General features: G+C 68.3%; 39 protein-coding genes. 28 read left to right on the top strand and 11 right to left on the bottom strand.

The window, feature by feature from the left end; all coding sequences use genetic code 11:
• Positions 1-294: 294 nt before the first annotated feature.
• From A5711_RS16810 to A5711_RS16800, 3 genes are all read left to right on the top strand, one after another.
• Positions 295-1,017, top strand: a complete 723-nt coding sequence (locus tag A5711_RS16810; RefSeq protein ID WP_067948420.1) for a hypothetical protein — start codon at positions 295-297, stop codon at positions 1,015-1,017.
• Between the two features lie 81 nt (positions 1,018-1,098).
• Positions 1,099-1,776, top strand: a complete 678-nt coding sequence (locus A5711_RS16805) for a phosphodiesterase (RefSeq protein ID WP_067948418.1) — start codon at positions 1,099-1,101, stop codon at positions 1,774-1,776.
• A 9-nt stretch (positions 1,777-1,785) separates the two neighbouring features.
• On the top strand, positions 1,786-2,865 hold the full coding sequence (locus A5711_RS16800) for an NAD-dependent epimerase/dehydratase family protein (protein ID WP_067948416.1): 1,080 nt from the start codon (positions 1,786-1,788) through the stop codon (positions 2,863-2,865).
• Between the two features lie 4 nt (positions 2,866-2,869).
• On the opposite strand, the gene A5711_RS16795 is transcribed toward A5711_RS16800, so the two are convergent.
• The 5 genes from A5711_RS16795 to A5711_RS16775 form a co-directional block, all read right to left on the bottom strand.
• A complete protein-coding gene (locus tag A5711_RS16795) occupies positions 2,870-3,847 on the bottom strand; it encodes a hypothetical protein (protein WP_067948414.1) in 978 nt (325 codons plus the stop codon).
• Between the two features lie 68 nt (positions 3,848-3,915).
• Positions 3,916-5,271 carry a TIGR01777 family oxidoreductase gene (locus A5711_RS16790; protein WP_067948412.1) on the bottom strand — a complete coding sequence of 452 codons (1,356 nt, stop codon included), beginning with the start codon at positions 5,269-5,271 and terminating at the stop codon, positions 3,916-3,918.
• Between the two features lie 8 nt (positions 5,272-5,279).
• The gene (locus A5711_RS16785) at positions 5,280-6,524 is read right to left on the bottom strand and encodes a glycosyltransferase family 4 protein (RefSeq protein ID WP_067948411.1); all 1,245 of its coding nucleotides are present in this window, start codon (positions 6,522-6,524) and stop codon (positions 5,280-5,282) included.
• Between the two features lie 13 nt (positions 6,525-6,537).
• A complete protein-coding gene (locus A5711_RS16780) occupies positions 6,538-8,088 on the bottom strand; it encodes a glycoside hydrolase family 57 protein (RefSeq protein WP_156744973.1) in 1,551 nt (516 codons plus the stop codon).
• 26 nt (positions 8,089-8,114) lie between these two features.
• The gene (locus A5711_RS16775) at positions 8,115-8,924 is read right to left on the bottom strand and encodes a bifunctional 2-polyprenyl-6-hydroxyphenol methylase/3-demethylubiquinol 3-O-methyltransferase UbiG (protein WP_067948407.1); all 810 of its coding nucleotides are present in this window, start codon (positions 8,922-8,924) and stop codon (positions 8,115-8,117) included.
• A gap of 229 nt (positions 8,925-9,153) precedes the next feature.
• On the opposite strand from A5711_RS16775, the gene A5711_RS16770 reads away from it, so the two are divergent.
• Both A5711_RS16770 and A5711_RS16765 read left to right on the top strand, forming a co-directional pair.
• Positions 9,154-9,945, top strand: coding sequence for an electron transfer flavoprotein subunit beta/FixA family protein (locus tag A5711_RS16770; protein WP_067948404.1), 792 nt, complete (start codon positions 9,154-9,156; stop codon positions 9,943-9,945).
• Between the two features lie 39 nt (positions 9,946-9,984).
• A complete protein-coding gene (locus A5711_RS16765; protein WP_067948402.1) occupies positions 9,985-10,941 on the top strand; it encodes an electron transfer flavoprotein subunit alpha/FixB family protein in 957 nt (318 codons plus the stop codon).
• Positions 10,942-11,052: 111 nt separating this feature from the next.
• Here the strand turns inward: A5711_RS16765 and A5711_RS16760 are convergent, their stop codons facing one another.
• Positions 11,053-11,442, bottom strand: coding sequence for an SRPBCC family protein (locus A5711_RS16760; protein ID WP_067948428.1), 390 nt, complete (start codon positions 11,440-11,442; stop codon positions 11,053-11,055).
• A 577-nt stretch (positions 11,443-12,019) separates the two neighbouring features.
• On the opposite strand from A5711_RS16760, the gene A5711_RS16755 reads away from it, so the two are divergent.
• The 5 genes from A5711_RS16755 to mnmA all read left to right on the top strand — a co-directional run bounded on the left by A5711_RS16755 (position 12,020) and on the right by mnmA (position 17,917).
• Positions 12,020-13,669 (top strand): GAF domain-containing protein, encoded by a 1,650-nt coding sequence (locus tag A5711_RS16755; RefSeq protein WP_231987023.1) that lies wholly within the window; start codon positions 12,020-12,022, stop codon positions 13,667-13,669.
• Between the two features lie 156 nt (positions 13,670-13,825).
• Positions 13,826-14,686, top strand: coding sequence for a GNAT family N-acetyltransferase (locus A5711_RS16750; RefSeq protein WP_067948399.1), 861 nt, complete (start codon positions 13,826-13,828; stop codon positions 14,684-14,686).
• Positions 14,683-15,531, top strand: coding sequence for a 1-acyl-sn-glycerol-3-phosphate acyltransferase (locus A5711_RS16745; protein ID WP_067948397.1), 849 nt, complete (start codon positions 14,683-14,685; stop codon positions 15,529-15,531). The genes A5711_RS16750 and A5711_RS16745 overlap by 4 nt, the downstream gene beginning before the upstream one ends.
• Positions 15,532-15,637: 106 nt before the next feature.
• A complete protein-coding gene (locus A5711_RS16740; RefSeq protein ID WP_067948395.1) occupies positions 15,638-16,840 on the top strand; it encodes a cysteine desulfurase family protein in 1,203 nt (400 codons plus the stop codon).
• Positions 16,841-17,917, top strand: coding sequence for a tRNA 2-thiouridine(34) synthase MnmA (gene mnmA, locus A5711_RS16735; protein WP_067948393.1), 1,077 nt, complete (start codon positions 16,841-16,843; stop codon positions 17,915-17,917). It abuts the gene before it with no gap.
• Here mnmA and A5711_RS16730 read toward each other — a convergent pair.
• Positions 17,914-18,549, bottom strand: a complete 636-nt coding sequence (locus A5711_RS16730) for a sensor domain-containing protein (RefSeq protein WP_067948390.1) — start codon at positions 18,547-18,549, stop codon at positions 17,914-17,916. The genes mnmA and A5711_RS16730 overlap by 4 nt on opposite strands.
• A 106-nt stretch (positions 18,550-18,655) precedes the next feature.
• Here A5711_RS16730 and A5711_RS16725 point away from each other — a divergent pair, with 106 nt between their 5' ends.
• The 8 genes from A5711_RS16725 to A5711_RS16690 all read left to right on the top strand — a co-directional run bounded on the left by A5711_RS16725 (position 18,656) and on the right by A5711_RS16690 (position 28,276).
• Positions 18,656-19,669 carry a methionine synthase gene (locus A5711_RS16725; RefSeq protein WP_067948388.1) on the top strand — a complete coding sequence of 338 codons (1,014 nt, stop codon included), beginning with the start codon at positions 18,656-18,658 and terminating at the stop codon, positions 19,667-19,669.
• A 67-nt stretch (positions 19,670-19,736) separates the two neighbouring features.
• On the top strand, positions 19,737-20,219 hold the full coding sequence (locus A5711_RS16720; protein WP_067948386.1) for an SRPBCC family protein: 483 nt from the start codon (positions 19,737-19,739) through the stop codon (positions 20,217-20,219).
• Positions 20,216-20,539: a helix-turn-helix transcriptional regulator gene (locus A5711_RS16715; protein ID WP_067948384.1), complete on the top strand. Its 324-nt coding sequence runs from the start codon at positions 20,216-20,218 to the stop codon at positions 20,537-20,539. The genes A5711_RS16720 and A5711_RS16715 overlap by 4 nt, the downstream gene beginning before the upstream one ends.
• Positions 20,540-20,575: 36 nt before the next feature.
• Entirely contained in the window at positions 20,576-22,657 is a 2,082-nt protein-coding gene (gene ligA / locus A5711_RS16710) for an NAD-dependent DNA ligase LigA (RefSeq protein WP_067948382.1), read from the top strand.
• A gap of 76 nt (positions 22,658-22,733) precedes the next feature.
• Entirely contained in the window at positions 22,734-23,330 is a 597-nt protein-coding gene (locus tag A5711_RS16705; RefSeq protein WP_067948380.1) for a TetR/AcrR family transcriptional regulator, read from the top strand.
• 159 nt (positions 23,331-23,489) lie between these two features.
• Positions 23,490-23,936 (top strand): MmpS family transport accessory protein, encoded by a 447-nt coding sequence (locus tag A5711_RS16700; protein WP_197501106.1) that lies wholly within the window; start codon positions 23,490-23,492, stop codon positions 23,934-23,936.
• A gap of 7 nt (positions 23,937-23,943) precedes the next feature.
• Positions 23,944-26,853: an RND family transporter gene (locus tag A5711_RS16695; RefSeq protein WP_067948378.1), complete on the top strand. Its 2,910-nt coding sequence runs from the start codon at positions 23,944-23,946 to the stop codon at positions 26,851-26,853.
• Between the two features lie 178 nt (positions 26,854-27,031).
• Positions 27,032-28,276: a glycosyltransferase gene (locus A5711_RS16690; RefSeq protein WP_067948376.1), complete on the top strand. Its 1,245-nt coding sequence runs from the start codon at positions 27,032-27,034 to the stop codon at positions 28,274-28,276.
• A gap of 7 nt (positions 28,277-28,283) precedes the next feature.
• Here the strand turns inward: A5711_RS16690 and A5711_RS16685 are convergent, their stop codons facing one another.
• A complete protein-coding gene (locus A5711_RS16685) occupies positions 28,284-28,940 on the bottom strand; it encodes an amino acid-binding protein (RefSeq protein WP_156673434.1) in 657 nt (218 codons plus the stop codon).
• Between the two features lie 95 nt (positions 28,941-29,035).
• Here A5711_RS16685 and gatC point away from each other — a divergent pair, with 95 nt between their 5' ends.
• From gatC to gatB, 5 genes are all read left to right on the top strand, one after another.
• Complete coding sequence (gene gatC, locus A5711_RS16680) at positions 29,036-29,335, top strand: Asp-tRNA(Asn)/Glu-tRNA(Gln) amidotransferase subunit GatC (protein ID WP_067948372.1); 300 nt, start codon at positions 29,036-29,038, stop codon at positions 29,333-29,335.
• Positions 29,332-30,813 carry an Asp-tRNA(Asn)/Glu-tRNA(Gln) amidotransferase subunit GatA gene (gene gatA / locus A5711_RS16675; protein WP_067948370.1) on the top strand — a complete coding sequence of 494 codons (1,482 nt, stop codon included), beginning with the start codon at positions 29,332-29,334 and terminating at the stop codon, positions 30,811-30,813. The genes gatC and gatA overlap by 4 nt, the downstream gene beginning before the upstream one ends.
• A gap of 43 nt (positions 30,814-30,856) precedes the next feature.
• Positions 30,857-31,888, top strand: coding sequence for an ATP-dependent 6-phosphofructokinase (locus tag A5711_RS16670; RefSeq protein ID WP_067948368.1), 1,032 nt, complete (start codon positions 30,857-30,859; stop codon positions 31,886-31,888).
• Positions 31,889-32,230: 342 nt separating this feature from the next.
• Positions 32,231-33,214 (top strand): MinD/ParA family protein, encoded by a 984-nt coding sequence (locus A5711_RS16665; RefSeq protein WP_231987496.1) that lies wholly within the window; start codon positions 32,231-32,233, stop codon positions 33,212-33,214.
• A 272-nt stretch (positions 33,215-33,486) separates the two neighbouring features.
• Positions 33,487-34,998 carry an Asp-tRNA(Asn)/Glu-tRNA(Gln) amidotransferase subunit GatB gene (gene gatB, locus A5711_RS16660; protein WP_067948366.1) on the top strand — a complete coding sequence of 504 codons (1,512 nt, stop codon included), beginning with the start codon at positions 33,487-33,489 and terminating at the stop codon, positions 34,996-34,998.
• 151 nt (positions 34,999-35,149) lie between these two features.
• On the opposite strand, the gene A5711_RS16655 is transcribed toward gatB, so the two are convergent.
• Positions 35,150-36,271 carry a sorbosone dehydrogenase family protein gene (locus A5711_RS16655; protein ID WP_067948364.1) on the bottom strand — a complete coding sequence of 374 codons (1,122 nt, stop codon included), beginning with the start codon at positions 36,269-36,271 and terminating at the stop codon, positions 35,150-35,152.
• 260 nt (positions 36,272-36,531) lie between these two features.
• Here A5711_RS16655 and A5711_RS16650 point away from each other — a divergent pair, with 260 nt between their 5' ends.
• Positions 36,532-37,392, top strand: a complete 861-nt coding sequence (locus A5711_RS16650; RefSeq protein WP_067948362.1) for a DoxX family protein — start codon at positions 36,532-36,534, stop codon at positions 37,390-37,392.
• Between the two features lie 4 nt (positions 37,393-37,396).
• Here the strand turns inward: A5711_RS16650 and A5711_RS16645 are convergent, their stop codons facing one another.
• Complete coding sequence (locus A5711_RS16645) at positions 37,397-37,756, bottom strand: PH domain-containing protein (RefSeq protein WP_197520209.1); 360 nt, start codon at positions 37,754-37,756, stop codon at positions 37,397-37,399.
• A 361-nt stretch (positions 37,757-38,117) separates the two neighbouring features.
• On the opposite strand from A5711_RS16645, the gene A5711_RS16640 reads away from it, so the two are divergent.
• The 3 genes from A5711_RS16640 to ilvC are packed head-to-tail and all read left to right on the top strand — an operon-like array spanning position 38,118 to position 41,479.
• Positions 38,118-39,944, top strand: a complete 1,827-nt coding sequence (locus A5711_RS16640) for an acetolactate synthase large subunit (RefSeq protein ID WP_369827388.1) — start codon at positions 38,118-38,120, stop codon at positions 39,942-39,944.
• Positions 39,944-40,444: an acetolactate synthase small subunit gene (gene ilvN, locus A5711_RS16635; protein WP_067948358.1), complete on the top strand. Its 501-nt coding sequence runs from the start codon at positions 39,944-39,946 to the stop codon at positions 40,442-40,444. Before A5711_RS16640 ends, ilvN begins: the two co-directional genes overlap by 1 nt.
• A 33-nt stretch (positions 40,445-40,477) precedes the next feature.
• Positions 40,478-41,479 (top strand): ketol-acid reductoisomerase, encoded by a 1,002-nt coding sequence (gene ilvC / locus A5711_RS16630; protein WP_156673441.1) that lies wholly within the window; start codon positions 40,478-40,480, stop codon positions 41,477-41,479.
• A 69-nt stretch (positions 41,480-41,548) separates the two neighbouring features.
• Here ilvC and wrbA read toward each other — a convergent pair whose 3' ends face one another.
• On the bottom strand, positions 41,549-42,151 hold the full coding sequence (gene wrbA, locus A5711_RS16625) for an NAD(P)H:quinone oxidoreductase (protein ID WP_067948353.1): 603 nt from the start codon (positions 42,149-42,151) through the stop codon (positions 41,549-41,551).
• Positions 42,152-42,258: 107 nt separating this feature from the next.
• On the opposite strand from wrbA, the gene A5711_RS16620 reads away from it, so the two are divergent.
• On the top strand, positions 42,259-43,103 hold an 845-nt coding region (locus A5711_RS16620), incomplete at its 3' end, for an NAD(P)-dependent oxidoreductase (protein WP_304528455.1).

Genomic DNA, 43,103 nt, shown 5'->3' with positions numbered 1-43,103 from the left:
CCGCCAATGCCGTCAAACCGCAAAAAGCCAGCTCGGAGGTGCCGCTCATGGCCGGGGGTCGCTTACGTCGCCCTGGAATCGCTGCATCGCGTGGATCATCGCGCCGAGCACCCGGTGGGCCGCCATCAAGTCCGCGTCGGGCAGCTCCTCCAGGGCGACGTAAGCGACCCCCGGCCATGAGCGGCACCTCCGAGCTGGCTTTTTGCGGTTTGACGGCATTGCCGGGGGGTACCCACGGCTCATCAGCGTGTCCGGCAAAACTGCCCGGACTCACGTGAGGGGTGGTGTGGCCCAATGCAAACGGTCAGCTGCCGGTGTAGTCGCCTGGCGATCGGATTCGCCATTGCGGTGATGGTCGTCGGATCCCCGAGCCCGGCGAGCGCCGATCCGGCCGTCACAGTGTTTCCCGGAATGGAGATTCGCCAAGGTGGCACGGTTTGCATGGTCGGGATGGTGGAGCCGCGGCTGCGGATCGCGGTGACCAGCGGCCAATGCGAGAGCGGAGCGTCGGAGGTTACCGACCGGGACGGAAACCTGGTGGGGACGGTGGTGCTCGCGCGCCGCCAGGCCGCCGACGACACGGCGGCCAACGGCGCGATGCTGCCCGTCGAATACGAAGTGATTGCGCTTGGCGCCACCGTGACGGCCTCGGACGTGCTGCCCACCGGCCGGCAACTGAAGTCATCGCCCGGCCTGCGCGCGCAGCCCGGCCTGCCGGTGTGCCAGTTCCGGCGAGCGGTCGGCCAGTGGTGCGGATCCATCAGCTCCGTCAGCAATGGCCGCTTCATCGTTGCCGACGCCGCAGTGGACGGCCGCGACTTCGGCGGTCCTGTTTACGTGCTGACCGACGACGCGGCCGTGATCGTGGGGTTGTTCGAGGGGATATGGGGATCGGTGCCCGAGATGGAGTCGTGGCAGGCGGTCATGCAGCAGGTCTACGTCGACGGCCGCTCCCAGACTCAGCAGCAACAACCGCCCGGTGAAGCGCGCATGATCGGACATCGGGTGGCCGCCTGACCGCCCTGGGCTCTTGAGGCTCGCCTGAAGGCAACGGCCCGAGCGGCGTTTTCTTCGGCGGGAAACGGGAATCCGCCGCCGGTGAACGTTTCCGATCTTGTCGCGGCGCCCTTCCAATGGGGTTCCGCCATCCGGGGAAAGCGGTTGTTCCATCCCATCGGGGTGCTGGCGGACGGCTTCCTCGAACGTCTTGCGCCCGCCGGCCAGGGCCTGCCCATCTCGTCGTCCGAGATTGTCGCGCGGGTATCCAAGGCCAGCGGCACCCCTGGACCCTTGCCGGACTTCATCGGCCTGGCCTTCCGGTTGACGCCGGCACAGGCTCCAGGGCCATGGGACATCCTGGTCGTCTCCTCGGGCTCAGGGGTGCTTTCCCGGGCGCTGGCACTGCGGCCGGCCATCTCCTGGAGCGGTCAGACTCTGACCACCCTGATGCCGCTGCACTATCAAGGAGACAACTGGTGGCTCAGGGCCCGGATCGTGAGCGAGATCGACGGCTTCGGTCTGTCCCTGGACAGCGTCCGCAACCGGCTCGAGCATGACAAAATCGAGTTTTCACTCGACCAAGCTTGTGGCACAGGCGATTTCATGCCGCTGGGCCGGCTCACGCTGACCGGCGTCATCGACCCCGAGCGCGCGGGGGACGTGTCGTTCGATCCCGTCATCAACACTCCGCCCGGCTTGAGCCTGCACCCGCGGTGGCTCGCCGATCTGCGGGCCCGGGCTTATCGGCGGAGCCGTCACGGCAGGGACGCGAACTAAGGGGGCGCCGTGTCCAAGCGCATCGTCATCACCGGGGCCAGCGGCAACGTGGGGACCGCGTTGCTGCGCAGGCTCGTCGAGGACGGCCACGACTATGACATCGTCGGCGTCAGCCGCCGACAGCCACCGCTGGACGGCGTTTACGCCCGTGCCGATTGGCATCAAGTCGACTTGGCCGAACCCGGGGTGGAAATCCAGCTGCACAAGATCTTTCGCGGCGCCGCGTGCGTGGTCCACCTCGCGTGGGGGTTTCAACCCACCCGCAACACGCGATACCTGGACGCGGTCGCGATCAACGGCAGTGCTGCGGTGCTGAGCGCGGCGCACAACGCCAAAGTGCCTCACCTGGTGCACATGTCGTCGGTGGGCAGCTACGCCCCCGGGCGGTACGGGGAACGGGTGGACGAGACGTGGTCGACCGCCGGCATCAGGTCCTCCGCCTACAGCCGGGCGAAATCGGCGGTGGAACAGGTGCTGGACGGCTACCAGCATCGCAATCCCGACGGTGTCGGCATCACCCGGATGCGGCCCGGATTCATCATGCAGCGCGACGCCGCGATGGGACTCCGGCGGTACACCCTGCCCGCTTACGTGGATCCCAAATGGCTGCGCTGGCTGCCGGTGCTACCGCTGGATCGCTCGCTGAGTGTGTCCATCGTGCACGCGCAGGACGTAGCGGAGGCTTGCGTCAAGGCGATCGAGCACTGCGCGCTGGGGCCTTTCAACCTGGCGGCCGAACCGCCGCTGTGCCGCGAGGACATCGCGCGGGCGCTGCGCGCACGGCCTATACATGTGCCCTCAACCGTCCTGGGCTTGCTGGCGGAGGCGTCCTGGCGGGCGCGACTGCAACCCATTGACCGCGGTTGGATTGATATGGCGTTTTCCCTGCCGTTGCTGGACACCGACCGGGCTCGCGACGTGCTGGGTTGGTCGCCCCGGTGGAGCTCCGCGGAAGCCCTGGGCGACCTGATCGACGGCTTTCTGGACGAATCGGGCACTCAGAGCCCGGTCCTTCGTTCGCGATCGTTCGCCGACGCGGTTGCCCGCGATATGGCTCGAGGGCCATTGACCATGCGGCCGGTGCCCTGACTCGTCACGGCAGCGTGGTTATGGTGCCGTCCGTCAAGAGTTCGGTGTAATAGCTTCCGCCCGGGTAGAAGTCGGGTGTCTGGGTTCCCGCGAACATGTCGGCGATCCAGCCGCGCGTCAGGCCCCATACCGCCGCGACATTGCCCGGCTTCGGACGACCACACACCAGGTTTTCGTAAGTGGGCGACGACGGTCCGAGTGCGTCGCCGTGCGCGCCGGTGGTGATCTTCACGCCGTGAAATGGCCGGTCCGACAGGAACCGTTCGATCGCCTTCGTGCCCAGTTGGAAGAAGTTGCAGAGCAGGTGAGGTGACGCCGTGGCGTAGATCGGCAGCGTGGTGCCTGCCAGGCCTGCCAGCGCCTGGTCGGTATTGGAACCGAGGAACGACTTCACGCCGTCCTCGCTGACGATGCCGCGCAGTTGGGCGAAGGTGTCCGGGTAAGCGGTGTGCAGGCGCTCGGCGACGTATTCGACGGCCTCGGCCCCTGCCGAATGCCCCACGAAAACCAACTTTTCGGGTAGTGGCGTGACAGCTCGACCGGCCTTGGCGGCCGCCGCCGCGAAGGACGACGCCAACGCGCCATTCGGATCGTCTTTGTGGGCGAACACGTCGGCGATGTTGTTCAGGAAGCCGGTGTTGTCAATCAGGTGCTCCACGGTGCAGCCGAAGGGGTTGACGGTGGACAGCTTGGTGGCCATCACGAGGTAGCCGCTCCCGGCGACCTCGGCGGCGAAGGCGGACCAGACTTTCGCGCCCTCGACGAAGCCGTGCTGCAGCCAGACCAATCCCAGCGGCGGCGTGCTCGGGAAATACCAGGTCGTGGGAACCGCCCGGGTCTCGCTCGCGCATGCGACGTCGGTCGTGCTGTCCGCTTCCGTGGATTCGGCTCGGGCCTGGAGCGGGGCAAGCATGACGGCGGCCACCGCGGCGATACACATGGCGGCCGCGCTGGCGCGCCGGACCAGCGCACCGGAGATCATTAAGAAATTGAACCATTTAGTTGTGTGGATGGGGGACTGATCAGGCCCAAACTGCCCAGGTCGTGCCCTCAGGCATTGCGCCCGAGCAGGTGACGCAGCGCCTGGTCGAGGTCTGGCTGGCGAAACCGGTGCCCGGCCGCGGTCAGCTTCTGCGGAGCCACTCGTTGATTGGCGCACGCGAGTTCGCGTGCGCCCTGCTCACCGAGCAGCAGCCGAGGCCCCAGCGACGGCACCGGCAACACCGCGGGCCGGTGCACGATGTGGGCCAGGGTGGCGGTGTATTCACTGTTGCGAACCGGTTGAGGCGCAACGGCGTTCACGGGCCCCACCAGTGCTTCGTCCCAGAGTGCGCGGTGGTAGATGTCGACCAGGTCGTCGATCCCGATCCACGAGAGCCATTGCCGGCCGTCGCCGAGCCGGCCGCCCAGACCGGCGCTGAACAACGGACGCATCAGCTTCAGCGTGCCGCCGCGTGGGGACTGCACGATGCCGGTGCGCACCTGCACCACCCGCACGCCGGCCTGTCCCGCCGGTGCGGTCGCCGCCTCCCAATCCGCCACGACGTCGGCGAGAAAACCGTCGCCGCGGTCGCTGTCCTCGGTCAGGATGTCATCGCCGCGGTCGTATCCGTAGTATCCGATCGCCGAAGCCGAGACGAACACGGCCGGCCGCTGTGGGGCGCGGCCCACCGCTTCGGCCAGCCGGCGGGTCGGGCCAATCCTGCTGTCGCGGATGGCCTGTCGATGCTTCTCGGTGAACCGGCCGGCGATCGAGGCGCCCGCCAGATGGATGACCGCGTCCACGCCATCGAACAATCCCGGGTCGGGGTCGTCGGGATTCCACTGCCGCTCGTCGTCGGTCCGCGGGGCGTGGCGAACCAACTGGACGACGCGATGGCCGCCGGTGCTCAGAAACGCCGTCAACGCCGAACCCACCAACCCCGACGCCCCGGTGACCGCGACCGTCACCGGCGCCAGCCCATTCTCGGCGGCCAGCCGGTGCGCGGCCAGATCGTCGGCCAGCTGACGGTGCCGGTAGTCGAACATGGGGCGCAGCAACGACCCGGGCACCGGCGTGTCGACCCGGTCGATGACCCTGGTGCGGCCGTCGCCCAGGTCTTCGAAGTCGTGGGTGTGTCTCCAGCGCACCGCCATTCGTGCCGGCAGCGCGGCCAGGCCGTCACCGCCGATCTCGTCGACGAAGCGCCGCGGCGGATCGTAGCCTCCCGCCTGATGGACGGCGACCCAGCGCAGGCCGCCCGGTAGCGCCAGCGTCGCCCGACCGTCCTTCAGCGATGCGGCCTCGGTGACCAGCCGCATCGGCTGCCACGGCGGCGCGAGCCGGGCGAACGCGCCCGGCCGGGCGTGCCAGGCGAAGACGTCGGCGATCGGCGCGTCGACCACGCTCGAATATTCCAACCCCATACTGCAGGCTAGCGGTTCGGCAGGGCGTTCTCGATGATGGGCATGCGTGGCTGTGGCTGCCGCTCGGCGCGCTTGGCGGCCAAATACACCTGCGCGGTCTCGCCGGCCACGGTCTTCCAGTCGAAGTCCGAGGTGAGCCGCTCGCGGGCGGCGCGGGCGCGGCGCTGCGCGGCAGCCGGATCGTCGAGCACGGTCCGCACGGCCGCCGCCAGCCCGGAGATGTCGCGGGGCGCACAAGACACCCCGGTCCGGCCGTTGATCACCGCCTCGCCCAGGCCGCCGATGTTCGACGTCACGAGCGGAGTGCCCGCCGCGGCGGCTTCCAGCGCGACGATCCCGAACGGCTCGTAGTGACTGGGCAGCACCGCGGCGTCGGCGCGATGCAGCACCGCCAGCAGTTCGGCGTGGTCGAGGTGCCCGGCGAACCGAATCGCCTTGAGCACCCGGTGCTTTCGGGCCTGCTCGACGAGCCACTGCTGCTGGGTGCCCTCCCCGGCGATGGTCAATGTGGTTCCGGGATGGGTGCGCCTGATCCGCGGTAGGGCGGCGATGACGTCGTGCACACCCTTCTCGTACTCCAGCCGCCCGAGGTAGAGCAGTTCGGCTGGACCGGTACGCGCTCGCCGCTCGGCGAACGGCCAGCGCGCGGCGTCGATACCGTTGCGGATCACCGTGATTCCGGCCAGGCCGGGACCGAACAGTTCGGTGATCTCGTCGCCCATCGACGCCGAACACGTGATCAGTGAATCGGATTCGCGCACCAACCACGACTCCAGAGCGTGCACCTGGCGACTGATGGCGCCGGAGATCCAGCCGGAATGCCGTCCGGCCTCGGTGGCATGAATGGTGGAAACCATTGGCACGTCATAAAACTGGGCGAGTGCGATCGCGGGGTGGGCCACCAGCCAGTCGTGCGCGTGCACGACGTCCGGACGCCACGGCCGGTTGGTGCCCCGCTTCTTCAGCGATAGCCCGGCGCGGATCATGGAATGGCCCATCGCCAGCGTCCACGCCATCATGTCGGCGCCGAAGGAGAATTCGTGCGGATCCTGGGCGGCCGCGATCACCCGGACGCCGTCGACCACCTCGTCGGACGACGGGTGCGTGCTGGCATCGGTGCCCGTGGGCTGACGGGACAGCACGACGACCTCGTGGCCGGCGGCGGCCAGCGCGGTGGACAGGTGATGCACGTGCCGGCCGAGCCCGCCGATCACCACCGGCGGGTACTCCCAGGACACCATCAGGATCTTCACGCGGGCGCCCCACTCATCGGGGCAGCCTGCGCGCGTCGAGCGCTCCGAAAAGTCCGTCGGCGCGGTTCCATCCGTCGGCCAGCCGCCCGGCGGTGTCCCGCCGGCCGGACGCCAGCGCCCCCGCGATCTCGCGGGTGGCGTGGGCGTGCAAGTGGGCGCGATACCGCGCGTAGTCGGCGGCCGAGTCCTTACTCACCATGAACGGCCAGTCGCTGGAGACGGTGAGCAGGGTCTCGCGCAGGATCTGGTCGGCCACGTTGTCGCGGGGGAGCGGCCCGTCCAGGGATGCCCGCTGCGACAGCGCCTTGTCGACGGTGCTCAGCGCCATGTCGACCACTTCGTTGTTGAGCTGGACGAGATCGGCCACCTTGTCGCCGGCCCACACCTGCCAGTCCTTGCCCGAACCCCACGAACTGGGCGGCAATGCCACTGGGCCCCCGACGAATCCGTCCGCGATGGCGTCGTTCAACGTGCCCACCCGCACACCGGCGGCGGGCAGCGCCCGCAGCACCCGCTGCAGCCACGTCGGGCCCTCGTACCACCAGTGGCCGAACAGTTCGGTGTCGAAGGCGGCGACCACGTGGGCGGGCCGCCCGATCCGCTCGGATTCGCTCGTCAGCCGGTTGCGGACCACGTCGACGAAGTCGGCGACATGGCTGTCGACCGCGTGGTCGGCGCGCGCGGGATCGTAGGGCGCCTTGGCCTCCGACGCCACGTTGCGCCCGGTCACCCGCGCCGGCTTGAGCCCGGTGAGGTGGTCGTAGGTGTGGAAGTCGCGGTAGGCGGCGTGCCCCGGGTAGCCCGATTTCGGCGACCACACCCGATAACTGACCTGCAGGTCGCGACCGAACGCGACCACGTCGGTGTCACCGACCGGTCGGCCCAGCGCGGTGTCGCCGTGCAACGACGGGCCGTCGACCATGAAATGGGTGACACCGGCGGCGGCGTAGTCCTGCTCCAATCCGGGCGCGTAGGCGCATTCGGGCGCCCAGATTCCGCTCGGGCGGTGCGCCATCCGCTGTTGGGGGTCGGCCAGCCCTTCGCGCAGGGCGAACTCGCGTAGCCGTGGCGCGAGCAGCGGCTGGAACGGGTGGGCCAGTGGGCCGCCGAGCAACTCCACGGTGCCGGCGTCGATCAGGCCGCGCAGCAGCGGACTGCCGCCGTGCCGCCAGTGAGTGGCGAACTCGTCCAGCGCCCGATCCGCCTCGGCGCATTCGCGAATACCCAAGTCGCGCAGCGCTTCCGGCGTGCATGACGAGAAGCCGGCGGACTTCGAACGGGGTGCGGACCGCACGCTGGCGGCCTCGGCCGCCCGCAGCCGCCAGTTGGCCAGCCAGTGATGCATGCCATCGAGGCAGTACGGGTCGTCGAGCTGCGCGTTGACCACGGGAGTGACGCCGAGCGTGACCAAGCCCCGGCGGTCCTCGTCGGCCAGCGTGGTCAGCACCCGCATCAGCGGCAGATAGGCCGCCGCCCAGGATTGGTAGAGCCACTCCTCGCCGACCGGCCACCGCCCGTGATGTGCCAGCCAGGGCAGGTGGGTGTGCAGGACCAGGGTGAACATGCCGGGCACCCGGTCGTGCGAATTACTCACGGCGCTACCGCGATTGCGATCAGATCCAGGCTGTCGTCGATGTCACCGCGGCCGCTCTCCAGTATCTCGAAGTCGTCGCACGCCACCGCGGCGACGTCCGCCCGCAGCTGCGGCGGCCAGGGGTCGCTGGCCAACGCCAATGCGATCTGCGCGTCGATGATGGAGCCACCGTGCCGGGCGTCCATCTCTTGCAGCCGCGGGCCGTGGAACAACCCGCTGACCGATACGTCGCGAAAGCCCGCGTCGACCAGCAACTCGGTCAGCTCGTCGGCGTTGAGTTCGCGGGTGTGGAACGGGTTGATCGGGGTGTCGCGACCGGGGGAGAAGGTGATCCGGTTGGGTGTGGACACCATCAGCAACCCGCCGTGGCGCAGCACCCGCGCGCACTCGTTCACGAATTGTGCCTGATCCCACAGGTGCTCGATGACTTGGAAGTTGACCACAATATCCACCGACGCGTCGGGCAGCGGCAGCTCGGCCAGGTTCGCCCGCATCACCTCCACCCGCGGGTAGCGCGCGCGCACGTGTGCCACCGCGGCCTCGTCGTAATCGACGGCCACCACCCGGCGAGCGACGCCGGCGATCAGGTCGGCGCCGTACCCCTCGCCGCAGCCCGCCTCGAGCACGTCGCGGCCCGCGCAGAGACCGGCCAGCCGCTGGTAAACCACCTGGTGGCGGCGAAACCAGTAGTTTTCGACGTCCAGATCGGGAATGGTGCGCTCGCCCGTCAGCGTCAGCACGGAGTCGGCCGACGGCGGGGGATCACCGGGGCTGCGTCGGGGGACGTCGGGGACGGTTGCGCTCATCGCATAGGCAGGCTAACGCGAAGTGTCGGATTCGCGAACCGCGAGCCGGGCGCCTCCGGCCGCCGACGGCAGACACGCCGCAAGAACGCCCAGTACGACCCGCTATGGTGTGAATGCAGGCTGCACAAAGTTACCGAGTAGTAACACGACCGTGCACTGCTAAACGCGTACTGAAAGTCTCGTGGTCGACTGCTGCGAGGCTCCTTCAATAGGAGGACGAACCACACTCATGACGAACATCGTGGTCCTGATCAAGCAGGTCCCAGACACCTGGTCGGAGCGCAAGCTGAACGACGGCGATTACACGCTGGACCGCGAGGCCGCCGACGCGGTGCTGGACGAGATCAACGAGCGCGCCGTCGAAGAGGCCTTGCAGATCCGCGAGCGGGAGGGCGGCGAGGGTTCGGTGACCGTGCTGACCGCGGGCCCCGAACGCGCCACCGAGGCGATCCGCAAGGCGCTGTCGATGGGCGCCGACAAGGCCGTCCACCTCAAGGACGACGGCATGCGCGGTTCCTGCGTGGTGCAAACCGCCTGGGCGCTGGCGCGCGCGCTGGGCACCATCGAGGGCACCGAGCTCGTCATCGCCGGTAACGAGTCGACCGACGGCTCCGGCGGCGCCGTGCCGGCCATCATCGCCGAGTACCTGGGCCTGCCGCAGCTGACCCATCTGCGCAAGCTGTCCATCGAGGGCGGCAAGATCACCGGCGAACGCGAGACCGACGACGGCGTGTTCACGCTCGAGGCGTCGCTGCCCGCCGTGGTGAGTGTGACCGAGAAGATCAACGAGCCGCGCTTCCCGTCCTTCAAGGGCATCATGGCCGCCAAGAAGAAAGAGGTCACCGTGCTGACGCTCGCCGAGATCGGCGTCGAAAGCGACGAGGTCGGGCTGGAGAACGCCGGATCGACGGTGCTGTCGTCGACGCCGAAGCCCCCGAAGACCGCGGGTGAGAAGGTCACCGACGAGGGTGAGGGCGGCAACCAGATCTCCCAGTACCTGGTCGGCCAGAAGATCATCTAGACGAGCACCCATCCCACAGACGAGAAGAGCGAAGAAACCATGGCTGAAGTTTTGGTGCTCGTTGAGCACGCCGAAGGCGCACTGAAGAAAGTCACCTCCGAACTGATCACCGCCGCCCGCGCGCTGGGCGATCCGGCCGCCGTCGTCGTCGGCAAGCCCGGAACGGCCGCGCCGCTGGTCGACGGGTTGAAGGAGGCGGGCGCCGCCAAGATCTACGTCGCCGAGTCCGACGACGCCGAGAACTACCTGATCACGCCCGTGGTCGACGTGCTGGCCGCGCTGGCCGAGTCGAACGCGCCCGCCGCCGTACTGCTTTCCGCCAACGCCGACGGCAAGGAGATCGCGGGCCGGCTCGCCGCCCGGATCGGATCCGGCCTGCTCGTCGACGTGGTCGGCGTCCAGGAAGGCAACAAGGGAACCCACTCCATCTTCGGTGGGGCGTTCACCGTCGAGTCGCAGGCCAACGGCGACACCCCGGTGATCACCGTCCGCGGTGGCGCCATTGACGCCGAGCCGCAGGCCGGCGCCGGCGAGCAGGTGACCGTCGAGGTGCCCGCGCCCGCCGAGAACGCCACCAAGATCACGGCCCGCGAACCGGCGGTCGCCGGTGACCGGCCGGAGCTCACCGAGGCCACCATCGTGGTGTCCGGTGGTCGCGGGGTCGGCAGCGCGGAGAACTTCAGCGTGGTCGAGGCCCTGGCCGACTCGCTGGGTGGCGCCGTCGGCGCGTCGCGCGCCGCGGTCGACTCCGGCTACTACCCGGGCCAGTTCCAGGTCGGCCAGACCGGCAAGACGGTGTCGCCGCAGCTCTACATCGCGCTGGGCATCTCCGGCGCCATCCAGCACCGCGCGGGCATGCAGACGTCCAAGACCATCGTCGCGGTCAACAAGGACGAAGAGGCGCCCATCTTCGAGATCGCCGACTACGGCGTGGTGGGCGACCTGTTCAAGGTCGCCCCGCAGCTGACCGACGCCATCAAGGCACGCAAGGGCTGATTCGCTTAGCCCAGGAGCCCCCGACGGGCGTCGGGGGCTCCTGCGCGTCAACGGCCGCATTGACCGGTCGCCGAATTCGATAGCGCGGGTGCTATCAAATTTCCAAGTCGCCTATCGGTCGCCGTCTGCCTGGGTGAGCATTGCGTCGATGCGCCGCAACGCGATTGCGCACACCGTCACATACGGCGCCGCCCACCACGGAGCTGCCATGCCCACGCGCGACCCGTCGCCCATCGGGTCCACCCAGTGACGCGTCGCCGGAACGCCGGCCACCTTCCAACCCCAGTGGCGCCCCGGCTCGAAGTCGGTGACGACGAACGGCGCCGGCACGAGCAGCGACGTCTGGACCGTCCCGGTTGCGCCCAGGGCCAGTTCGGTGTGCGGTGCGTCGAGCCGGGCTCCCCGGATTGTCGGGCCCCACTTCGGCCACGCGTCGAGGTCGACCAACAGGTCCCACACCGCCGACGGCGGCGCCGCGATCACGCGGTCGACGGTGAGCATGATGCCGCCGCCTGTCACGGGGCCGACCGACCGAGTCGGCGCTGTTGCTTGACGACCTCATCATCGCTCAACTGCACTCCGGCGGCTTCTGATGCTTTGCGCGTAGCCTCCGCGCGTTCGCGGGTGGCGCGGGCCGCCTCGCGGACTTCTCGCGCCCGCGCAATGGCGTCGCCCAGGCCGGGTACCGGCACGGTGTCTTCGGCGGCACGGCGTCGCACGCTGGCGCGGTGGGATTTCTGTCGGCAGGCCCCACTGCAATAGCGTGCGTCGGCACGGCCGTAAAAAGCCGTGCCGCACTCCCAACACTGCAAGCGGCGCGCGGCCATAACGCCATGTTACGGCTATTCGTAACGCGTAGCAACACCAAGATTTCCGATGTTTGGGCTGCTAGAGTGGCTTCTACCGGCGAAGCAAGGCCCCACCCCCATGGTGAATTGGCCAGGACAGCAAACATTTTCAGCTGGGGGCTTCGGCTTAGCTCTCCGGCCGCCGGGCATCAGTCGGGGAAGGTCGGAAGATGCGCGTAGACGAGGGTAAATCGGCTTTCGGGCTGCGTAGCCCCGACTATCTGAGCCGGATGCACGAGCAACTCGACGAGCTGGTCGCCGAGCGTCAGCAGATGGGACAGCTGCTGCAAGTAGCGATCGAGATCGGCTCCGATCTCGAACTCGACGCGGTATTGCACCGCATCCTGGCCGCCGCGATAGGCATGACCGGCGCCCGTTACGGCGCCATCGGGGTGTGGAGCTCGGAGGGGACCCTGGCGTCCTTCGTGCACAGCGGCATGGATGCCGACACGGTGGGGTTGGTCGGGCACCTACCGGTGGGCAAAGGGGTGCTCGGCGCCCTCCGCGACCGAACCGAGCCGCTGCGCCTGGCGCAGTTGTCCGACCATCCGGCCGCCGTCGGATTCCCCGAACACCACCCCCCGATGGGCGCCTTCCTGGGAATGCCCGTGATCATTCGCGGCGCGGTGTTCGGCAGCCTGTATGTCACCGACGATCGGCCCGGGCACGCCTTCAGCGAGGCCGACGAGGTCACGGTGCGGGCGCTCGCGTCGGCGGCGTCGGTGGCCATCGACAATGCCCGGCTGTTCGACCGGGTCCGCGCCGGCGCCCGGTGGACCGACGCGAGCCGCGAGATCAGCACCGCCCTGCTCACGGAGTCACAGCCGGACCTGCCGCCGCTGCAACTGATCGCCGAACGCGCGGCGGAGCTGACGGACGCCGAGCAGGCGATAGTCCTCGTTCCGGCCGACCCCGATCTACCCAGCGATGAGGTGGACCGCCTGGTGGTGTCCGCGGCGGTCGGCCTGCACGCCAATGCGGTTCTGGGACAAGAGGTCCCGGTCCGGGGATCGACCACCGGGGAGGTGTTCCGGTCTGGCCGCCCGTTGCTCACCGAGACGTTCCGCCGCCCGATCCCGGCGTTCACCGACGTCGGCGAGCGACCCGCGATCTTGATGCCGCTTCGCTCCGACCAGCAGACGCTCGGCGTGATCGTAGTGGCCCGCAACAGCGAAGCGCGCCCCTTCGACGAAGAGCATCTCGACCTCGTCCGCGACTTCGCCGATCATGCCGCGATCGCCCTCACGCTGGCCACCGAACGGCGGAACGCGAGGGATCTCAGCGTGTTGGTCGACCGCGAGCGCATCGCCCGCGATCTGCACGACCAGGTCATCAGCCGCGTCTTCGCCGTCGGCATGGAACTGCAAGGCGTCGTCGCCCGCCTCCGCTCACCGCAACTCGCGGCGCGGGTGACCGAATCCGTCGACGAGTTGCAGGCCGTCATCGGTGACATCCGGCGCACTGTCTTCGATCTGCAGCACCCGCAGGCGCGGCGGCGCAGCTTCTCCGAGCGCGTCCAGGACGCGTTCGGGCGCCTCACCGGCGACGACAACGAGGGAACCACGCTGCGCATGGCGGGGACGATGACCGCGGTGAGCGACGAACTCGCCGCACACGCCGAAGCCGTCATCCGCGAGGCGCTCGGCAACGCGGTGCGGCACTCCCGCGCCGCCAGCATCGCCGTCGAGGTCACCGTCACCGATGAGCTGCTCATCGAGGTCACGGACGACGGGAGCGGCACCCGCCCGGACCATCAATCCCGCTGCGGCATGGACGCTATAACCCGCCGCGCCAGAGACCTCGGCGGCGATTGCGCGATCACCAGTCCGCCCGGGGGCGGCACCCGCGTGCGCTGGAGCGCGCCACTGCAGATTTCCTGACGTTCGGTCGGCGGCGACCGGCTCGACAATTGTTTTCCCGGCCGTTGACCAGCTGTTTCCTTGCGCCCGTTTTCGCCACAGTTCGTCATCTGGCGTGCACCGACATGTCACAGCCCCGATGCCGACTAGCTCATCGGTTCGGCCACGTTGTGTGTCATGAGCATTGCTTCTGTCCTCATACCCAGCGACAAACCGGAAAGCCCGGCGGCCGGTTCGGCCGCCGGACCCCGCTACTCGCTCTTGCTGTCCACCGACGCCAGCATGATCGAGGCCGCGCAGCGGCTCCGGTACGACGTTTTCACCAGCACGCCCGGCTTCGCGCTGCCGGCGAACGATTACCAACGACGCGACGTCGACAGCTTCGATGAGCACTGCGACCACCTGTTGGTCCGCGACGACGACACCGGTGAACTGGTCGGTTGTTACCGCATGCTGGCCCCGGCGGGCGCGATCGCGGCCGGAGGGCTCTACACCGCGACGGAATTCGACATCCGTGCTTTCGACCCGCTCAGGCCGTCGCTGGTTGAGATGGGACGCGCAGTGGTGCGCGAGGGTCACCGCAACGGCGCCGTTGTGCTGCTGATGTGGGCGGGCATCCTGGCCTACCTGGATCGCTACGGCTACGACTACGTGACCGGCTGCGTGTCGGTGCCCATCGGCGGGGATTCCGACGACCCGGAAAACCGCGTGCCGGGCCGTCAGCTACGCGGCGTCCGCGACTTCATCCTGAGCCGGCACGCCGCCCCGGCGCAGTACCGGGTGCGTCCGTACCGGCCGGTGATCGTCGACGGCACCGCCCTCGACGACATCCCGGCCCCGGCACGGCCGTCGGTCCCGGCGCTGATGCGCGGGTACCTGCGGTTGGGCGCCCAGGTGTGCGGCGAGCCCGCGCACGACCCCGACTTCGGCGTGGGCGATTTCTGCGTCCTGCTGGACAAGCGGCGGGCCGATACCCGATATCTGAAGCGGCTGCGCTCCGTGTCGGCCGCCGCGCAGCTGGCAGGCGGCGACCGATGAACACTTCCGCTCGCACCGGGCACTCCTGGCTACCGCGCGCATCGTGTGACGCCGGTTGCGTGAGCGCCGGCGACGTGGTCGCGTCTCCGCCGCTGCTGGTGGCGCTGCGGGTGACGCTCCGGGTCATGCTGGCGCTGCTGCTGGCGCCGGGGGTGGTGCTGCTGGCGATACCGCTGCCGGGCCGGACCCGCGTGCAGCGCATCTATTGCCGAATGGTGTTGCGCTGTTTCGGAATCCGGATCACGGTGACCGGCAGCCCGATACGCAATTTGCGCGGCGTCTTGGTGGTCAGCCCGCACATGTCGTGGCTCGACGTCTTCGCCATCGGGTCGGTGTTGCCCGGTTCTTTCGTCGCCCGGGCCGATATGTTCTCCGGGCTCGCCACGGGGACGGTGGCCCGCATCCTGAAGATCATCCCGATCGAGCGGTCCAGTCTGCGGCGGTTGCCCGCGGTGGTGAACACCGTCGCCCGCCGGCTGCACGACGGCCAGACGGTCGTGTGCTTCCCGGAGGGCACCACCTGGTGTGGTCGGGACGGCGGGGCGTTCTATCCCGCGATGTTCCAGGCGGCGATCGACGCCGGCCGGCCGGTGCAGCCGCTTCGGCTGACCTACCACCACGTCGACGGCAGCGTCTCGACCGTGCCGGCCTTCGTCGGCGACGAGACACTGGGGCGGTCCATCCGCAGATTGCTCGCCGTGCGGCGCACGCTGGCGCGGGTGCACGTCGAATCTCTGCAGCTGCCGGGGGCCGATCGGCGAGCGTTGGCGAGCCGCTGCCAGTCGGTGGTGGGCGTCGGAGCACCCCGGCCCGCTGGTCAAGGGCCCATGCTGGTGGCCTCCTGACCAAATAGTGGCGACCCGCAGCGCCCGGCTGCGCCGCGCTTGCGATCGCCACGACCGAACAGTGCCTCCGGAGGCCCCTCGACCAGCCGGTATCGTGGGTCGCGTCATGGTCTACCTGGATCACGCGGCTACCACGCCGATGCACCCCGCCGCCGTCGAGGCGATGACGGCGGTGCTCGGCACGGTCGGCAACGCCTCCTCGCTACACACCAGCGGCCGGACGGCGAGGCGGCGCATCGAGGAATCCCGCGAGCTGATCGCCGACCGGCTGGGCGCCCGGCCATCCGAGGTCATCTTCACCGCGGGCGGGACCGAAAGCGACAACCTGGCGGTTAAGGGCATCTATTGGGCCCGCCGCGACGCCGAACCAAGCCGTCGGCGCATCATCACCAGCGAGGTGGAACACCACGCCGTGCTGGATTCCGTGAACTGGCTCGTCGAACACGAAGGCGCCGAGGTGACCTGGCTGCCGACCGCCGCCGACGGATCGGTGTCGGTGACGGCGCTGCGTGACGCGCTGCGCAGCCACGACGACGTCGCGCTCGTATCGGTGATGTGGGCCAACAACGAGGTCGGCACCGTCATGCCGGCCGCCGAGCTCGCCACCGTCGCGGCCGAATTCGGGGTTCCGATGCACAGCGACGCCGTTCAGGCGGTGGGACAGCTGCCGGTGGCCTTCGCCGCCAGCGGGCTTTCGGCGATGAGCGTGGCCGCGCACAAATTCGGCGGCCCTCCCGGCGTGGGGGCGTTGCTGCTGCGCCGCGACGTGGCGTGTGCGCCGCTGGCCCATGGCGGCGGACAGGAACGCGACATTCGCTCCGGCACCGCCGATGTCGCCGGGGCGGTCGGCATGGCGACCGCGGCCCGCATCGCGGTGGACGGCCTCGAGACCAACAGCGCGCGGCTGCGGGCGTTGCGTGATCGCCTGATCGACGGGGTGCTGACCGGCATCGAGGACGTCAGCCTCAACGGTGCCCGCGACCCGTCCCCCGCAAGCGGGAGGTACCCCCAGCGGTTGCCGGGCAACGCGCACTTCACCTTCCGCGGTTGTGAAGGTGACTCGCTGTTGATGCTGTTGGACGCCAACGGAATCGAGTGTTCGACCGGATCTGCGTGCACCGCCGGTGTCGCGCAGCCGTCGCATGTGTTGCTCGCGATGGGGGCCGACCCGGCGAGCGCCCGCGGTTCCCTACGAATGTCTTTGGGGCACACCAGCGTTGACGATGACGTCGACGCGGCGTTACAGGTGCTGCCCGCGGCGGTGGACCGCGCCCGCCGTGCCGCCCTGGCCGCCGCGGGAGCTCCCTAAGTGAGGGTCCTTGCCGCGATGAGTGGTGGCGTCGACTCGTCGGTCGCCGCTGCCCGCATGGTCGACGCCGGGCATGACGTGGTCGGCGTGCACCTGGCGCTGTCGACCGCGCCCGGCACGTTGCGCACCGGCTCGCGGGGGTGCTGTTCCAAAGAGGACGCCTCGGACGCGAGTCGCGTCGCTGATGTTCTCGGAATCCCTTTCTACGTATGGGATTTCGCCGAGAGGTTCCAGGCGGACGTGATCGACGACTTCGTGTCGTCGTACGCGCGCGGCGAAACGCCCAACCCCTGCGTGCGGTGCAACCAGCGAATCAAATTCTCGGCGCTGTCGGCGAAAGCCCTTGCGCTGGGCTTCGACACGGTGGCCACCGGCCACTACGCCAGGCTTTCCGGCGGGCGGCTGCGCCGCGCGGTCGATGGCGACAAGGACCAGTCCTACGTGCTGGCCGTGCTGACCGCCGACCAGCTCCGCCACGCCACGTTTCCGATCGGCGACACCCCGAAGGCGCAGATCCGCGCCGAAGCCGCCCGGCGCGGCCTCGCGGTCGCCGAAAAGCCGGACAGCCACGACATCTGCTTCATCCCGTCTGGGAACACCCGGGCATTCCTGGGCGAGCGCATCGCGGTCCGCCGTGGCACCGTCGTCGGCGCCGACGGCGCGGTCCTCGCGGAGCACGACGGAGTGCACGGCTTCACCATCGGCCAGCGCAAAGGCCTGGGCATCGCGGGGCCGGGGCCCGACGGCCGCCCACGCTATGTGACGGCCATCGACGCCGACACCGCGACCGTGCGGGTGGGGGAGGCGGCCGACCTCGACGTGCGCGAGTTGCGGGGGCGCGAGCCGGTCTTCACCGCTGGCCGACCGCCGTCCGGTCCCGTCGAGTGCGTGGTGCAGGTGCGGGCTCACGGTGAAACTGTCGGTGCCGTAGCGGAATTGGTGCACGACGAGCTGGTCGTGCGGTTGCGCGCCGCGCTGCGCGGCGTCGCGTGTGGTCAGACGCTGGTGCTCTACCGTCCCGACCCGGACGGTGACGAAGTGCTTGGCAGCGCCACCATCGCCGCCACCGCGGGCTAGTTCGGCACGTTCGCGGCGATGTTCGTCATCACGATGTCGGACACCGATTGCGCAAAGCCGCAGAACGTGACCTCCAGAATGGCCACCGAACGCTGCCGATAGTCGCGGCCGCAGCCACCGGGCCGCAGGTGCAGCGAACCGGCGTCGGCCTTCCAGTCGCCGACGTATTGCTGGCCGGACGAGCCGTTCGCGCAGTCCCCGACCGTGGTCACCAACGCGCCGAACGCGCGACGTGCGGTGTCGACGTCCCGGTAGGCCGCCGCCCCTTCTGAGATCAGCGCGCCGTCGGGCGGGTCCTGGAAGGTCGTCTTGTGGAACTCTTCGACCTCGGGCCCGAACGTCGCCGTCTCGGCGTAGATGAATCGGCATTCGCGCGGCGTGGTGTCGGCGAGTGCGTCGATGTCAACCAGGCTGGTGCCGTCCATCGAGGGGATGATCGTGAGGTGCTCGCCGGCGCCGGTGATCGCGCGCATCCGCGACTGGTCCAGCAGGACCGTGTCCACGTTGACCCCCTGCACGGCGCCGCGCGGGGCACCGTATCCGGCCACCGCCGCGCCGTCCACCACCCGGGTGCACGCGGCAGCCAGCACCACCGCCCCGCACCACAGCAGCGGCCGTGCCAATCTCGCCATCCTCGACACGTTTCGCACCCTTCTGGCGTCGAACCTACCCGTGCGGACGCGCGGCAGACACCCCTGGTCACGGGCGTCCGCGGTGACGTCGAATACGGTTGGGCGGGTGAGTGTTTTCGCGAGCGGCAGCGGCATCGGGTCGTGGCCCGGGATCAAGCCCCGGGAGGCCGCCGAGGTCGTCGTCGGTGAGCTGGCCGGCGGGCTGCCCCACATCGTCGAGCTGCCCGCCCGCGGAGTGGGCGCCGACATGCTCGGCCGGGCCGGCGCGCTGCTGATCGATGTGGCCATCGACATCGTGCCGCGCGGCTATCGAGTTGCCTCCCGGCCCGGCGCCGTCACCCGCCGCGCCGTCAGCCTCCTCGACGAGGACATGGACGCGCTGGAAGAGGCCTGGGAGGTGGCCGGCCTGGGTGGCGGCGACCGCGTGCTCAAGGTGCAGGCTCCCGGGCCGATCACGCTGGCCGCCGAGCTCGAGCTGGCCAACGGCCACCGGGCGATCACCGACCCCGGCGCCGTGCGCGATCTGGCGGCGTCGTTGGCCGAAGGTGTCGCCGGCCACCGCGCGGCGCTGGCCCGCCGCCTTGAAACGCCGGTGGTGGTGCAGTTCGACGAGCCGTCGCTGCCCAGGGCATTGGGCGGGCGGCTGGGCGGTGTGACGGCACTGAGCCCGGTGGCGCCGCTCGACGAAGCGGTGGCCGTCGCCCTGCTCGACACCTGTGTCGCCACCGTCGGAGGCGAGGTGCTGTTGCACAGTTGCGCCCCGGAGCTGCCGTGGAAGATGTTGCAGGACAGCAGCTTTGATGCGGTCTCGGTGGACGCCGACACGTTGGTCGCGGCGGATCTCGACGGTATCGCCGGGTTCGTCGAATCGGGCCGCACGGTCATGCTGGGAGTAATCGCCGCCAGCGCACCGCCGCGGCGGCCGTCGGCCGAAGAGGTGGCCACCGCGCTGGTCGCGGTGACGGATCGGCTCGGCTTCGCTCGCTCGGCGCTGCGCGACCGCATCGGCGTAACGCCGGCGTGTGGCCTGGCCGGTGCGACGCCCGAGTGGGCCCGCCTGGCGATCGGGCTGGCCCGCCAGGCGGCCGAGGCTTTCGCCGAGGATCCCGACGCCATCTGAAACGCAACCAGAAAGTTGCGCTTTTGGCGATGGCGTGCTGGACTCATAGGCAACCAGGAGGTTGCGTATGAGGATCGAGAAGAGCGTGCTGCTGCGCGCACCGTTGGAGCGGGTATGGCGGGCCATCAGCGACGCCGACGAATTCGGCCGCTGGTTCGGCGTCCGCTTCGACGGGCCGTTCGTCGCCGGGACGTCGGTCGCCGCGGTGATCAGCCCGACCACGGTCGACGACGAGGTCGCCAAGCGGCAGGAGCCGCACGCGGGGGTGAAAAGCACCTGGCACATCGTCGCGGTCGAGCCGCAACGGCGGTTCGCCTATCGCTGGCACCCCTTCGCCGTCGACCCCGACGTCGATTACGGGCGAGAGCCGACCACGCTGGTCGAGTTCACCTTGGCGGAGGCACCCGATGGCGTGCTGCTCACCATCACCGAATCCGGATTCGAGGACATTCCCGAAGCGCGCCGCCCGTCCTCGTTCGAGGCCAACGCCGAGGGGTGGGCTATGCAGGCGGGCCTGGTGCGCAGGTATGTGGAAGAAGTCCGCGAATGAGCGGGCGCGCCGCCGTGGGCGCGCCGCTCTTCGACGCCCTCGGTGATCCGAACCGGCTGCGCATCATCGTGCGGCTGTGCGATCTGGGCCCGAGCTCGACATCGCAGCTCACCGGCGCCATTCCGGTCACCCGGCAGGCCGCCAGCAAGCACCTGCAGCTGCTGGAGTCGGCGGGTTTGGTGACCAGCAGCAAGCGGGGTCGCGAGCGCGTCTGGACGGTGCGGACGGCCCCCCTGGCCCAGGCCAGTGACTACCTCACCGCGTTGTCGCGCCGGTGGGATGCGGCGGTGGACCGGCTGCGGGCATACGTCGAGGACTGAGTCGGGAGTGTCGGAGTTCTCGGATAGCCTGCGAGGGTGAGCTCACCAGAAGCTGATTCGGTGGCGCCCGAGGTCCGGCGGCAGTGGCAGGAACTCGCCGATGAAGTCCGCGAACACCAGTTCCGCTACTACATCAAGGACGCGCCGATCGTCTCCGACGCCGAATTCGACAAGATGTTCAACGACCTTGTCGCGCTGGAGGACCGTTACCCGGAGCTGCGGGTTCCGGATTCGCCGACGCAGCTGGTCGGCGGGGCCGGTTTTGCCACCGACTTCACCGAGGCCGAGCACCTCGAGCGAATGTTGAGCCTCGACGACGTGTTCGACCGCGACGAGCTGGTCGCGTGGAGCAACCGCGTCGAGAACGAGATCGGACGTGAGCCGCACTACTTGTGCGAACTCAAGATCGACGGGGTGGCGTTGTCGTTGGTGTACCGCCACGGCCGGCTGGAACGGGCCGCCACGCGCGGCGACGGCCGGGTCGGCGAGGACGTGACGCTCAATGCGCGCACCATCGACGACGTGCCCGAGCGGCTCACTGCCGGTGGGGATTTGCCGATTCCCGCCGTCCTCGAGGTGCGTGGCGAGGTCTTCTTCATGCTCGCCGATTTCGAGGCGCTCAACGCGAGCCTGGTCGAGGACGGCAAGGCGCCCTTCGCCAATCCGCGTAACAGCGCGGCCGGCTCGCTGCGCCAGAAGAACCCGGCGGTCACAGCCCGGCGCAAGCTGCGAATGATCTGTCACGGCATCGGCCGCACCGACGGGTTCGCGCCCAAGACGTTGCACGAGGCGTACACCGCGCTGAAAGCCTGGGGCCTGCCGGTGGCCGAAGAGACCGCGCGCGTGCGTGGCCTTGCCGCCGTGGAGGAGCGGATCGGGTACTGGGGTGAGCACCGCTATGACATCGACCACGAAATCGATGGCGTGGTGGTCAAAGTCGATGATTTTGCGCTGCAGCGCCGGCTGGGAACGACGTCGCGGGCGCCGCGCTGGGCGGTCGCGTATAAGTATCCGCCCCAGGAAGCGCAGACCAAGCTGCTCGACATCCGGGTGAACGTCGGACGCACCGGCCGCGTCACGCCTTTCGCGTTCATGACGCCGGTGAAGGTGGCCGGATCGACCGTGGGGCTGGCCACGCTGCACAACGCCGCCGAGGTAAAGCGCAAGGGAGTGCTGATCGGCGACACGGTGATGATCCGCAAAGCGGGGGATGTGATCCCGGAGGTGCTCGGCCCCGTCGTCGACCTCCGGGACGGGTCCGAGCGCGAATTCGTCATGCCCACAACGTGTCCCGAATGTGGAACGACGCTGGCCCCCGCCAAGGAGGGCGACGCCGACATCCGGTGCCCCAATGCGCGGTCCTGCCCGGCGCAGCTGCGAGAGCGCGTCTTCCACGTCGCCGGCCGCGGAGCGCTCGACATCGAGGGGCTGGGCTATGAGGCGGCCATCGCGCTGCTGAAGGCCGGGGCGATCGCCGACGAGGGCGACCTGTTCACCCTCACCGAGGAAGACCTGTTGCGCACCGAGCTTTTCCGGACCAAGGCCGGCGCGTTGTCCGCCAACGGCAGGCGGTTGCTCGACAACTTGGACAAGGCGAAAACGGTGGCGCTGTGGCGGGTCCTGGTGGCGCTGTCGATCCGGCATGTCGGTCCGACCGCGGCGCGGGCACTGGCCACCGAATTCGGCAGCCTGGACGCGATCATGTCGGCCTCGACTGAGCAATTGGCGGCGGTCGAGGGTGTCGGACCGACGATCGCCGCCGCGCTCACCGAGTGGTTCACCGTCGACTGGCACCGCGCGATCGTCGACAAGTGGCGCGACGCGGGGGTGCGGATGGCCGACGAGCGCGACGCCAGCGTGCCCCGCACCCTGGAAGGGCTGACGATTGTCGTCACCGGTTCGCTGGCCGGCTTTTCGCGCGATGACGCCAAGGAGGCGATCATCGCCCGCGGGGGAAAGGCCGCCGGTTCGGTCTCAAAGAAGACCGACTTCGTCGTCGCCGGGGACGCACCGGGATCCAAGTACGACAAGGCGATCGAGCTGGGTGTGCCGGTCCTCGACGAGGACGGCTTCCGGAAGCTGTTGGCCGAGGGTCCGCCGGTAACACCGGGGGACTAGGCCGTTGAGGCGGTCGCTAGGGCGATTCCGGTCATAAAGTGGCCCGCATCGCCGTAGCGGTCCTATCGTGGGCGCTATGACGCAGACGGTCGAGGAGTGCACGCAGGCATCGCCGTGGTCACCCCGCGAGGCCGAGATATTGGCGGTGACCCTGCGGCTATTGCAGGAACACGGCTACGACCAGCTGACCGTTGAGGCCGTGGCCGGTGCCGCCCACGCCAGCAAGGCCACCGTGTACCGGCGGTGGCCTTCGAAGGCCGAATTGGTCCTGGCCGCCTTCACCGAAGGCGTTCGCCAGGTCGCGCTTCCGCCGAACACCGGCACGTTGCGAGGCGATCTGTTGAGTCTGGGGGAGACCTGCGGTCAGCACGGCACCGAGCACGCCAGCACCATTCGCGCGGTGATGGTCGAGGTGTCGCGGCACCCGGCGCTCAACGACGCTTTGCAGGAGCAATTCCTCAAGCAGCGCAAGGCGCTGATTCAGCATGTGCTGCACCAGGCCGTCGACCGCGGTGAGATCAGCGAGGACGTGATCACCGACGAACTCTGGGACCTGTTGCCGGGGTACCTCATCTTCCGGTCCATCATCCCCGGCCGGCCGCCCACCCGCCGCACCGTGCAGGCGCTCGTCGACGGGTTCCTCATCCCGGGTCTGACCAGAACCACCGCGTAACGCCGGGTTAATCCGCCGAGACGGAATGTGTACGCTCGCGTCTCTTGTACAGTACGGTCCCGTACCGTACTGTCATACCTGTCGATCACGCCCGTCCCGCCGGTTGTAAGCCGTCGGTTCGGGGGTGATGGTGTCGCCCGATGATCGAAAGGTGAACGGGTGAAGGGGATTTCGTTGGTCGCCCTCGTCAGGCGCGGGTGGATGGTGATGGTTGCGGTGCTGGTCGTCGTGCTCGCGGGCTTCGCCATCTATCGCTTGCACGGAATCTTCGGCTCCCAGAGCAGCGCCTCGGCCGACAGCAATCTGGCCAACGAGATCGTCCCGTTCAACCCCAAGCAGGTGGTGCTCGAGGTCTTCGGCAGGCCCGGCGCAACCGCGACCATCAACTACCTCGATGTCAACGCCCAGCCGCAGCAAGTGAAGGACGCCCCGTTGCCGTGGTCGTTCACGATCACCACCACGGAGCCCGCGGTCATCGGCAACGTCGTCGCGCAGGGCAACGGGGACAGCCTCGGCTGCCGCATCACCGTCAACGGGGAAGTGAAAGACCAACGCACCGTTGACAAAGCCGACGCGTACACCTTCTGCCTCGACAAGTCTGGATGAATTCCCGATGAGCAACCACGAACAGCCGCAGGCCCGCATCCCGCGCACCATCCGTCGCCTCGCATTGCCCATCCTGCTGTTCTGGGTGGCGCTGGCCGCCATCACCAACATCGCGGTGCCGCAGTTGGAAGAGGTTGGCAAGACGCACAATGTGGCGCTGAACTCGCCCGACGCCCCGTCGCTCAAGGCCATCAAGCGCATCGGTGAAAAGTTTCACGAGTTCGACACCGACAGCTCGGCCATGATCGTGCTGGAAGGCGACAAGCCGCTCGGCGCGGACGCGCACCGTTTCTACGACGAGATGGTCCGCCGGCTCGAGCAGGACAAAAAGCACGTCGAGCATGTCCAGGACTACTGGGGCGACACCTTGACCGCGGCGGGGTCGCAGAGCAGCGACGGCAAGGCCGCTTACGTTCAGGTGAACCTCGCCGGTAATCAGGGCTCGGCGCTGGCGAACGAGGGCGTCGGGGCGCTGCGGGACATCGTCGATCGCATGAAGCCGCCGCCCGGCGTCAAGACGTACGTGACCGGCGCGGCGCCCCTGATCTCCGACCAGTTCGACGTCGGCAGCAAGGGAACGGCCAAGGTCACGGCGATCACCATCGGCGTGATCGCCCTGATGCTGTTCTTCGTCTACCGTTCGGTGCTCACCACGCTGCTGGTGCTCGCCACGGTCCTGATCGAGATGTCGGCGGCGCGGGGACTGGTCGCCTTCCTGGGGAACGCGGGCGTCATCGGGCTGTCGACCTATGCGACGAATCTGTTGACGCTCTTGGTGATTGCCGCGGGCACCGACTACGCGATATTTTTCGTGGGCCGCTACCAGGAAGCGCGCGGAACCGGTGAAGACCGCGAAAAGGCTTTCTACACCATGTATCACGGCACGACCCATATCGTGCTGGGTTCCGGGCTGACCGTGGCCGGCGCGGTCGCCTGTCTGAGCTTCACCCGGCTGCCCTACTTCCAGAGTTTGGGTATTCCGGCCGCGCTTGGCATCCTGGTCGCACTCTGCGCCGCGCTCACCCTGGGGCCCGCGATCCTCACCCTGGGCGCCAGGGTGGGCATCTTCGACCCCAAGCGGGCGGTCAGAACCCGCGGCTGGCGACGGATCGGCACCGCCATCGTCCGTTGGCCCGGTGCCGTTCTCGCCGCGGCCTGCGCGCTGGCCCTGGTGGGGCTGATCGCCTTGCCCGGATACAAGACCAGTTATGACACTCGTCCCTACATGCCTGCCAGCGCACCGGCCAACGTCGGCTACACGGCCGCCGAGAAGCATTTCTCGCGGGCCCGGCTGGAGCCCGAATTGCTCATGGTCGAAACCGATCACGACATGCGTAACCCGGAGAGCATGCTCATCCTGGACAAGGTGGCCAAGGCGGTATTTCACGTCCCCGGCGTCGCGCAGGTGCAGACCATCACCCGTCCGCTGGGCACCCCGCTGGTGCACAGCTCGCTGGCGTTCGTGGTCAGCAATTCCAGCGCGGCGCAGCAGGAAAACCTGACCTATCAACGGGATCGGGCCGAGGATGCCCTCAAGCAGGCCAACGAACTGAACAAAACGATCAACATCCTCAGGCAGCAGTACGAATTGCAGCAGCAGCTCGCCAACACCACCCACGACGAGACCCAAAGCTTCCACGACACTCTCGGCACCATTCAGGATCTGCGCGACAAGATCGCCAACTTCGACGATTTCTTCCGGCCGATCCGGAGTTACTTCTACTGGGAACGGCATTGCTTCGACATTCCCGCGTGCTTCGCTTTCCGATCACTCTTCGACGCGCTCGACGGCATTGACCAACTCACGGAAAAGTTCGAAGGCCTCACGGCCTCGCTCGACAAGCTCGACGCGCTGCAGCCGAAACTGGTGGCGCTCATACCTCCCCAGATTGACAGCCAGCAGACCAATCGCGATCTGACGCTGGCCAATTACGCCACGCTGTCCGGCATTTACGCGCAGACCGCGGCCGCGATCGACAATGCGACGGCGTTGGGGCGGGCGTTCGACGCCGCCAAGAACGACGACACCTTCTACCTGCCGCCCGATGTTTTCAACAACCCCGACTTCAAGCGCGGGCTGAAGCTGTTCCTGTCGCCCGACGGCAAGGCCGCGCGCATGATCGTCACGCATGAAGGTGATCCCGCGACGCCCGAGGGCATTTCGCACATCGATCCGATGGCCAAGGCCGCGCGCGAGGCCCTGAAGGGCACGCCGATGGCGGGCGCGGGAATCTATCTCGGTGGGACCGCCTCGACATACAAGGACATCCAGGACGGCGCCAAGTACGACCTGATGATCGTGGCGTTTGCCGCGCTGAGTCTCATCCTGCTGATCATGATGATCATCACGCGCAGCCTGATCGCGGCGCTTGTCATCGTGGGCACCGTCGCGCTGTCGCTGGGTGCCTCGTTCGGGTTGTCGGTTCTGGTGTGGCAGTACCTGTTCGGCATCCAGTTGTATTGGGTCGTGCTCGCGCTTGCCGTGATCCTGCTGCTGGCGGTCGGATCCGACTACAACCTGTTGTTGATCTCGCGGTTCAAGGAAGAAATTCATGCCGGCCTGAACACCGGCATCATTCGGGCGATGGCGGGCTCCGGATCGGTGGTCACCTCGGCGGGCATCGTCTTCGCCGTCACCATGTGTGCGTTCGTGTTCAGCGGTTTCCAGGTTCTCGGTCAGATCGGCACGACGATCGGTCTCGGCTTGCTGTTCGACACGCTGATCGTGCGCTCATTCATGACGCCCTCCGTCGCGAAAATCCTCGGGCGGTGGTTCTGGTGGCCGCAGCGGGTGCGCCCGCGCCCGGCAAGCACGATGTTGCGGCCCTATGGTCCGCGGCCGGCGGTCCGACAGCTGCTGCTGTGGGACGACGACGACCATGCGGTGCTGGCGGGATCGAACTCGCAGGTGCGCTGATTTAGCGCGGTCGCGGCCGTCCCGGTGCCCACACCCTGTGGGCGCGGCCGGGTTGGTCAGTAGGATGCGTCCGACGACCGCTTGGTCTCCCTCGTGGCAGAGCGGGCGGGGCGATCGTGGTTGCCGACCAATCCGATGGGCAACCGTCACCCGGCTCAACTCTTCGCGAGGTTTTTCGATGCATGTCGCACTTTTCACCGATCTTCACCCCGACGGCCTCGGGGGGACGCAAGTTTCGGTGGCCACTCAGCGTCGTGCGCTCGAACAGTGTGGGCACCGGGTCACGGTCTTCACGGCGCCCATGCCCGGCGCGGCCGACCCCGACCCCTGCGTCGTCGAATTGAAGCCGGTGCCCGTCATCGACCCGATCATGCGCAAATTGGGCCGGCACGAGGACTATGTTCTGGTCTGGCCGTCCAAGGCGAATCGCGCGATCATCGACGAGGCGTTCGCCGACCGCGGGCCCATCGATATCGTGCACACCCAGGGTGACCTGGGTGTGGCGATAGCCGGCGTGGAAGCCGCTCGGCGGCACGGTATTCCGGTGGTCCAGACCAAACACACCCGCTACGACACGTATTTCGAGCAAGCCACCCCGGCTCCGCTGTTCCTGGCGATTCTGGTCAGCCAGGTGCAGAAGCGGTACCTCGCACAGGAATTCCACCTGACCCCCGAAAAGGAAAGCGTGGCTTCGCGACTGGCGTGGCGGTTCATGGTGGCGAACGCGCAAGCCGTGGATCATCAGATCACGCCGACCCGGCATTTCGCGCAGTCGCTGGCCAGGCGCGGGGTAACGCGTCCAATATCGGCGATTTCCAACGGCTTTGACGACGACGTGGTCGACCGGGCCAGGACGTCCGTGGTCGCCGCCTTGTCGGACGACGAGCCGCTCCGCCTCGTCTGGTGCGGGCGCCTGTCCTCGGAGAAGCGGGCTCTCGAAGCGATCGAGGCCGTCGCCCAGGTCGACGACTGCACACTCGACATCTATGGGCAGGGACACCTCGAGGCGTCGATGCGGAAACTCATCCACTCGGCCGGACTCGCTCACCGCGTCCGCCTGCACGGTCGCGTCGACCGCGAAGCCTGCCTGGTCGCGATGGGGTCGAGCGACGCGCTGCTGTTCACCTCCTATGATTTCGACACCCAGGGCCTCGTCCTGCTCGAAGCGGTGGCCATGTCGTCGCCCGTCATCTACTGCGACCCGGCGCTGAGCGAAACCGTTCCCGAAGGCGGGGGCATCCTGGCGGCCGACCCGTCCCCGTCCGCACTGGCGGCGGCGATTCGTGCGCTCGCCTCGGACCGCGACCGGCTGCGGGAAATGTCCGGCGTCGCCACCGAACACCGGGACAGCGGCCGCCAATCCGTGCAAACCGAGAAGATCATCGCCATCTACAACAGCCTGCTGGACCCGGTGCCCGCCTAGCCTGGGCTCAGCGCAGCATGGTGGCGACGATTCCGGCCAGATAGCCCAGGCGAGCCACTTCCGATGGCCGGAATTCCGGGCCCGGGCGGCCCAGCACCACCGCCGTGTGCGGGTCGCCCAGCGGGGCGGCGACCATGGTGGTGTCCATGTCGCGCCACGACTGCGGCACCCACTCGCCGGCGCTGTCCAGCGTCGCGGCCCGTTCGATGGGCAGCCACGGGGCGGAATCCGCCCGCGTCTCCGGCGTACCCGGGCTGGAGGCCAGGCGCTGCAGCTCACCGCCCGCGCTGCGCAGCACGGTGCACCAGCTGACGCGCAGCACCCTGGGCGCCTCGTTGGCCAGCACCTGCAGCCGCGAGACCTTGTCGCCCGCCGCGGCGACGTGGTCGAGCAGTTCCAGCTCGCGATGCGCTTCCAACAGCCCGGTGTGCGGGCGCACGCTGTCCACCCGGACGCCCGAAAGCGACTCCGCGGCGGTGATCAGCGTGTCCGGCATCGCCCCCAGCGGGAGCTCGATCACCAGGTCGTCGATCGCATACCCCGAGCTGCGCTCGACCACGTCGAGCGACAAGATGTCGGCGCCCACCGAACCGAGCGCCACGGCCAGCGAGCCCAGGCTGCCCGGGCGGTCGACCAGCTCGATGCGCAACAGATACGACGGCACGGCCAACACTGTTACACAGCGATGCGGGGACTGCATTTCGCGCAGAGCCAACGGGCCTGAACCCGGCCGCATGCTCGCGGCTAGGCTTTCCTGTCGTGTCTCAGATCTCCCGCGACGAGGTGGCGCACCTGGCCCGGCTGTCCCGGCTGGCGCTGACCGATGGCGAGCTCGACAGCTTCGCCGGACAGCTCGATGCCATCCTGACCCACGTCAGCCAGGTGCAGGCGGTCGACGTCACCGGCGTCGAAGCGACCGGTAACCCGCTCAAGGACGTCAACGTCACCCGTCCGGACGAGCCGGCCCCGTGCCTGACCCAGCGGGAGGCGCTGGCCGAGGCGCCCGAGGCCGCCGACGGCCGCTTCGCCGTGCCGCAAATCCTGGGAGACAGCGAGTGAACGACGTCATCCGCGCCGACGCCGCGACCCTGGCCGCCCGGATCGCCGCCAAGGAACTCTCGTCGGTCGAGGTCACCCAGGCGTGCCTGGACCAGATCGCCGCGACCGACGACCGGTATCACGCATTTCTGCACGTGGCCGCCGACGAGGCGCTCGGCGCGGCAGCCGTCGTCGACGAGGCGGTCGCGGCGGGGGAGCGGCTGCCGTCGCCGCTGGCCGGGGTGCCGCTGGCGCTCAAGGACGTCTTCACCACCGTCGACATGCCCACCACCTGCGGCTCCAAGATCCTCGAAGGCTGGCGTTCGCCCTATGACGCCACCGTCACCATGCGGTTACGTGCCGCGGGCATCCCGATCCTCGGCAAGACCAACATGGATGAATTCGCGATGGGCTCGTCGACGGAGAACTCCGCCTACGGGCCCACCCGTAACCCGTGGAACCTCGACCGGGTTCCTGGCGGGTCCGGCGGGGGCAGCGCGGCGGCGCTGGCCGCATTCCAGGCACCGCTGGCCATCGGATCCGACACCGGGGGCTCGATTCGGCAGCCGGCGGCGCTGACGGCGACGGTCGGTGTCAAACCGACCTACGGCACCGTGTCGCGCTACGGGCTGGTGGCGTGCGCGTCGTCGTTGGATCAGGGCGGCCCGTGCGCGCGCACGGTGTTGGACACCGCGCTGCTGCACCAGGTGATCGCCGGGCACGACCCCCGCGATTCCACGTCCGTCGACGCGGCGGTGCCCGATGTCGTCGGGGGAGCCAAGGCGGGCGCGGCCGGTGACCTCAAGGGCGTGCGCGTCGGGGTCGTGAAGCAGCTTCGCGGCGACGGCTACCAGCCGGGAGTGCTGGCCTCGTTCGAGGCTGCGGTCGGCCGGCTGAACGAACTGGGTGCCGAGGTGAGCGAAGTCGACTGCCCGCACTTCGAATACGCGCTGGCCGCCTACTACCTGATCTTGCCGTCGGAGGTGTCGAGCAACCTGGCCCGCTTCGACGCGATGCGCTACGGGCTGCGCGTCGGTGACGACGGGACGCACAGCGCCGAGGAAGTGATGGCGCTGACCCGGGCCGCCGGTTTCGGGCCGGAAGTCAAGCGACGCATCATGATCGGCACCTACGCGCTGTCGGCCGGTTACTACGACGCCTATTACAACCAGGCGCAGAAGGTACGCACCCTGATCGCCCGCGACCTCGACAGGGCGTACGAGTCCGTCGACGTGGTCGTGTCGCCCGCGACCCCGACTACCGCTTTCGCGCTCGGCGAGAAGGTCGACGACCCGCTGGCGATGTACCTGTTCGACCTGTGCACGCTGCCGTTGAACCTGGCCGGCCACTGCGGCATGTCGGTGCCGTCGGGCTTGTCGCCCGACGACGGGCTGCCCGTCGGGCTGCAGATCATGGCGCCGGCGCTGGCCGACGACCGGCTGTACCGGGTGGGCGCCGCCTACGAGGCCGCCCGCGGCCCGCTGCCATCCGCCATCTGACCTTTCGTCGCCGTGCGAGTGGCGGGCAGGGCAAGATAAGGGCATGCGGATCGGAGTTCTCACCGGAGGCGGCGACTGCCCGGGGCTGAATGCCGTCATTCGGGCGGTGGTGCGCACCTGCGATGCCCGGTACGGCTCGTCGGTCGTCGGCTTCCAGGACGGGTGGCGCGGGTTGCTGGAAAACCGGCGCATCCAACTGCAGAACGACGATCGCAATGACCGGCTGTTGGCCAAGGGCGGCACCATGCTGGGGACCGCCCGGGTGCATCCCGACAAATTGCGGGCCGGGCTCGACCAGATCAAGCAGACATTGGACGACAACGGCATCGACGTCCTCATCCCGATCGGCGGCGAAGGCACCTTGACGGCCGCGCATTGGCTGTCCGAGGAGAACGTTCCCGTCGTCGGGGTGCCGAAGACCATCGACAACGACATCGATTGCACCGACGTTACTTTCGGCCACGACACCGCGTTGACGGTGGCCACCGAGGCCATCGACCGCCTGCACAGCACCGCCGAATCCCATCAGCGGGTGATGCTGGTGGAGGTGATGGGCAGGCACGCCGGCTGGATCGCGCTGAACGCCGGGCTGGCTTCCGGTGCGCACATGACGCTGATTCCCGAACAGCCCTTCGACGTCGAAGAAGTGTGCCGGCTGGTCAAACGCCGCTTCCAGCGCGGGGATTCGCACTTCATCTGCGTTGTCGCGGAGGGCGCGAAACCCGTCCCGGGTTCGATCTCGTTGCGCGAAGGCGGGATTGACGAGTTCGGCCACGAGAAGTTCACCGGCGTCGCGGCCCAGCTGGGCGCCGAAGTGGAGAAGCGGATCAACAAGGATGTCCGGGTGACCGTGCTGGGCCATGTCCAGCGGGGCGGGACGCCCACGGCCTACGACCGGGTGTTGGCCACCAGGTTCGGCGTCAACGCCGCCGACGCCGCGCACGCGGGCGAATACGGCCAGATGGTGTCCCTGCGTGGGCAGGACATCGGCCGCGTGGCGCTGGCCGACGCCGTGCGCCAGCTCAAGCTGGTGCCCGAGAGTCGCTACGACGACGCCGCGGCCTTCTTCGGATGATTTCGCCCTAAATACGGCAAACGGCGGGTGACGGCGACCTGAATTTGCCCGGCGATTGACCAGCTTAGAACCGGTCGGCGCAAATTCGTGGTTTCCGGACTGGTCCCCAGCGGTTATACCGGGAGGGTGAGCAACCGCGGTTCGGTTCGCGGAGTCGTTCAACATCCCGCGGCGTCGGCGGGGCCACCGGGCCCGCCGGTCATTCCGCCGCAGCCACCTCGGCGCGTCGACACCGATCCGGCAGCCGCCACGGTGCCACAGCCCCATCGCTCGGATCCGTCCATTCGTCGTCCGCCGTTCAAGCCGCCGCCGCCCCCGCCGCCAGCTGCGCCCGCCCGGGCCGTGCGAGCCCCTGCGCCGCCGCCGGCGCGACTGCCGGGCGGGACAGCACTGGACGGCCTGGACCAGCAGGCGCGGGAGGGTTCCGCGAGGTTCAACTGGCGCGAGGTGGTCCATCGCGTGATCGGCATCGATCTGGGCCCCGGCAGAGACTCACAGTACGAAGAGGACCTACGCAACCGCATTCGCGCGGCGGTGGGCAGCGCATTTCCCATCGCCGTCCTCAACCTCAAAGGTGGCGTCGGCAAGACCGCGGTGGTGGAGGCGCTGGGGTCCACGTTCGCCGACGTGCGACATGACCGGATCGTCGCCGTCGACATCGACGCCGGCGACCTGGCGGAGCGGCATGGCCGTCCGAACTCCCTGAACATGGCCGATCTGCTCGCCGACAAGGCGGTCACGAACTATACGGATGTCCGGGCGCACACCTACATGAACAATTTCGGCCTCGAAGTGCTCGGCTTGCCGGACTATGCGCACACCGACTGGCGACTCGAGCGGCACGACGTGGTGAAGGCGTTCTCGCTGCTGCGGAATCACTATTCGGTCGAGCTGGTGGACTGCCCCAAGGCCCTCAATTCCGGTGTGATGGAAGCGGTCCTGCCCGAGGCGCGGGCGCTGGTCGTAGTGACCAGCACCTCCATCGATGCGATACGAAAGACGGCCACCACGCTGGATTGGTTGGGCAACAACGGTTATCAAGCGTTGGTGCGGTCGACGATACTGGCGATCAACCACGTCGAGCCGGCCAAGGTAGAGCTGCTCGCCGCCAAGGAACTCGAGCGACTGTCCGCACGGGTAGCCGCGACGGTGGTGCTGCCGTTCGATCGCCACATACACGAGGGCAAGCAGATCGAGCTGGATCGGCTGAGCAAGGAAAGCCGCCGCAGTTACCTCGAGATGGCTGCCGTGCTGGCCGACATGTTCCCGGGTAGGGGTGAGGAGCGCAACCGGTTCCCGGTGCCGCGCTCGCCACACTGGCCCTGAGTTCGCCCGGTGCCGCCGCGCTCGCGGTCACCCACTACGCCTGATGGTGGTGACCCGCTTCGCCCGGCTCCGCTGCGCTCGCGGTCACCACTACGCCTGATGGTGGTGACCCGCTTCGCCCGGCTCCGCCGCGCTCGCGGTCACCACTACGCCTGATGGTGGTGACCCGCATCGCCCGGCTCCACCGGGCTCGCGGTCACCACTACGCCTGATGGTGGTGACCCGCTTCGCCCGGCTCTGCCGCGCTCGCGGTCACCACTACGATCGACGGCATGAGTGTTGCTGCCAGCGCCGATCTCATGGACTACGACGACGTCATCGCGCGCTTCGACCCGGTACTCGGCCTCGAGGTGCACGTCGAGCTGTCGACGGTCACCAAAATGTTCTGCGGCTGCTCCACCGCCTTCGGCGCCGAACCCAACACCCAGGTATGCCCCGTGTGCCTCGGCCTGCCCGGATCGCTGCCGGTGCTCAACCGCACGGCGGTGGAATCGGCCATCCGGATCGGGTTGGCGCTGAACTGCGAGATCGTGCCCTGGTGCCGCTTCGCCCGGAAGAACTACTTCTACCCGGACATGCCGAAGAACTACCAGATCTCCCAGTACGACGAGCCGATCGCCATCAATGGGTATCTCGAAGCGCCGTTGGACGACGGCACCACCTGGCGGGTCGAGATCGAGCGCGCGCACATGGAGGAAGACACCGGCAAGCTGACCCACCTGGGCAGTGAGACCGGCCGGATCCACGGCGCCACCACGTCGCTGCTCGACTACAACCGGGCCGGCGTGCCGCTGATCGAGATCGTGACGAAGCCCATCGTGGGTGCCGGCGCCCGGGCGCCGCAGATCGCCCGCGCCTACGTCACGGCCTTGCGAGACCTGTTGCGCGCCTTGGACGTATCCGATGTTCGGATGGACCAGGGTTCGATGCGTTGTGACTCCAACGTGTCGCTGATGCCGACCGGAACGACCGAGTTCGGCACGCGTACCGAGACCAAGAACGTCAACTCGCTGAAAAGCGTTGAGGTGGCGGTGCGTTACGAGATGCAACGGCAGGCCGCGGTCCTCGCATCCGGGGGTCGGATCATTCAGGAGACCAGGCACTTTCACGAGGCGGGGTACACCAGCCCGGGCCGTGCCAAGGAGACAGCCCAGGACTACCGCTATTTCCCCGAGCCCGACCTGGAACCGGTCGCGCCCAGCCGCGAGTTGGTCGAGCAGCTGCGTCAGACGATTCCCGAGCTACCGTGGTTGAGCCGCAAGAGGATTCAGCAGGAGTGGGGCGTTTCCGACGAGGTGATGCGCGATCTGGTCAACGCCGGCGCCGTGGAACTGGTCATGGAGACCGTCAAGCACGGCGCGGCCAGCGAGCAGGCGCGCGCGTGGTGGGGAAACTTCTTGGTGCAGAAGGCCAATGAAGCGAACATCGGCCTGGACGAACTGGCCATCACCCCGGCCCAGGTCGCCGCGGTGATCGCACTGGTCGACGAGGGCAAGTTGTCCAACAAGCTGGCCCGCCAGGTGGTGGAGGGGGTGTTGGCCGGCGAGGGCGAACCCCAACAGGTGATGACATCCCGCGGCCTCGAGCTGGTGCGCGACGATTCGGTGACCCAGGCCGCGGTCGACGAGGCGCTGGCCGCGAATCCCGATGTGGCGGAGAAGATCCGCGGTGGCAAGGTGGCCGCGGCGGGCGCGATCGTCGGCGCGGTGATGAAGGCCACCCGGGGCCAGGCCGACGCGGCACGGGTGCGCGAACTGGTGCTGGCCGCCTGCGGGCAGGGCTAGCCGGCCCACCAGGAGCAACTCGGCGGGGCGCGCGAGACGTCAGCCGATCATTAGGCGAGTCTCGGAAGCGATATCACCCGCGATATCGAATTCGCGAATGATGTAGTGGTTCGTCCACGGTACGGGTGTGGAGTGCTCCGCAAAACCCCGATTAGGTCTTGTCGTCGTTGTTGCGCGGGAAGCCGCCGCCCTGCGGGAACAACGGGAACACCACGTCGTCGAGCTTCTCGGCATCCCCGGCGGTCTTGTTGACCGTTGCGCCCCAGACGTTTCCGTCGGGTGACATCCGCAGCGCCCACGCGTGGGCATGGGTGTCCTTGCGCACCACGTCGGGTTCCCCGGTGACCGCACCCGTCGCCGGCGCCAGCCGCACGGCCACCGTCAGTTTGGTGTTGATCAGGTTGACCAGCACGGTGCCGTCCATCGCCGCGCAGCCGGCCACGCCGGGTTTGTCCGGCCATGTCCACACCGTGGAGACCTCGGAAGCCTTGGTGATGCGCTGCAACCGGTCCGCCGTCGGCGTGCGGTCGGCGACGTACAACGAGCCGTCCACGGGGTCGATGCACAGGCCGCCACCGGAGCCCACGCCCGACAGCGCCGTGGTGGGCGGCGCCTGGCCGATCGTGGTCGGCTGCTCGATGCGAAGGACCTTGCCCGCCAGCGATTTGGGGTCGGCGGCGGCCGCGGGGTTACCCGCGTCACCTGTCAGGACCACCAACGTGGTGGGGCTGGTGAAGATCAGCGCTCCGGTATTGCCGGTGGCCCCCTTGGGGATACCGGTGAGGATGTCCTTCGGGATGTCGCCGTCGGCCACCCGGATCACCCGATTGTCCGTGGGCGTGCTGATGTAGGCGTACATCAGCCGGTCTTGCGCATAGGTCGGTGACAGCACGATGTCCATCAAGCCGCCGTCGCCGGACGGGTCGACCGGGATGACCATCTTCACCTTCGGCTCGGCGCTGACCGAGATCTCCTTGACGGCGCCGGTGGTGCGCTCGGCCACCAGCGCGGTTTTGCTGTCGGGCCCCATGATCAGTCCGCTGGTGCTCTCCAGGCAGCCCTGCATCACGCCGGGAGCCGGGCACGCCTTGGGGAACGGCGTGGGCGGCAGCGGCGGCGGCGGGGGAGGCGTCGAGCTGGGTTGGGGCTTGAGTTCCGGGTTGGTGGTGAAAGGTTGCGACTGGGCGTCGTTGAACCGCGCGCAGCCGCTCGCGACGAGCGCCACCGCGCAGAGCGCGGCAAACCCGCACCGAACCGAGCGCCGTAGTCGCATGACCGACAGGCTACGGATAGTGCGCCCGCCGCCGCCACACGCATGGGCCTGTCCGCCCGGCGCCACACCAACGGAACACTTCTGGCGCCGTCCACGGCCCGCCTTCGGGACCCGAAATGTGCCGTTTCGTACCCGCCTGAGCCGCGAGCGGGCTAATTTCGGGCCGATCCGCGCCGGTTTGGCGGGCAAACCACCGATTGCCTGGCGAAAGCGCCGCTCAAATCCCCAATTCAGCGACAATTGCCCTTACCCTGTCACGCGTGACCAGTCAACCGAATGACGGACATTGGCAGCGGCCCGGCGAATCCCCGGAGCCAACCCCGGGACGCCCCGCGACGGCGCGTGTGGTTGACCCCGAAGATGATCTGACGCCCGTCGGTTACCCCGGCGACTTCAACCCCTCCACCGGAACCACCACCGTCATCCCCTACATGGGCGACCACGCGGGCGTGGGCGGCCCCAGGGCGACGGGTTACAACGTGCTCGACCAGCAGGAGCCCCTGCCCTACGTCCAGCCGCAGTCCGCCCGGCACGCGGCCGCCGAGCCGGCCGAGATCGATGGGGACGACCACCACGACCGGCTGCACGACGTCGGCCGGCGCGGCACCCAGCATCTGGGTTTGCTGATACTGCGGGTCGGCCTCGGTGTCGTGTTGGCCGCCCACGGGTTGCAGAAGCTCTTCGGCTGGTGGGGCGGCTCCGGGGTGGGCGGGTTCAAGAACTCGCTGTCCGACGTCGGCTACCAGCACGCCGACATCCTCGCCTACGTCAGCGCGGGCGGCGAGCTCGTCGCCGGTGTGCTGCTGGTGCTGGGGCTGTTCACTCCGCTGGCCGCGGCCGGGGCGCTGGCCTTCCTGATCAACGGCCTGCTGGCCACCATCACGGCGCGCCCGCATCCGCACACCTTCACGTACTTCCTGCCGGACGGGCACGAATACCAGATCACTCTGATCGTCCTGGCCGTCGCGGTCATCCTGTGCGGGCCCGGCCGTTACGGGCTCGACGCGCGGCGGGGCTGGGCCCATCGTCCGTTCATCGGGTCGTTTGTCGCCCTACTGGTGGGCATCGCCGCCGGCATCGCGGTGTGGGTGCTGCTCAACGGGGTCAACCCGATCGCCTGATCCCTCACTGATACGGGTTGGGCACGCGCCCGGAGCTGGCCTCGGTCAGCTGAGGCAGGGTCGCGAACGTCACCGCGGGCAACCGCAAATCCGCGCCGCTCTTGAGGTGCGCGCGTGCCCAGGAGCCCCGATGGAAGCGCAGCCCGTCGATGTCATCCCACTGCACCGTCTGGCTGCCCAGCAGCGTGCGGACCGTCACGCCTCGATCGTCGGCGACGGTGCGTAGTCGGACGATCATTGCCGACAACAGCACGGGTATCACCAGCAGCGGCACGGACAGCGGCCACAGCATCACCGGGATCAGCAACCCCAGGGTCAAGAATCCGACGGCAAGGTGCGCGATGGGCGAGACCTTGATCACCACGGGCGTGTGGGAAGACGAACCGGTAGCCACCCGACCATCATTTCACCCGGCTCGGGGCACCGGATCTCCGCGCGAGCCGACGGCAGCGGATTTGACTGCTGAGCTGTGCGAAGGCTACCGTCGGACGTTATGGATACCGCCGGACAGCCCGGGATGCTCGTAGTAATTAGTCGGCGCGTTGGTGCCTGACTAGCCTCTTCGGCATTTGAAGCTATCCAGACCAACGCGCAACCCTCGTGCAGCAGAAGAGCTGTCGGGGGTTTTTTGTTGCCCCCAGCGAGACTCCCAGAGTGAATAAGGACGAAAGACAGTGAGCGCACCAACCAGGCAGCACGCCACCCAGCCGGAGCGTGCCGCTGACATCGCCTCGGATGCGGCGGAAACCCCCGCCGCCGCCCCCACAAAGAAGCCGAAACGTGTTGGGCCCGAGAAACTTACCGGCGCCCAGTCGGTGATCCGGTCGCTGGAGGAACTCGGCGTCGAGGTCATCTTCGGGATTCCCGGTGGCGCCGTGTTGCCGGTTTACGACCCGCTGTTCGACTCGAAAAAGCTTCGCCACGTGCTGGTTCGCCACGAGCAGGGCGCGGGCCACGCCGCCAGCGGATACGCGCACGCCACCGGCAAGGTCGGCGTCATGATGGCCACATCGGGCCCCGGCGCCACCAATCTCGTGACGCCGCTGGCCGATGCCCAGATGGACTCGGTGCCCGTGGTCGCCATCACCGGCCAGGTCGGTCGCACCCTGATCGGCACCGACGCCTTCCAGGAAGCCGACATCTCGGGCATCACGATGCCGATAACCAAGCACAACTTCCTGGTCCGCTCGGGCGACGAGATCCCCCAGGTGATGGCCGAGGCCTTCCACATCGCCGCATCGGGCCGTCCAGGCGCGGTGCTCGTCGACATCCCCAAAGACGTGCTGCAGGGGCAGTGCACGTTCAGCTGGCCGCCGCGCATGGACCTGCCTGGCTACAAGCCGAACACCAAGCCGCACAACCGGCAGATCCGCGAGGCCGCCAAGCTGATCGCGGACGCCCGCAAGCCCGTTCTCTACGTCGGCGGCGGCGTCATCCGCGGCGAGGCGACCGAGCAGCTGCGCGAGCTGGCCGAGCTGACCGGCATCCCGGTGGTCACCACGCTGATGGCGCGGGGCGCGTTTCCCGACAGTCATCGGCAGCACATGGGCATGCCCGGCATGCACGGCACGGTCGCCGCGGTGGCGGCGCTGCAGCGCAGCGACCTGCTCATCGCCCTGGGCACCCGCTTCGACGACCGGGTGACCGGCAAGCTCGATACCTTCGCGCCGGAGGCGAAGGTCATCCACGCCGACATCGACCCGGCCGAGATCGGCAAGAACCGCCATGCCGACGTGCCGATCGTCGGCGACGTCAAAGCGGTCATCGCCGACCTGATCGCGATGCTGCGGCACTACGAGCATTCCGGCACCGCGGCAATCCCAGACATGACGGAATGGTGGGCCTATCTGGACAGCGTCCAGTCCACCTACCCGCTGAGCTACGACCCGCAGAGCGACGGCAGCCTCGGCCCGGAATACGTCATCGAAAAGCTCGGCCAGATCGCCGGCCCCGACGCGGTGTACGTCGCCGGGGTGGGCCAGCACCAGATGTGGGCGGCGCAGTTCATCTCGTATGAGAACCCGCGCACCTGGATCAACTCCGGCGGGCTGGGCACCATGGGGTTCGCCATCCCGGCGGCCATGGGGGCCAAGATGGCTCGCCCGGAGGCCGAGGTGTGGGCCATCGACGGCGACGGCTGCTTCCAGATGACCAACCAGGAGTTGGCCACCTGCGCGATCGAGGGCGTGCCGATCAAGGTGGCGCTGATCAACAACGGCAACCTGGGCATGGTGCGCCAGTGGCAGACGCTGTTCTACGAGGAGCGGTATTCGCAGACGGACCTGGCCACGCACTCGCATCGCATCCCGGACTTCGTGAAACTGGCGGAGGCGCTGGGTTGCGTCGGATTGCGTTGCGAGCGTGAGGAAGACGTCGAGGACGTGATAAACCAGGCCCGGGCGATCACCGACCGTCCGGTGGTGATCGACTTCATCGTCGGTGCCGACGCGCAGGTGTGGCCGATGGTGGCCGCCGGCACCAGCAACGACGAGATCCAGGCCGCCCGCGGCATTCGCCCGCTGTTCGACGACGAGAGCGAAGGGCACGCCTGATGCACACCCACACGCTGTCGGTGTTGGTGGAGGACAAGCCAGGTGTGCTCGCGCGCGTGGCGGCGCTGTTCTCCCGGCGCGGTTTCAACATCGAGTCGCTTGCCGTCGGTGCCACCGAGCAAAAGGACATGTCGCGCATGACGATTGTGGTCAGCGCCGAGGAGACCCCGCTCGAGCAGATCACCAAGCAACTCAACAAGCTGATCAATGTCATCAAAATCGTCGAGCTCGACGAGGGTGCCGCGGTGTCGCGCGAGCTGGCGCTGATCAAGGTGCGCGCCGACGCCGGCACCCGCAGTCAGGTGATCGAAGCGGTGAACCTCTTCCGCGCCAAGGTGATCGACGTATCGACCGAGGCGCTGACCATCGAGGCGACCGGTGACCGCGGCAAGATCGAGGCGCTGCTGCGGGTGCTGGAACCGTTCGGTATACGCGAGATAGTCCAATCGGGAGTGGTGTCGTTGTCCCGCGGTCCACGCGGCATCGCCACGGCCAAGTAACACACAAGGAGATATTCAACAGTGGCACTAGAAATGTTCTACGACGACGACGCAGACCTGTCGATCATCCAGGGTCGCAAGGTCGGTGTGATCGGTTACGGCAGCCAGGGGCACGCGCACTCGCTGAGCCTGCGCGACTCCGGTGTGCAGGTGCGCGTCGGGCTGAAGGAGGGGTCGAAGTCGCGGGCCAAGGTCGAGGAGCAAGGTCTGGACGTCGACACCCCCGCCGAGGTGGCCAAGTGGGCCGACGTGATCATGCTGCTGGCGCCCGACACCGCGCAGGCGGACATCTTCAAAAACGACATCGAGCCCAACCTCAAGCCCGGTGACGCACTGTTCTTCGGGCACGGGCTCAACATCCACTTCGGTCTGATCAAGCCGCCCGCCGACGTCACCGTGGCGATGGTGGCGCCGAAGGGTCCCGGCCACCTGGTGCGCCGCCAGTTCGTCGACGGCAAGGGCGTGCCGTGCCTGATCGCGGTCGACCAGGACCCGAACGGCAACGGCGAGGCGCTGGCGCTGTCCTACGCCAAGGCCATCGGGGGCACCCGCGCCGGCGTCATCAAGACCACGTTCAAGGACGAGACCGAGACCGACCTGTTCGGTGAGCAGGCTGTGTTATGCGGCGGCACAGAGGAATTGGTGAAGACCGGTTTCGACGTCATGGTGGAGGCGGGCTACCCGCCGGAGATGGCCTACTTCGAGGTGCTGCACGAGCTCAAGCTCATCGTCGACCTGATGTACGAGGGCGGCATTGCGCGGATGAACTACTCGGTGTCCGACACCGCGGAGTTCGGCGGCTATCTGTCGGGGCCGCGGGTCATCGACGCCGGCACCAAAGAACGGATGCGGGAGATCCTGCGCGACATTCAGGACGGCACGTTCACCAAGAAGCTGGTCGCCAACGTCGAAGGCGGCAATAAGGAACTCGAGCGGCTGCGCAAGGAGAACGCCGAGCACCCCATCGAGGTGACCGGCAAGAAGCTGCGCGATCTGATGAGCTGGGTCGACCGGCCCATCACCGAGACGGCGTAGCTGTCCGCAGGCCGCCCGTCCGCGAAACTTAAACCATGGCGACCGTTTACGGCGTGTCGTGTGCGTGGTTTATGTGTCGCGGAGCCGGCCGGCGGTTTCGACCACGCGGCGGGCCAGGTGGTCCAGGGCGTTCCCGGTGGCCTCGTCGAATTCGTGAATGTTGTCGTGGGTGGAGACCAGGCTCACCCCGTACGGGTTGCCGTCGACGAACTTGACCGGGTCGGTGTAACCGGGCGGCACAATGATGCCGCCGAAATGCATCAGGGTGATGTATAGCGACAGCAGCGTGGTTTCCTGACCGCCGTGCAGCGTGTTGGACGACGTGAACCCCGCGTACACCTTGTCCGCGAGCTTGCCCTCGGCCCACAGCCCGCCGAGCGAGTCCAGGAAGTTGCGCAATTGCGCAGCGGGAGAGCCGAAGCGGGTCGGCGAACCGAAGATCACCGCGTCGGCCCAGACGATGTCCTCACCGGAAGCCGCCGGAAGGTCCTTCGTCGCTTCGTAATTCGCGGTCCAGGCCGGGTTCTGTGCGAACGATTCCGGGTCGCGGGTCTCGGCGACGTGCCTCAGCCGGACTTCGGCGCCGGCGGACTCGGCTGCGACGGCCACGCGTTGTGCCATCGCGGTGTTATGCCCGGTGGCCGAATAGTAGATGATCGCGAGTTTGGTCATCAGCGCATCGTAGGACCTCGCCGGCCCGCGCCCAACGGCCGTCGGCGCAGGTTACGGCAGTGGTGAGCCCGTCGATGCCCGTCGAAGGCAGCCGTTAGGCTGGCCGGGTGAATCTGCCTGTTGTATTGATCGCCGACAAACTCGCCCAATCGACTGTCGCCGCCCTGGGAGACCAGGTCGAGGTGCGCTGGGTAGACGGGCCGGACCGGGAAAAGCTGCTGGCCGCGGTGGGCGAGGCCGACGCGCTGCTGGTGCGCTCGGCCACCACCGTCGACGCCGAGGTGCTGGCCGCCGCGCCCAAGCTGAAGATCGTTGCCCGCGCCGGGGTGGGGCTGGACAACGTCGACGTGGCCGCCGCGACCGAGCGTGGCGTGCTGGTGGTCAACGCCCCCACCTCCAATATCCACAGCGCCGCCGAGCACGCGCTGGCGCTGCTCTTGGCCGCCGCCCGGCAGATCCCGGCGGCCGACGCCTCGTTGCGTGAGCACGCCTGGAAGCGGTCGTCGTTCAACGGCACCGAGATTTTCGGCAAGACGGTCGGGGTGGTGGGGCTGGGCCGGATCGGGCAGTTGGTCGCCCAACGATTGACGGCCTTCGGCACCCACCTCATCGCCTACGACCCCTACGTCTCGCCGGCCCGGGCCGCTCAGCTGGGCATCGAACTGCTGCCCCTCGACGACCTCCTCGGGCGCGCCGATTTCATCTCGGTGCACCTGCCGAAGACGCCCGAGACGGCGGGCCTGATCGGCAAGGAGGCGCTGGCGAAGACCAAGCCGGGCGTCATCATCGTCAACGCCGCCCGCGGCGGCCTGGTGGACGAGGCCGCGCTGGCCGAAGCGGTGAGCAGCGGACACGTCCGCGCGGCCGGTATCGACGTCTTCGCCAAGGAGCCGTGCACCGATAGCCCGCTGTTCGAGCTGCCGCAGGTGGTGGTCACGCCGCACCTGGGTGC

Source organism: Mycobacterium sp. E2238 (assembly GCF_001672665.1).
Taxonomy (GTDB): Bacteria; Actinomycetota; Actinomycetes; order Mycobacteriales; family Mycobacteriaceae; genus Mycobacterium.
This window is presented reverse-complemented; position numbering and strand designations above follow the sequence as displayed.

What these genes read in the sequence shown, in the direction of transcription:
- gatB (WP_067948366.1), top strand. Translation starts at nt 33,487, where the DNA reads ATGAGTGTTGCTGCCAGCGCCGATCTCATGGACTACGACGACGTCATC.
- A5711_RS16780 (WP_156744973.1), bottom strand. Translation starts at nt 8,088, where the DNA reads ATGTTCACCCTGGTCCTGCACACCCACCTGCCCTGGCTGGCACATCAC.
- A5711_RS16670 (WP_067948368.1), top strand. Translation starts at nt 30,857, where the DNA reads ATGCGGATCGGAGTTCTCACCGGAGGCGGCGACTGCCCGGGGCTGAAT.
- A5711_RS16790 (WP_067948412.1), bottom strand. Translation starts at nt 5,271, where the DNA reads ATGGGGTTGGAATATTCGAGCGTGGTCGACGCGCCGATCGCCGACGTC.
- A5711_RS16765 (WP_067948402.1), top strand. Translation starts at nt 9,985, where the DNA reads ATGGCTGAAGTTTTGGTGCTCGTTGAGCACGCCGAAGGCGCACTGAAG.
- A5711_RS16760 (WP_067948428.1), bottom strand. Translation starts at nt 11,442, where the DNA reads ATGCTCACCGTCGACCGCGTGATCGCGGCGCCGCCGTCGGCGGTGTGG.
- A5711_RS16750 (WP_067948399.1), top strand. Translation starts at nt 13,826, where the DNA reads ATGAGCATTGCTTCTGTCCTCATACCCAGCGACAAACCGGAAAGCCCG.
- A5711_RS16775 (WP_067948407.1), bottom strand. Translation starts at nt 8,924, where the DNA reads ATGAGCGCAACCGTCCCCGACGTCCCCCGACGCAGCCCCGGTGATCCC.
- A5711_RS16740 (WP_067948395.1), top strand. Translation starts at nt 15,638, where the DNA reads ATGGTCTACCTGGATCACGCGGCTACCACGCCGATGCACCCCGCCGCC.
- A5711_RS16745 (WP_067948397.1), top strand. Translation starts at nt 14,683, where the DNA reads ATGAACACTTCCGCTCGCACCGGGCACTCCTGGCTACCGCGCGCATCG.
- ilvC (WP_156673441.1), top strand. Translation starts at nt 40,478, where the DNA reads ATGTTCTACGACGACGACGCAGACCTGTCGATCATCCAGGGTCGCAAG.
- ilvN (WP_067948358.1), top strand. Translation starts at nt 39,944, where the DNA reads ATGCACACCCACACGCTGTCGGTGTTGGTGGAGGACAAGCCAGGTGTG.
- wrbA (WP_067948353.1), bottom strand. Translation starts at nt 42,151, where the DNA reads ATGACCAAACTCGCGATCATCTACTATTCGGCCACCGGGCATAACACC.
- A5711_RS16715 (WP_067948384.1), top strand. Translation starts at nt 20,216, where the DNA reads ATGAGCGGGCGCGCCGCCGTGGGCGCGCCGCTCTTCGACGCCCTCGGT.
- A5711_RS16655 (WP_067948364.1), bottom strand. Translation starts at nt 36,271, where the DNA reads ATGCGACTACGGCGCTCGGTTCGGTGCGGGTTTGCCGCGCTCTGCGCG.
- A5711_RS16755 (WP_231987023.1), top strand. Translation starts at nt 12,020, where the DNA reads ATGCACGAGCAACTCGACGAGCTGGTCGCCGAGCGTCAGCAGATGGGA.
- A5711_RS16720 (WP_067948386.1), top strand. Translation starts at nt 19,737, where the DNA reads ATGAGGATCGAGAAGAGCGTGCTGCTGCGCGCACCGTTGGAGCGGGTA.
- A5711_RS16795 (WP_067948414.1), bottom strand. Translation starts at nt 3,847, where the DNA reads ATGATCTCCGGTGCGCTGGTCCGGCGCGCCAGCGCGGCCGCCATGTGT.
- A5711_RS16770 (WP_067948404.1), top strand. Translation starts at nt 9,154, where the DNA reads ATGACGAACATCGTGGTCCTGATCAAGCAGGTCCCAGACACCTGGTCG.
- A5711_RS16705 (WP_067948380.1), top strand. Translation starts at nt 22,734, where the DNA reads ATGACGCAGACGGTCGAGGAGTGCACGCAGGCATCGCCGTGGTCACCC.
- A5711_RS16690 (WP_067948376.1), top strand. Translation starts at nt 27,032, where the DNA reads ATGCATGTCGCACTTTTCACCGATCTTCACCCCGACGGCCTCGGGGGG.
- A5711_RS16810 (WP_067948420.1), top strand. Translation starts at nt 295, where the DNA reads ATGCAAACGGTCAGCTGCCGGTGTAGTCGCCTGGCGATCGGATTCGCC.
- A5711_RS16730 (WP_067948390.1), bottom strand. Translation starts at nt 18,549, where the DNA reads ATGGCGAGATTGGCACGGCCGCTGCTGTGGTGCGGGGCGGTGGTGCTG.
- A5711_RS16695 (WP_067948378.1), top strand. Translation starts at nt 23,944, where the DNA reads ATGAGCAACCACGAACAGCCGCAGGCCCGCATCCCGCGCACCATCCGT.